Source organism: Ornithinimicrobium pekingense DSM 21552 (assembly GCF_000421185.1).
In the GTDB taxonomy this organism is placed as follows: Bacteria; Actinomycetota; Actinomycetes; order Actinomycetales; family Dermatophilaceae; genus Ornithinicoccus; species Ornithinicoccus pekingensis.
Window position 1 is genome coordinate 1 of record NZ_ATWJ01000013.1, and the last position, 57,671, is coordinate 57,671.

The following is a 57,671-nucleotide window of genomic DNA, read 5'->3' on the forward strand; positions in this document are numbered from 1 at the left end:
TGCACTCGGTCCAGATGTCCCTCTCTGGCCGGGCGCTGCTGCACGGTGAGGACCTGCTGCTGGCCAACATCCGTGACGCCGACACCCTGGCCGAGCACTTCGCCGAGCTCAAGCCCGACGTCGTCTTCCACGCCGCCGCGCTCAAGCACCTGTCCTTGTTGGAGCGCTACCCCGCCGAGGCGTGGAAGACCAACGTGCTGGGCACCCTCAACGTCCTGGCCGCAGCCGCCGAGGCCGGGGTGGGCACGTTCGTCAACATCTCCACCGACAAGGCCGCCGCGCCCACCTCCGTCCTGGGCTACTCCAAGCGCGTCGCCGAACGCCTCACCGCGCACTACGCCCGCACCCAGCCCGGCCGGTACGTCTCCGTCCGCTTCGGCAACGTCCTGGGCTCGCGCGGTTCGGTCATCCCCGCGTTCACCGAGCAGATCCGCCGCGGCGGGCCTGTCACCGTCACCCACCCCGACGTCGAGCGCTACTTCATGCTCATCCCCGAGGCCTGCCAGCTCGTGCTGCAGGCCGGCGCGATCGGTCGCGACGGCCAGGCCGTCGTGCTGGACATGGGCACTCCCGTCAAGATCGTCGACGTCGCCCGCGAGCTCATCGCCCTCTCCGGCCGGGAGGACATCGAGATCCAGTACACCGGCCTACGCCCCGGCGAAAAACTCTCCGAAGACCTCTTCACCCACGGAGAGACCCACCTCGCAGCAGGCCACCCCCTCATGACCGCCGTCAACGTCAACCCCCTCGACCCCGGCGCTGTCGCCGGCCCGGTCCTCACGGGCGAGGTCACTCCGGCCCTGCGGTCGTATGCCGTCGACCAGCCCGCGGAGCAGCAGGCCTTGCCTCCGGCCACCGATCCGTCCCAGGAGAGCACTGACCGAATCGACTGAGTCTGGTCGGCAAACGCCGGGCGCTGTGAGAATTCGGGGCTGTCGCACCCACCCTGGTTGCTGCCAGACTGTGCCCAGAGGCGCTTGCCGTGGAGCGCATCTGGTGCAGGAGGTGCGCCGTGCGTCGTCGGAGACGTTGGCGCCAGGATGGCTGGCGCGTGGAGCGGGCCGAGGTAGGTCGGACCCCGTCGGTCGAGCATGCCCTCGCGTGCGCCCGTGAGCACCTGCAGGACAGGGTGGTTCTCGTCACCGGTGCCGGCGGGGCGGTCGGGTCTGAGCTGTGCCGCCAGATCGCCGGCCACGGACCGGCGCGGTTGCTCCTGCTCGACCACGACGAGAGCCGACTGGTCGCGGCCTGGCTGTCGCTGGCGACCCCCTCCCCCGCCCGGTGGGACGACCTGCTGCTCGTCGACGTCCGGGACGTCGACGCCCTGGCCGAGTCGGTCGTCCCGGCCCATCCCGACATCGTGATCCACGCTGCCGCGCTGAGCGACCGTGACCTGCTCGAGCGCCACCCGCGCGAGGCGTGGATGACCAACGCCGTCGGCACCCGCAACGTCCTCGACGTGGCGGCCCGCGCCGGCACCGGGCTCTTCGTCACCGTCTCCTCCTCCGTCGCCGCCGGCGAGAGCTGCGTGCTCGGGCAGACCATGCGCATGGCCGAGGACCTCACGGCGGCCTGGGCCCGTGACGAGCCCGGACGCTATGTCTCAGTCCGGCTGGGGGACGCGGCGGGCGCGAGTGACGCCGGCCTCCTGCAGGACCTCGTCCGGCGGGTCCTGGGGGCCGTTGCCAGCGACCTGGATGGCTGCGTCATCGGCGCACCGGCCGTGTGACGCCGACCACACAATCATCCTGCAGGGGGATTGCGCGCCTCGCGGTCGCTACCAGACTGCTCACAGGTTGCGCTTTGTAGGGGAGCGCGCCCCGTCGCAGGGAAGGGGCTGCACCGTGATGCAGTCGGATGCATGCTGTCGGCACGCAGGCGCCGGACGAGAGGCCTGGGCATGACACGGGCACGGGAGGCCCCACGCCGCGGCCCGGTCGTCATCCTGGGTGGGACCGCCGTGCAGGTCGAGGCCGTGCACGCCGCCCACGCGCTGGGCCGTGAGGCGCACGCCGTGACGACGGCGTGCGCGGATGCGGTGGGGGCGGCTGCCGACGAGGTCGCGCTCATGGACCTCGCTGACGTGGACGCGGTGACGCGCTACGCCCAGCACGTGGGCGCCGCGGCGGTCTACTCCGTCGGCTCGGACGAGGCGATGCCGGTCGTGGCCGAGGTGACGGAGCGGCTCGGGCTGCTCGGCCTGGTGGGCCGGCGGACCGTCGACCTGTGCCGCCATGAGCACCAGCTCAGGGCGGTGCTGGCCGGCGCGCCCGGGGCGCCAGCCAGCCCAGAGCGCGTCCCGGGACCTGACATCTCCGTCACCGGCTTCCTCTGGGGCGGCGAGCTGGTCTTCGTCGGCGTCTCCGACCGAGACTGCCGGGCCGAGGACGGTGACCTGGTCCACGCGCATACCTTCCCCTCGCGGTCAGCGGACTGCCTGGAGGTGCACGAGGCCGTCGTCGTCCTCGACGCCGCCTGCCAGCGGATCGGGCTGCTCGACGGACCCGTCCACGCGCGGATGGTCGTCGGCCCGGACGGGGTGCGGCTGACGAGGCTCTCGCCGCGGCTGGACGGCTGTCACCTGTGGCGGCTGTGGCGCGAGGTCACCGGGGTCGACCTGCTGACCGCCGCGGTCGCCGGTGCCTGCGGGGAGCGGCCGGCGCTCGCCGTCCCGGACGGAGCACCGCTGGTGCCGGTGTGGCCGCGGTCGGGCGACCAGTCGGTCAGCCTGGATCCTGCCGAGGGGATGGCCGTCGCATGAGGTTCGTGGTCACCGGGGCAACCGGGACGCTCGGCCGGTATGTCGTCAACCGGCTGCGCGACTCCGGCCACGACGTGCTCGGGCTGTCGCGCACGGGGGCGGGCGGGCACACGGCCACCGACTACTCGGTGGAGTCGCTGTCGGCGCTCTTCCAGGGCGCGGACGGGGTGGTCGACCTCGCCGCCGCCCGGCCGCGGCCCGATGAGCGGCTCGACCTGGCCACGACTGTCGTCACCGCCGGCAACGTGCTGGAGGCCGCGTGCCGGGCCTGGGTTCGCACCCTGGTGCAGGCTTCCAGCGTTGCGGTCTACGGCCCGGAGGCACCGCGGCCGCTGCACGAGGCCTCCCCCACGCGTCCTCGCTCGCCCTACGCCCTGGGCAAGCTGACGGTGGAGCGCTGGGCCCGGCTGGACGACTACGTCGAGCTGCGGACCGTGAGCCTGCGCCTGTCGCACCTCATCGGCCTCGGTGACGACAGCGGTTCCCTCGTCAGCACCTACCTGCGCCGAGCCACGGCCGGGGAGAACCTCGAGGTGCACGAGCCCCTCGGGCCTGCACGCGGCTACCTCTACGCCGGTGACGCCGCCCGGGCCGTCGAGCTGGCGCTGTGCACGGAGACGGCAGGCGGCGCCGTCAACGTGGCCGGCCCTCACCTGCTCACCCCGGCCCAGCTCGCGCAGGTGGTCAGCGAGGAGGTGGGCGGGTCGGTCGTCGGTGGTGACCCGGCGTGGCGGCACGCCCCGTGGCACAGCACGGCCGACGAGGTCGACACGACGCGGGCGCGAGAGGCGCTCGGCTTCGCCCCGGAGCACGACGTGCGCACCGCGCTGCAGGAGATCAGGCAGGTTCTGGACCGGCAGGCCGTGTCGGAGCAGGTGTCGTGACCGTCGCGGACGCGGGCGCCACCGCGCCGCCCGGGGTCGTCCGTGCCTGAGCTGCTGCTCCTGACCAATTGCTTCCCCTACGGCGCCGGGGAGGACTACCTCGAGGCTGAGCTGCCTCACCTCGCCGCCGCCTTCGACCGGGTGGTCGTCGTCCCGACCATGCAGGTTCGCGGGCAACCACCGACGCGTCAGGTGCCCGAGGGTGTCGTAGTGGTGCCGGTCGACCTCCCGCCGGGGCGGGCCGGACGGTTGATGACCCCGCTGGGCGAGCTGCGCCGGGGCGCGGTGGGATGGGGGCTGCCGCACCTGCCGACGGCGCCGCCCTTCGCGCCCGTCCCGCACGCCTACGAGGCCTACTTCGAGGCGCGCGCGCAGGGCATCGCCCGCCTCGTCACGGTCCGGCTGGCCGAGGCCGGGATCGCGGTCCCCGAGGTCGTCTACGCCTACTGGTTCTACGTCACCACCCGCGTGGCCACGCTGCTGGCGGTGCACCGACCGGAGGGGCGACCGGTGGTCGTGGCCCGCGCCCACGGGTATGACGTGGACGTCGAGGCCTCCCCCGTCGGCTACCTGCCGCAGCGGGGCCTGCTGCTGCGCGAGGTCGACCACCTCTTCCCCGTCTCCGAGCGGGCGGCGGAGCGGCTGCGTACCGGCTGGCCCGAGCACGCCGACAAGATCTCCGTGCGCCGGCTCGGCAGCGTCGGATCGAGCGCGGCGCCGGTGTCTCGGCAGCACCCGATGCACGTGCTCACCGTCTCGTCCGTGCGACGGCGCGAGCGGCTGCACCTTGTCGCCGACGCGGTGGGGCTGCTGCAGCGCGACGGCGTGCCGGTGACGTGGACCCACCTCGGCGGCGGCACACCCGCCGCCGAGGCGGCGCTGCGTCGCCGGGCGGCCCGAATGGCGCCCGGGTCGGTCGAGCTGGTCGGTCCCGTGCCGCGCGCGGAGGTGCTGCACCGGCTGGCCACCTGCCGTCCCACCGTGCTCGTCAACGTGTCTATGAGCGAGGGCGTGCCCATGTCGGTGATGGAGGCGATGGCCCACGGGGTGCCGGTCCTGGCCACCGACGTCGGCGCGGCTCGCGAGCTCCTCCTGGACCAGCCCGCGCTGCCGTTGCTGCCGCCCGACCTCGACACGGCATACCTGGCCGGGGCGCTGCTGGGCGTCGACGTGCTGCCGCCGAGCGCCTACGCGCGGGTCTGCGCCGCCAACCAGGCCGCGTGGCGGGCCGGGTGGGACGCCGGCGTCGTGCTCGCCGACTTCGCCTCCGAGCTGGCGTCGCTCGCAGGCCAGGTGCGCAGGTGAGGGCTCGGGCCACTCCGGGCTGCCCGTCCGGCCACTGCCTTCTCACGGGTCACACGGGGCCCAGATGCACGCCCAGAATCCTCCCAGGGAGTGATTCGCGTCACGTCTACGCCCCGACAGACTGGCCCGCAGGTCGCGCCCAACAGGGGGGCGCGGTCGCCCGGATCGCGCTTGTAGGGGGCGCGACCGCACGCAGGAGGACCCGTGATGTTCTTGCGCAGGCGCCGGGGTGGCCGGCGGACCGATGTCAGACGCTGGGGCGAGGCCTCGGCGACCGGCCCGGAGGCGGCGTGCAGGACGACCGACTGGTCGCGCCATAGACCGGTGACCGATCCTCCAGGACGCGACATCACACCTCGACCGTGACGGTGGTGCGACGCACGGACGCGCTGTCCCTGCGTCTTCCGCTCGTCTCCCGCTTCGACCTCTCCCCCACCGCGGTCGCGGCTCCCCCCGCCGACGTGCACCCGCACGCGGGCTCACCGCTCAAGCGCTGCGGCGACCTCACCGGGGGCCTGGTCCTGCTCGTCTTCTTCCTGCTGATGCTGCCGGTCGCAGCAGTCCTCATCAGGCTCGACAGCCCGGGCACGGTGATCTACCGCCAGACCAGGGTCGGGCTCCACGGGGTGCCGTTCACGATCTACAAGTTCCGCACGATGTGCCGGGACGCGGAGGCCGACGGACGGGCCCGGTGGGCTCAGGAGGGCGACCCCCGCGTGACCCGGTGCGGGCGCTTCCTGCGCGCGACCCGGCTCGACGAGGTGCCACAGGCCATCAACGTCCTGCGCGGGGAGATGTCCCTCGTGGGACCTCGACCGGAGCGCCCGGAGCTGACCGACGTGCTGGTGGAGCAGCACGCCAACTACCTGCACCGGCTGACCATCAAGCCGGGCCTGACGGGCCTGGCGCAGGTCAAGCACCGCTACACCAGCTCGATGGAGGACTGGCGACGCAAGCTGAGCTACGACCTGGCCTACGCGCGGTGGGCCAGCCACCGGCTGGACCTGTGCATCCTGCTGCGCACCATCCGCGTCGTCCTCACGATGCGGGGGACCTGAGACGCTCAGAGGACTGACGCCCTCGCGGGTCTGTCGACCTCACCGGCGCAGACGTCGGCGCAGCCACCGGCACTCCGCGGACCGCCACCACAGCAGGACCGTGACCAGCCCGACCGCCGCTGTTGTCAGCCCGATCTCCAGGAGGGGGCCCAGCAGGCCCAGCGGCACGTCGACCCTGACGACCCGCGCCAGCGCGAGGTAGGTCACGACGACGGTCGCCACCCATCCGGCCCACCGGAGGAAGAACGGCCCGACGGGGGCGTGCAGGGCGTGCCGGTGGACCACCAGCGGGTCGAACCACAACGGCATCAGCACGTAGGCCAGCGCCCAGCCGGCGAGGAGACCGGGAAGCCCGAAGAGCTGCCCGCCCGTGAGGGACAGCACCACCACCAGCCCGGCCAGGACGGCCGGACGCAGCTGCCCCTGCCGGAAGAGGCCGAACGCGTCCCGGAAGACGTTGGACACCCGTGTCACGCCCTGCAGGAAGAAGACCAGGCACAGCCACAGCGTGGCCGTCCCCTCCAGGACGAACCGGCTCCCGATCCACGCCTGGACGAACGCGTCGAGCCCGGCGTGCAGGCCGGACGCGGACGCACCGAAGAGGACGACACCGGCGAACACGAGCGCGCGGTATGCCTCGTGCTTGCTCCGGGTGCCCGCCACCGCGTTCAGCGCACCCAGGCTCGGCGTCAGCGCTGCGAAGACCTTCCGCACGGCGCTCTGCGCCGCATGCACGATGAGGTAGTAGTTGCTGAAGACCCCGAGGACCGCCAGGCCGAAGAGGCTGCTCATCCACAGGACCGGGGCGCTCGCGTTGACGATGCCGGCGACCCGGAAGATCGCCAGGGCCCGCACGTCCCGCCAGACCTCTGCGGTGTCCGCGGGCTCGAGGCGCTCCACCGACGCATCAGCGGCCCACGGGTAGCGTCGGCGGACCAGGAGCCACAGGACCACGCCCTGCAGGAGCGGAAGGAGGGCCTGAAGGGCGAGGTAGGCCACATATCCGTGACCCTGGAGGAGCACGAGCACCTGCAGGGCGCTGACCAGGATCATCAGCCCGGCCAGGTTGAGCGCGACCACATACTCCCTCTGGTCGGCGACGAGCAGGGCGCCGTAGTGCGCGAACGCGTAGGTCACGACCGTCGCCGCCAGGTAGAGCACGAAGAGGGCACCGACGCCCTCGTCGATCTCCCGGACGTCCTGCAGGAAGAACCCGATCACCGGGACGCTCAGCAGGCCCAGGACGAGGATGCCCAGCGCCAGACCCAGGTTGACCTTCCGCAGGAAGCGGAAGTAGCGGGCCGACCCTGCGGTCTGTCCGCGCGACAGGGTGCCGTAGAGGCGGAAGGAGATGGCGGCGCCGATGCCCATCTCGGCGGCCCCCATCGCGTTCGCCAGCGTCGAGAAGAGCCCGTTCAAGCCGAGGTACTCCACGTCCAGGGACTGCACGAAGGCGGTCCGGACCACGAAGGCGCACCCGACGAAGACCAGGTAGGAGCCGACGGCCGTCCCCACGTTGCGCAGGGCGTTGGTCACGGGGGCATCCGCTCCCCGGCAGCCGGCGCACCGACAGCCCGGGCGCCGACAGCCCGGGCGGCGACGTCGACGGCCCCGTCCCAGGTGAAGCACCTCGCCGCACGTGAGGCGAGCGCCTGTCGCGCGGCCTCGCTCGCCTCGTCGACGACGGCCGCCACCGCCCGGGCCACGTCTCGCGGGGTCTCGGCCGTGGCCCGCCCCCCGTCAACCGACCGCACGGCGCGGATCTGGTGAGCCAAGGGCGACACCACGGCCGGCACGCCGAGCATCAGGGTCTCCACGAGCTTGAAGGGTGTGCCGTTCACCTGGTTGCGCGGCAGGTCGGAGGACGGCAGGCACAGGCTCACCGAGCTGGTCGCCAGGACCTCCAGGGTCTGCTCGCGCGGTAGCCGGCCGTGGTAGCGGATGTGGGGGTGCTCGCGTGCGGCGTCGCGCACCACGTCCGCCACTGGCCCGTCCCCGACGACGTCCAGGGCCAGGCGGTCGGGCCAGTCGGGCGACGTGGCGGCCGCGACCAGGAGCTCGATGCCCTGCCAGGAGGACAGGACACCGACATAGCTGGCGTGCGCGGGCGAGGAGGCGGGTCGTCGTAGGTCAGCGATCGCCGGGTCCGTCCCGTTGGGCGCCCAGGTGACCTCGGTGCCCTCTGGCGCGAGCCGCCGCGCCCAGTCCCGCAGCCCCGGGCTGACGCAGATGACGGTGTGGGCGAGACGGAGCTGCACACGGGTCACGAGGCGCAGCAACGGCATGACGGGCCGCAGGCGGGGATGACCGATCTGGATGTCCCCGATCCCACCGTTGACCTCGAGGACCAGGCGCTTGCGGAAGAGCCTGGCGAGCACGCACGTCGGGAGGTCGAAGGCGTGCCACCGGCAGTAGACGGCGTCCACGCCGCTCAGGTGCCGCAGGATGCCCGACCAGACCCGGAGCCACTGCACCGGCTTGCCGCTGCTCCCGGCGGTGTTCCAGACGGTGCGGACCTGCAGGCCGCGCCGCCGCAGACCCTGCGCGATGGCGGAGGAGTGAGCCAGGCATGCCGACCCCTCCGTGGCCGGCTCGAGGCAGGTGTGGAGGACGCGGACCCGAGGGTGCCCGTCGGCGGGCGCCGTCACGGCAGCCTGGACGGGACGGGTGGACGAGCCTGCGAGACGTCACCGGCGCGCTTCGCCGGGTCGGGCACCGGATCAGGCGCCGGGCTGGACGCCTGGAGCGCCGGACCGGCGACGACCCACACCAGGCTCAGCGCCTGCGTGGTGAACACCGGTGTCAGGGTGAGGGACTCCAGCGCCACGACGGCGCAGACCACGGCCAGCGGACCGACCTGACGGACGCCGCGGTGCCGCAGCGTCCACGGGGACAGCAGGGCGAGCAGGAAGGCCCCGACCAGCACCAGCCCGCCCTGCAGGTAGAACGCGACGAACTGGTTGTCGATGACGCCCTCGAAGTGCACCAGCGGTGGCCCGAGGGTGCCGAAGCCGAGGCGGGGGTCCATCGGCGCGAAGTCCCAGGCCGACCGCCAGGCCTCCAGGCGGCCGAGCAGGTTGCTGTCGGCCTGCACGCCCTCCTCGAGGACGGCGGCCCCGCTCGCCAGGCGCTCGACCAGCCGACCCTCGAGCAACTGGTCGAACACCCCGAGGACGTCGCTGACCAGCACGACCGGCAGCCCGAACACCACGGCTCTCAGCGCCAACCGGCTCAGGGCTACCGAGTCGCGCAGGGACAGCACCAGCCAGATCATCCCCAGGAGCAGGAGGCACACGATGGCCGTGCGGGACTGGCTGCTGATGATGCTGACGACGGCAAGGGCGACGCCGCTGTGCCGGCGCCACCCCCGCAGGCAGGCGTAGGAGAACACCAGGGAGACGACCGCCCAGAGGCCGAAGGTGTTGGCGTTGACGAACAGTCCGGTCGACCGGCCGATGATGACGTAGGCCTCGCTCAGGGAGCGCTGCGTCTCGACGTCCCACTGTCTCAGCGGCTGCCCCACCGAGGGCGGGACGAGGCCGACCCGGAAGAGCGCCTGCGTGAGGGCGTAGCCCCCGTGGACGACGATCGCGGCGTGGCACACCACCAGGGTTCGCGCGGGAGCCGTGGCCACCAGCGCCAGCACCGCCAGCGGGACGAGCACGACCGTCCAGGAGTAGAGAGAGGTCGGCCCGTAGGTGCCCAGCAGGACCCCCAGCAGCGGCAGGGCGATGAGCAGGGCGAACAGGGGTCCCACCGTCACGACCCACCCACCGGGCACGGTGGGGCGTGGCCGGCCCGCGGCGAGCCACGCCGCGACGGCCGCGACGATGAAGACGGGCTCCAGGACCGGGAGCCCGGGGAAGCCGGGGGCCCGGCCGAGGGCGACCCGCTCGTTGAGCGTCAGGTAGGCCAGCAGGGTGGCGAGCGCTAGCGGGGTCATCACCCCCGAGACCCCCGGTGCGCGAGCGCCCGAGCTCACGGCCGCCACGCCACGTCACACCCGTCCGAACCAGGCCCGCTCCCGCCGCTCACGCCGCTGGCGCCGGGGCTGCGCGGTGGTCGACACGGGGCTGTAGGCCTCGTAGTAGCCGTAGGTGTGCGTGGGGTTGGCGGGGAGCCGGTTCATCAGCAGCCCCAGGACCTTGGCGCCCACACCCTCCAGGGTCGCGAGCGTCTGGGTCAGCTGGTGGCGGTGGACGATGCCCGAGCCGACGACCACGATGGTGCCGTCGACGATCTTGGACAGCACGGCCGCGTCGGTGACGGGCAGCAGGGGAGGTGAGTCGATGACGACATACTCGAACCGGTCCCGCAGCTCGGCCAGCAGCTCACGCATCGACGGTCCGCCCAGCAGCTCGCTCGGGTTCGGCGGGATCGGGCCGGCACCGAGGGCCATCAGGTGGTCCCCGTAGGGCTGCAGGACGTCGTCGAGATCTGCCTGTCCGATGAGGACCGACGTCAGGCCGGCGCTGTTCTCCAGCCCCATGTACTCCAGCGTCCGGGGCCGCCGCAGGTCTGCCTCCACCACGCACACCGGCACACCCGCCGCGGCCAGGGTCAGGGCGAGGTTGGCTGCGGTGGTGGACTTTCCCTCGCCGGGCAGGGTGGAGGTGAACAGCAGCACCCGTGGCTGCTCTGCGGCGTCGATGAACTGCAGGTTGGTCCGGACAGCGCGGAAGGCCTCGGCGCGGGGGCTGTAGTCACCGGCGTGGACCATCAGGGGGTTGCGCACGGCGTCACGGTCGAAGGCTAGGCCGCCGATGAGCGGCCGGTCGGTGATCCGCTGCAGATCCGTCGGCGCCGTGATCCGGGTGTCCAGCACGTCCCGCAGCACCGCGACGGCCACACCCAACATGAGCCCCAGGCTCAGCCCCAGTGCGAGGTTGCGGGTGGGGTTGGGCGAGACGGGCGTTCCTGGCTCCCTGGCCGGCCGGATGACCGAGGCCTTCACCGGGCTGGCACCCCCGCTGTCCGGCTGCTCGAGCTCGGCGATGGTCCGGGTGAACTGCTCGGCGACGCCGTTGGCGATGCGGGCCGACTCCGCGGGATCGGTCCCACGGACGTCGATGTTGATCAGCACGGTGTCCCTGGGGACCGCGGTGCTGATCCGGCTCGCCAGCGCCTCGGACGTCTCCTGCAGGCCCAGCGAGTCGATCACCGGCTCCAGGACCACCGGCGCCGTCACCATGTCCGCGTAGGTGGTCACCTGGCGGAAGGTGAACGAGCTGCCCTGCGCCAGGTCGGCGACGTCACTCTGAGCGCCGATCGAGATGAACAGCTGCGCCGTCGCGCGATAGACCGGCGTGGCCAGTGCGGTCGCCGCGACCGCGCCGCCGACGCACAGGGCCATGACGACCGCGAGCCAGGCCCAGCGCCGGCGCAGGACACGCAGGTAGTCGCGCAGATCCACAGTGACCTCCCCTTCGCGCTCGTGCGAGTAGGCGCAGCGTAGTCGAGAAGCCCCTGATCCGGCATGATGACGCTCGTGCGCGCCAGCAGCCTCGACCGCGGGTTCGCCCGCAACGCCGGGGCTCTCCTGCTGGGCCAGGTCGTGCGGGTCCCCGTGGTGGCGCTCTACTTCGTCGTGGCGACCCGTTCCCTGGGCGTGGAGTCCTTCGGGCGGCTGTCGGCCGTGCTGGCGCTCATCCTCATCGTGTCCCCCTTCGCCTCCCTGGGGTCCGGCGCGATGGTCGTCAAGCACGGCGCCACCCGGCCGAGCTCGACGCGCCTCTGGCTCGGCGCCGGGCTGACGCTCAGCGGGCTGGGAGCCGTGGCCGCCGGCACGCTGGTGCTACTCCTCTCGCCCTGGGTCGCCCCCGCCTCGACCGGGCTGGTGGTCGTGCTGGCGCTGCTCGTGGCCGAGCTCGTCGGCGCACGGGCGGTGGACCTGGCCGCCTCCGTCTTCGTCGCCCGGGAGGAGATGCACCTGACGGCGCTGTGCCAGGTCCTGCTCCCGGCCATGCACCTGGTCACCGTCGGGGCGCTGGTCGCCTCCCCCGCCGGCGTGGACCTCCGTGCCTGGGTGCTCGCCCTGGTGGTCAGCTCCCTCACGTCGGGCGTGGTCTGCCTGACGCTCGCGGTGCGGGCGGTCGGGCGGCCGACACTGGGACTGGCCCCCTTCTGCGGGCACTGGAGGGAGGCAGCCCTCTTCAGCGTCGGCATCGGCGTGCACACCGCCCACAACGACCTGGACAAGGTGATGCTGGGCAGGCTGGACGGCCCGGCGGGTGTCGGCCTCTACAGCGCCGCATACCGCTTGGTCGACACGGCCTGGCTGCCGATGCGGGCGATGCTCGGCGCGGCCTGGCCACGCATGTTCCGGCATGCCCAGCAGGGGCCGGTCGAGCTGGTGCGCTTCGCCGGCGCCGTGGCCAGGCCCGCGCTGCTCTACAGCGTGCTCGTGGTCGTCGTCATGGTGCTCGGCGCCGGTCTGGTCGTCCCGTTGCTCGGCGAGTCCTACTCCGACTCGGTGCCGCTGCTGCGCGTCCTGGCCGTGGTGGTCCTGCTGCGCTGTCTGCACTACCTGCCGGCCGACGTCCTGACCGGCATGGGACGCCAGGAGGTCCGCACCGCGGTCCAGGTCGGCGTCCTCGGCCTCAACGTGACGCTCAACCTCTGGCTCATCCCGCAGTTCGGGGTCTGGGGCGCGGCCTGGGCGACCCTGGCCTGCGAGACGACGCTGGCGCTGGCGCTGTGGACAGCTCTGGCGGTCGCGCTGCGCAGCTCCCGCCGCGCCACGCCCACGGGTTCGGAGGCGGTATGACGCGGCCCGCTGCAGGCTCCCGCCTGCGCATCGTCTTTCTCGCGACGGTGCTGACCCCGCGCCTGGGCATGGAGAACGCCCTCGTGCGGCTGGCTGCCGCGCTCGCGCGGCACCACGACGTCGAGATCCTGGTCCTGCACGACCCCGGACAGGTGCAGATCCCTGGCGTGACCGTCACCTCGCTGGACCGCGGGTCCGATCGCAGCTCTCGCCGGGCCCTGCGGCGCCGCCTCAGGCGCGGCGGCGGTGCGGAGATCCTCGTCGTGACGGGCGTCTGGGCCGCTGCCCAGCTGCTGATGACTGCACCGTGGCGGCTGCGCTCGGCCTTTGTCTGGGAGCACTCGATCACCGCCGACCGCCTGACGACCGGCCGGTTGTTCCGCGTCCGGGCCGAGACGGTCGCCCGGTGCTACCGGCACTGCCGCCGTGTCGTCAGCGTCAGCCCTCCCGTCGCCGCGGTCCTGCGGGAGCGGTGGAAGGTCAGCTCTCTCGTCGTGCCCAACCTCCTGGACCTGCCCGCGCGGTCTCCCGGCCACCGGCGGCACGCCGAGCAGGCCCGCGACGCAGGACCGGCCAGTCCTGGCGCGCCCTATCGGCTGATCACGCTGGGAGAGGCCCGCCCGGTCAAGAACTACGAGGTGCTGGTCAGGGCGCTGCCGCTGCTCAGCGTCGACTGGCGCCTGCAGATGGTGGGCGGTGGGCCTCAGCAGTCCGAGCTGAGGTCGCTCGCCGAGGAGCTGGGGGTCGGCGACCGCATCGAGTGGCTCGGCTTCGTGCCCGACCCGGGTGCCGTGCTCGCCGGGAGCGACCTGCTCGTCCACCCCTCGGCCTCGGAGACCTTCGGGTATGCGCTGTTCGAGGCCGGCGAGCAGTGGCTGCCGGTCGTGGCTCACGACGCACCGGTCATGGACAGTCTGGTGCCGCAGGTCGTGCCTGGGCTGCTGACGGTGGCAGACCCGGTCTCGCTGGCCGCGGCGATCGAGTCGGCCCTGACACGCTTCTCCCGCCCGGAGGTAGCCTCGGTCTTCATCGCCGCCGACCAGCGGCGACGACGCGACTACGGCGAGTCGACCGTGCTGAGTTCCTGGGAGGGGGTGCTGGGTGGGTAGGAGTGCGTCGACGAGCCGGGTGCGGGTCAGCGCGATCCTCGCCGTCCGTGACCCCGGCCCGGACCTCGCCCGCAGCCTCAGGGACATCCGCGGCACGCTGGGCAGGGCCGACGAGCTGATCGTGGTGGACGACGGGTCCGTGGACGGCACCGCGGCGGTCCTCCGCGCTGCCGCCCGCCGCAACCGGCGCATGAGCGTGCTCTCGGTGCCCGTGAGCGGCGGGGTGGCCGCGGCCCGCAACCTGGGTCTCACCCGAGCGCGGGGAGAGGTGGTGTGGTTCGTCGACTGGGACGACCGGTGGGACCGGCGGATCGTGGAGCGGCTCTATCAGGGTCGGGTCGACTCCGGCGCTCCCGTGGTGTCGTGTGGCGCGGACCTTCAGGACTCGCGGGGGCGGCGGCGCGAGCTGCTGGGGACCGTCCGCCGGCCCACCCTGCTCACCGGTGGCGAGATCGGTGTGGCCATCCTCGACGGGCGGCTGCGGGGCTACCTGTGGAACAAGCTCTTCGCCCGTGAGGTGCTCGGCGATGCCCCCTTCCCCATGCGCAGGACCCGGTCCGACTTCGCCGGCTCCGCCGAGCTCATGGCCCGGTTGTCCACCGCCTACCTGCTGCCCGACATCCTCTTCCACCACGTCCAACGACCCGGGTCGCTCACGACGGTCCGCCACCCCTCGCTCGCGACGCTGCGGCAGTCGCTGCAGATCGGGGAGCGGGTCGCCCACCTGGCCCGGACGCACCCGGACAGGCCGGCCTCCCCTGCTGCCGTCGAGGCGGCCCTGCGCCAGTTCCGCTACCGGGAGTGGCACCTCGCGGTCGCCGGCACCGCCATGCGCGCCCCCCTGGACCCTCGGACCCGGCAGGACTGGCTTCGGGTCGCGCTGGAGGGCGCCCGGCTGCGTGACGTGGTGCCCCTGCTGCGCCACGACGTCGAGCTGGCGGCCCGGGTCGCGGCGCTCACCACCTCTGGCAGCCACTACCCCGCCGTCTACAGGTCCTACGTGGCGGTGCGGTCCGGTGCCCGCCGGGCGTCCGGCAGGGACCGCCGGCCGTGAAGGTGCTGCTGCTGACGAACATCTACCCACCGCGGTCCACGCCGCAGGGTGCGACGTTCATCCGGTCCAGGGTGCGGGCGCTGGAGGGTCACGGCGTGACCGTGGTCCCGGTGGCCGTCTGGTCGAGCTGGACCCCCGCGGCCACGGCGCTGCGCACCGCCCTGCGCCGGCGCGACGACGAGGCGCCGGCCCCTCCGTTCCTGTCCGCCACGGCGCCCTTCGGGCTCGAGCACGCGCTCCGCCGTCGCCTCGCCAGCCGGTCGGCACGGCGATGGCTCGAGAGGGTCACCGAGGCGGTCCTGGAGCACGTGCCCGGTGGTGCGGACGTCGTGCACGCGCACGGGATGTACGACCTGCCGGCCGGTCTGGTCGCCCGGAGCGTCGCTCAGCGGCTGGGGGTGCCCTACGCGGTCACCCTGCACGGCACCGACGTCAACCTGCTCATGCCCAGGCGGGCCAAGCTCTACGCCGGCGTCCTGCGCGAGGCCTGCGCCACGATCTACGTCAGCGCGGCCCTGCAACGGGACGCGCAGGGCCTGGCCCCCGACCAGCGGCGGGCGCACGTCATACCCAACGGCGTGGACCCCTCGCTGTTCCGGCCGGGCACCCGGGCGCCGGAGCCGAGCGTGCTCTACGCCGGCAACCTCGAGACGGTGAAGGGTGCGGACCGGTTGCCGGCGATCTGGCGGGCGGTGAGGTCCGCCGTGCCGACGGCACGGCTCGTCGTCGCAGGGTCGGGATCGTGGCTCGGCAAGGCGAGGCAGGAGCTGGACGACCCCTCCGTAGATCTTCTCGGCCGGGTGGACCAGACGGAGGTCGCGCGGCAGATGGCCCGCGCCCATGTCGTGATCCTGCCCAGCCGGGCGGAGGGGTGGCCCACGGTGATCATGGAGGCCTACGCGTCGGGCACGCCGGTGGTCGCCACCGCGGTCGGAGGCACTCCCGAGGCCGTCGTCGACGCCGACCGCCTCGTCCCCGGTGGGCCCGGCCTGGAGACGAGGTTCGCGCAGGCGGTGACCGACGTGCTGCAGGAGGCGGAAGGCCCGCGACTCGACCTGGTGGAGCTGGCCGGCCGGCACGACTGGGTCCAGGTCGCCGCGCAGGAGATCGAGGTGCTCCGCTCGTGCTGACGTGGCTCAGACGCACGCGCCGCGGCGAGGGAGCCGGCGACGGGCCGGCCGAAGGTCGCAGGCTCCGGGCGTTGACCGTCGCGACGGTGTCGCGGAGCCTGGCGCTGCAGAGCCCGGAGGCGTGGCGGACGCTCGAGGAGCGCGGCTACGACCTCACCTTCGCGGCCGCGCGTGACGCGTGGACGGGACCGCTGCTGGCCCGCTATACCGGGAGCGTCTTCGTCGAGATCCCGGCAGAGCGACGCCTGCGGCCGAGGACCCTGCTCGACCTCGCCGGCCGGCTGCGTCGGCTCAGCACCCAGCGGTGGGACCTGGTCCAGGTCCAGTCACCGATCATCTCGGTGCTCTGGCGCACGGTCGCCACGGGACGTGCCCGACGGCGCACGATCTACGTCGTCCACGGCTTCCACTTCCAGCCGGGCGAGCGCGGCCTGCGGGGGCGCGCGGCCCGCTTGATCGAGGCCGCGCTGGCCCACCGCACCCAGGCGCTGGCCACGGTCAGCGCGGCCGACCACCGCTTCGTCACCAGCTTGCCGCGGCTGCTGCGACCGCCCGTCGTCGTGGCGCTGCCGGGGGCAGGCGTGCCGGTCGAGCACTACCGGGGCGGCACCCCTCCGCCCGCCGACGCGCCGACCAGCCCCTATGCGCTCTTCGTCGGCGACCTCAACGCCAACAAGGACCCGTTGTGCGCCGTCGCCGCTGTCGAGGAGTGTCGCGCCCGGGGCCGGCTCCTCGACCTCGTGGTGATCGGCGAGGGCACCCTGGCCGCAGACCTGTCGCGGGCGGCCGGCAGCCGTCCGTGGCTGCGGCTCGTCGAGCGCAGCGACGAGGTGCCGCTGTGGATGGCGCACGCCGCCGTGCTGCTCGCCCCGAGTTACCGTGAGGGAGTGCCCCGCGTGGTCATCGAGGCGCTGGCGTCCGGGACGCCGGTGGTCGCGCGACGCAACCGCGGGACGGCCGAGCTGCTCGCCGACGGGCTCGGCCAGGTCCTGACCACGGGCGACTCCGGCGCGTGGGCGGACGCCGTCGAGCGGGCCGTCGCCGCACCACCCGACACCGCGGCGATGTGGGCACGGGCCAGTGCCTACGGGGTCGAGCCGTTCCGCCGGGCCTACGCCGCCCTGGTCTCACAGGTGGAGCCGCACGGCTCCTGAGCAGAGGGCTACCCCGCCTGTCCGGCGCGCAGGGACTGCTGGTCGGTGACCCACAGCCCCGTCAGCCCGCGGAAGTGGGCGAGGAACTGCTCGTGCTCGTGCTCGGGGTAGGTCGCGCGGACCGTCTCCACGAGGAGCTTGTCGAAGTCGGGCGAGCCGACCCACTCCAGCACCCGCTCGGGCAGGTGGGCCAGGTGCTGGCTGCACCACTCCCAGTAGCGGTCGGTGTCGAACTCGCGGTCGGCCAGCGCCCGGTAGCCCTGCATCTTCTCGTCGTAGGAGCGGTCGGGGTCGTCGGCGATGTCGAAGTAGGCCCGCGGGTCGCGCACCCCGATGAAGGAGCGCCGCCCGGTCATCAGGGCGTAGGTCGACCAGCGCACCAGCGCGGTGATCGCCCACGGGAAGTAGTAGTGCAGCGAGGTCAGCGCCACGTCGGGGCAGGCGTTGGCGTAGTCGATCGGGTGCACGTCGTCGCCCTTGACGAGCATCTCGCAGCTGTTGAACTCCCAGCCGAAGAAGGCGTTGACGACCTTGCTCACCGTCTCGGTCTCCCACCCGGCCTTGGGCGAGAGGAAGTTGTGCGTGACTGCATACCGGGAGTGCATGGGCTCGCCGGGGCGGAAGTCCATGACCATGGTCTCCGGCCCGATCGACAGCGCTCGGGCGAAGTGGTCGTAGTCGACCGTGGCCTGCAGGTGCATGAGCATGTTGCCCGACTCGTCGTAGGAGCGGTGCAGGCCCTCGACATCGTCGACGCGGGAGACGCCTCGCCAGCCGCCGCCGTCGAAGGGCTTCATGTAGAGCGGGTAGCCGACCTCCTCGGCGATCTGCTCCAGGTCGAAGGGGTCGTTGTAGCGCGCGGAGGTGTAGGCCCAGCGCACGTTGTCGACCGGGTTCTTGTAGGGCACCAGCACGGTCTTGGGGATCTTCATCCCCAGGCGCAGCATCGCGACGTAGGCGCTGTGCTTCTCCATCGCCTGGAAGGTGAAGGGGCTGTTGAGCAGGTAGGTGTCGTTCATCAGCGACGCCTTCTTGAGCCACTCGCGCGGGTGGTAGTACCAGTAGGCGAGGCGGTCGATGACCAGCCCGTGGCGCACCGGGTCGGTCAGGTCGAAGGGGTGGATGCGCACCCGCTCGCTGCTCACCGAGTGGGTCTGCCCGCCGCTCTGCACGGGCCCCACCATCCGCAGGATCGACTCGAACGCTCGGGGCCAGTCCTCCTCCGCCCCCAGGAGCAGACCGATCAGGTGGTTGCGCACGTCGCCGCTCATGCCACGGAACGTTAGCGGGTATGGGGCCTCCCGTCAGGGCCAGCGCGAAAGTCTTTGCGGCCGGGAGGTATCTGGGGGGTCCCACGGGGCTCTGGATGGTCGGGACGGGGGATCCGTCCAGGCAGGTGCAGGGGCTTGCCTGGGTCGATCCACGAAGGTCTCGCCGGGCGGAGCACAGGGGCCCGCCCGGCGGGGCCGACGGTCCGTCCGGGCGGGCCGACGGGGTTCCTGCCCGGACGGGCCCTTCGTCATGCCCGGCCGCGCCTCGGGTGGCGTCCTCGCGCTGCTACGCTCCCGCACCATGTCGAGCACAGGGGACCGCAGGGCCCGCCGCCGCTGGTGGCGGCCGGTCGGACGCGGCGCGTCGTCGGCCGTGGTCGCGGCCCGGGCGCGGGTGGCGGCCCCCGAGCTGGTGACGACCGACCTCGTCGCGGTCGCGCCGCACCAGGACGACGAGGTGCTCACCCTGGGCCCGGCGATCCTCGCGGCGGTCGCCGCCGGCCGCAGCGTCACGGTGCTGCTCGTCAGCCGGGGCGAGGGCTCGAGCGTGCGCACCCGCCAGCTGCCCAAGCAGCTGGGCTTCGTCCCCTCCCTGCACCACTTCTCGGCCATGCGCGACCGGGAGTTCGACGGGGCCGTCCGCGCGATGGGGGCCACCCCGCTCGTGCTGCCCTACGAGCTGCGCCTACCCGACGGCGGCGCGACCACCGAGGCGGTGGTGGACCTCGTCGGCACCCACGTGCCGGCCGGCACCGAGGCGGTCACCGTGAGCTGGCACGACGACCACCCCGACCACCAGGCGTGCGGGCGTGCGGTGCAGCAGCTGGTCCGTGACGGGCACCTGTCCCGCGCGGGCTACCTCATCTCCCCCGAGCGGCTCGAGCTGGTGCCCGACGGGGTGGTGCTGGAGAAGGTCGGCACCGGCTCGCCGGTCACCCGCGAGCACCAGGAGTCCTACCGCCGGCGCGACATCCCCGGCAACTGGTGGGCCATCGGGGTGCGCAGCGTCAAGGAGTCCTTCGACTACCAGCTCCTGCACGACCCCTACGGCTACCGTCACGACTGAGCGCCGCCCGGCGCACGAGCCCCCAGACGACCGGCCCGAGCACGACCAGCCCGGCCCCGATGATGCCGACCCAGACCGGTGGCACCTGAAGCATGGCCAGCCCGGTGAGGGTGAGCACGGTGGCGATGCCGCGGCGGGTGACCGACTGCGGCACGACCGAGGACAGCCGCGCCCCGAGGTAGGTGCCCGGCGCTCCCCCGAGGACGAGCGGGAGCAGCACGTCCCAGTCGATGCCGGAGACGATGATGTGACTCACCGAAGCCGCGACCACGAGCGGGATGGCCTGCACGAGGTCGGTCCCGACGAGGCGCCGCGCCGCCAGCGTGGGGTAGAGCAGCAGCAGGCAGACCATGATGAGCGAGCCGCTGCCGACGCTGGTGATGCCCACGAGCAGCCCGCCGACGGCGCCGACCAGCAGCGTCGGCACGGGCCGGACGACGGGGTCGGCGGCGCGCGGGTCGACCCGGACGCGGCGGGACATGTTCAGATACATCCGCACCGTGTAGAGCCCCGCGGTGAGCAGCAGCGCGACCCCAATCGCGACCTTGAGGAAGGCCTGCGGGTCCCCCGACGCGCCGTAGGCGTCGATGATGAACGCCCCGGCGAAGGCGAACGGCACCGACCCGGCCGTCAGCCACGCCGCCAGCCGCAGGTTGGGCGAGCCGGAGCGCCAGTGCACAGCGGCGCCGACGGTCTTGTTGACCGACGCCGCGACGAGGTCGTTGGCGACCGCGGCCGTGGGCGGCACGCCCAGGAAAATCAGCGCCGGCGTCATCAGCGCACCGCCGCCCATGCCGGTCAGGCCGATGACGATGCCCACGCCGAAGGCGACCACGAGGAGGGCGACGACCTCGCCCATCAGCAGTGCCCGCGCTCGCGGAGCAGGTCGAGCACCCGGTCGCGCGCCTTCTCGACGGTCAGGTCGGTGGTGTCGAGCACGAGGTCGGCGTCGGCCGGCTCCTCGTAGGGCGCGCTGACCCCGGTGAAGTCGGCGATCTCCCCGGCCATCGCCCGCGCGTAGAGCCCCTTGCGGTCGCGCCGGGCGCACTCCTCCAGCGGCGTGCTGACGTGCACGAGCACGAAGTCGCCGCCGCGCTCGCGGACCATCTCGGCCACGTCGCGGCGGGTCGCGTCGTAGGGCGCGATCGGCGAGCAGACCGCCATCCCCCCGTGGTGGGCGACCTCCGCCGCGACCCAGCCGATCCGGCGGATGTTGGTGTCGCGGTCCTCCGGCGAGAAGGTCAGCCCGGCCGACAGGTGGCGGCGCACGACGTCGCCGTCCAGCAGCGACACCGGGCGCCCGTCGAGCTCGAGCACGGCCGCGCGCACGGCCCGGGCCACGGTCGACTTGCCCGACCCGGACAGCCCGGTGAGGAAGAGCACGACACCGCCCGACCCGGTCTGCCCCGTCTCCGCGGGGCTCGCCCTGCGCTCGGGGAGGCGGTGGGCACGACCGCCGAGGTATGCCGTCTCCACCTGCTCGAGCAGGTCCGGGTCGGCGGCCGCCTCGGCCGGGGAGAGCGGGACGGCGACGACCTGGGCGCCAAGTAGCCCGTCGGCCAGCTCGAGGCTGCGGCGGACCAGCCGCTCGCCGTGGCCGTAGGGCGAGTGCGTCGGCCCGGCCAGCACGAGCAGCACGACCCGCAGCCCGTCCGCCCGCCGCCGGACCTCCTCCAGGTCCTGCGCGTCGGGGAGCCGGTCGACCACGACGCCGAGCGCGTCCTGGCCCGCCCGCGACCGGGCCTCGGCCGGGCTGAGGTAGAGCCGCTCGAAGGGACGCGGCGCCGTGCTGCCCAACCACTCGGGGACCCCCACCGCGCCGTCCTCGTCGACCTGGTCGGCCGTCCAGCGGGCCAGGGGCACCCCCTCCGGGTCGACGACCTCCAGGCCCGCCCCGGCCGCGGCAGCGCGGTCGTCCGCCTCCAGCGGCAGGACGGCGGCGTCGGGGTCGCGCGCCATACCCATGCCCATGCCAAGCCGCAGCCGCTCGAGCGCGTCCAGCGCGGCGAACGGCATACAGATCTGGTGGGGTCGGGCGCTCACCCCCGCATTCTGGCAGGACCGGCCCGGTCGCAGACCCGCGCGTTATGGTGTGCTCGCATCCGTCCCTCGGCAGTGAGAGAGCCCGTGTCCACCCACGTCGACTACCGGTTGAGCCACCAGGACCAGCTGGAGGCGGAGTCCATCTTCATCTTCCGCGAGGTCGCGGCGGAGTTCGAGAAGCCGGTGCTGCTCTTCTCCGGGGGCAAGGACTCCATTGTCATGCTGCACCTGGCGGCCAAGGCGTTCCACCCGGCGCGGATCCCCTTCCCGGTGCTGCAGGTCGACACCGGCTACGACTTCCCCGAGGTGCTGGCGACCCGTGACGAGTGGGTCGAGCGGCTGGGCGTGCGGCTGCACGTCGCCTCGGTCGAGCAGGCGATCGCCGACGGCATCGTCGTCGACGACGGCAGGACCACCCGCAACCGGCTGCAGATCGGCACGCTGCTGCACGCCATCGAGACCCACGGCTGGACGGCCGCCTTCGGCGGGGGCCGCCGCGACGAGGACAAGGCCCGGGCCAAGGAGCGGGTCTACTCCCACCGCGACGACTTCGGCCAGTGGGACCCCAAGAACCAGCGGCCCGAGCTGTGGTCGCTCTACAACGGCCACCTGCGCGAGGGCGAGCACATGCGCGTCTTCCCGCTGAGCAACTGGACCGAGCTGGACATCTGGCAGTACATCGGGCGCGAGGACATCACGATCCCCTCGCTCTACTTCGCCCACCGGCGCAAGGTCTTCGAGCGCGGCGGCCTGCTCTACACCGCCAGCCCGCACAACCCCTGCCGCGACGGCGAGACCGTGACCGAGCGGCGGGTGCGCTTCCGCACCGTCGGCGACCTGACGCTGACCGGGGCCGTGGAGTCCGACGCCGACACGGTCGAGAAGGTCGTCGAGGAGGTCGCCACCTCCCGGGTGACCGAGCGCGGGGCCACCCGCGGCGACGACCGCTTCTCCGAGGCCGCCATGGAGGACCGCAAGAAGCAGGGGTACTTCTGATGACCCGGCGCCACGTGGACCTGCTGCGGGTGGCGACGGCCGGCTCCGTCGACGACGGCAAGTCGACCCTCATCGGCCGGCTGCTGCTGGACAGCAAGGCGATCTTCGAGGACCAGCTGGCCTCGGTGGAGAAGACGTCGGCGGAGAAGGGCTACGACTACACCGACCTGGCGCTGCTCACCGACGGGCTGCGCTCCGAGCGCGAGCAGGGCATCACGATCGACGTGGCCTTCCGCTACTTCGCGACGCCGAAGCGCAAGTTCATCATCGCCGACACCCCCGGGCACATCCAGTACACGCGCAACATGGTCACGGGCGCCTCGACGGCCGACCTGGGCCTGGTCCTGGTCGACGCCCGCAACGGGGTCAGCGAGCAGTCGCGCCGCCACGCGGTGCTGCTCTCGCTGCTGCGGGTGCCCCACATCGTGCTCGTGGTCAACAAGATGGACCTGGTGGACCACTCCGAGGAGGTCTTCGCCCGCATCGACGACGAGTTCACCGCCTTCGCGAGCAAGCTCGACATACCCGACCTGACCGCGATCCCGATCTCGGCGCTGCACGGCGACAACGTGGTCAACCGCAGCGAGAACATGCCGTGGTACGGCGGCGCGAGCCTGCTGCACCACCTCGAGCACGTGCACACCGCCTCCGACCGCGACCTGCGCGCGGTCCGCTTCCCGGTGCAGTACGTCATCCGCCCCAAGTCCGAGGCCTACCACGACTACCGCGGTTATGCGGGGCAGGTCGTGGGCGGGGTGCTCAAGCCCGGCGACGAGGTCGTCGTGCTCCCCAGCGGTATGACGAGCACGATCGCCGGGATCGACCTCGACGGCGAGGAGCTGGCCGAGGCCTACCCGCCCATGTCGGTGACCGTCCGCCTCGACGACGACCTCGACGTCAGCCGCGGCGACATGATCGCGCGGGTGCACAACCAGCCGGAGCCGGTGCAGGACCTCGACGCGATGGTGTGCTGGATGACGACGTCGCCGCTGCGGATCGGGCAGAAGCTGGCGATCAAGCACACGACGCGGGTGACGCGGGCGGTGGTCAAGGACATCCACTACCAGCTGGACATCAACACCCTGCACCGCGTGCAGGACGCCGACCAGCTGCACCTCAACGAGATCGGCCGGGTCAACCTGCGGGTGGCGCACCCGCTGCTGGCCGACTCCTACCAGCAGAACCGCTCGACGGGCTCCTTCATCCTCGTCGACGAGGCGACCGGCGGCACGGTCGGCGCCGGCATGATCAACGGCTGATCGGACGCGTGGGTGCCCGGCGCTAGGGTTGCCCGCATGAGCGCCGACCGGACGATGCTGGCCCGATGGACCTCGGCGATCAGGCGGCGAATGCCCGCCCGCGGCGGTCGTGGCGCGCCGCAGCACCCGGGGCAGATCTTCGTCCTCGGCAACCAGAAGGCGGGGACCACGGCGATCGCCGCGCTGCTGGCCGAGTGCTCCGACGAGCCCTTCGTCTCCGACGTGCTCTACACCAACAAGGTCCGACTGCGGGACGTGCTCGCGGACCGGCCCAGCCTGGCCGAGCTGGCGGAGAAGCACCCGGAGTCGTTCGCGGCGACCGTGGTCAAGGACAACGACTTCGTCTTCCTCTACCCCCAGCTGGCCGCGCAGTTCCCCAATGCCCGCTTCCTTTTCGTCGTGCGCGACCCGCGGCAGAACGTGCGCAGCATCCTCAACCGCCTGCAGATCCCCGGTGACCTGCCCGAGCTCCCGCAGGAGGAGTATGACCGGCTGGCCAAGAAGCTCAAGGGGTGGCACGGCATCATCACCGGCGCCGACTTCGGCGAGAGCGGCGGCCACTACATCGACGTGCTGGCCGACCGGTGGATCCGCGCGGCGCGGACCTACCTGGACTCGCCCGAGAAGATGACGCTGGTGCGCTACGAGGACTTCGACGCCGACAAGCGCGGCTTCATCGAGCGGCTCGCGCGCGACCTCGGCCTGTCGGTGGTCAACGACATCTCGACCTCGCAGGACAAGCAGTACCAGCCGCGGGGCGACCGGGAGGTGACGCCGCAGGACTTCTTCGGGGCCAACCTCGAGCGGCTGGAGCGACGCTGCGCCGACCTCATGCCGCGGTTCGGCTACGCGCCGCTCACCCGGCTCGACGGCTGAGGCGCGCGCGTGCCCCTGCTCAGACAGCTCGGCGAGCGCTTCTGGTTCGTCCCCGCGCTGCTGTGCCTCGTCGCGGTCGTCCTCTCCCAGCTGCTCGTCTGGGTCGACCGGGTGTGGGAGATGTCGCTGCCCGGCTGGGCCGACACCCTGCTCTACCGCGTCGGCGAGAGCGGCAGCCGCGACATCCTCGGTGCCATCGCCGGGTCGTCGCTGGCGGTCGCCGGCACGACCTTCTCGATCACGATGGCCGTGCTGGCGCTGACCTCCTCCAGCTACGGCCCGCGGCTCATCCGCAACTTCATGACGGACCGCGGCAACCAGGTCGTGCTCGGCGTCTACGTCGCCACCTTCCTCTACAGCCTGCTCGTGCTGCGCTCGGTCCGGGCGATCGGCGACCCGGGCGACCCCGAGGCGGAGGTCTTCGTCCCGCACCTGGCGGTCAACTTCGCGGTGGTCCTCGCGGTGCTCAACGTCGCGGTGCTCATCTACTTCATCCACCACATCTCCGACTCCATCCAGATCTCCACGATCTCCCGGCGCGTGCGCACCGACCTGCGCCGCACCGTCGAGCGGCTCTACCCCGAGCAGGTGGGCCACGGGCCCGAGGAGCTCGACGGGCCTGAGCCGCATACCGAAGAAGCGTGCGACCACGCCGAGGAGCACGGGGAGCCGGTGCGCGCGGGGCGGCAGGGCTATGTGACCGCGGTGCACGGCGACGACCTCGTGCGGACCGCGCAGGAGGCCGGCGGGGTGGTGCACCTGCGGGTCCGCCCGGGGCAGTACGTCCTGCAGGACTCCGTCGTGGCCCACCTGCACGCCGACGCCGTCGGCGAGGACGCCCTCGACGCCGTGCGCGACGCGGTGCAGGTCGACGACGCCCGCAGCCCCTACCAGGACGTCTCCTTCGCGGTGCAGCAGCTCACCGAGCTCGCCGTGCGGGCCCTCTCCCCCGGCACCAACGACCCCTTCACCGCCGTCAACGCCCTCGACGACCTCTCCTCCGGGCTCTCGCTGCTGGCGCAGCGGGAGATGCCCTCGACCCGCCGCTACGACGACGCCGGTGCGCTGCGGGTCTGCGCGCCGCAGGTCGGGGCGGTCGAGCTCACCTCCACCGTGCTCGACAACGTCCGGTGGTATGCCGTGACCTCCCCCTCGGTCATGCACGCCGCGCTCGACCTCGTCCGCCGCGTCGGCCGGCACGCACGCCACCGCGACCTGCGCGCCCGCCTGCTGACCCAGGTGCGGCTGCTGGAGGAGGCGTTCGAGCGGGCCGACCACCAGCAGCACGACGTGGAGGAGTACGCCGAGCGGGTCCGCGAGACCGAGCGGGTGCTCGCGCAGGTCTGACCCCGGCCGGAGGCCCCGCTCCCCGCACCGCGACCGTCAGTAGGCGCCGCTGCGGGCGGGGCGGAGCACGACCCGCAGGGTGCGCCACAGGATCATCAGGTCGAGGACGGGGGTCCAGTTCTCGACGTAGTAGAGGTCCAGGCGGACGGCCTCCTCCCACGGCAGGTCGCTGCGTCCGCTGACCTGCCACAGGCCGGTCATCCCGGGTCTGACGAGCAGGCGGCGGAAGGTGGCGGGCTCGTACGCCGCGACCTCGCGCGGCAGGGGCGGGCGGGGTCCGACGAGGCTCATGTCGCCCGTCAGGACGTTGAGCAGCTGGGGCAGCTCGTCGAGGGAGTACTTGCGGATCACGGCTCCGGTGCGGGTCACCCGTGGGTCTGAGCGCAGCTTGAACAAGGGACCGGCCCCTTCGCTGAGCAGCTGCAGGCGGGGCAGCTGTGCCTCCGCGTCGGTCACCATGCTGCGGAACTTCCACATGCCGAAGGACCGTCCGTCATGCCCCACGCGCACCTGCCGGAAGAGCACCGGACCCCTGTCCTCGACCTTGACGCACAGCGCCACCGCGACGAGCACCGGTAGGAGAAGCAGGAGGATCAGCACGGCCGCGACACGGTCGGTCACCTGCTTCGCCACTCGCTGGGGGCCCGAGAGAGCGGGCGCCTCGACGTGGATCAACGGCAGCCCCTGGACCGGCCGCGTCAGCACTCGCGGGCCGGCCACGTCCATGATCCCCGGGGCGACCACGAGGTCCATGCCGGTGCCCTCGAGAGCCCAGCCCAGGCGCCGCAGTCCGGCAGCGCCGATGCCCGCCGTGGAGGACACCGCGACCACGTCGACGTCCAGCTCCGTGGCCCGGACCAGGACGTCCAGCTCCCGCCCGACGACGGGGACGCCCGCGACCGCGTCCGTGCCGGCGTCGTCGACGCAGGCGCCCACGACGTGGTAACCGGCCTCGGGCGTGCGGCCGAGCGAGACCACGAGCTCGCCGACCTGGGCACGGCCGCCGACCAGCAGCACCCGGTCGCAGAACCGGCCGCGCTGCCGTTGCCCGACCAGCCACCGGCGCGCGGACCAGCGATTCAGCAGGACCAAGACCGTCCCGAGGGGGAAGGCGACCAGCACGTAGCCCCGGGCGAAGTCCAGCCTGAGCGCGAAGCCGGCGATGGCCAGGGCGGCGAAGAGCCACGTGCACGCCTGGAAGGCCGCCCTGTACTCCTGCACACCGTGGCCGACCACACGCCCGTCGTAGGAGCGCTGCAGGTGGAGACTGGCCATCCAGCCGAGCACCAGGAGCGTCGAGACGACGACGTAACCGACGGGCCGAAAGCCCTCGAGCGCAGCACCACGTTCGGTCCCGAACCGCAGCAGGTGGGCGCCGGCGACCGCGGCCAGGACCGCGACGAGATCGCCGAGCCGGACGGCCTGCAGGTAGCCGTCCAGATATCGCCGGGTCCGTGCCGATCCTTGCGCGCGGGTGTCCGGCCAGGCCTCCGGCACGGTGAAGAACGTCGTGCACAGACCCGTTGAGTTGTTGCCGGCGCTCACGTGGACCCCCTGCGGTCCGCGAGAGGCCTTGACTGATGCTGTCAAGGGAAGGGTCCCATCTGCGAAGACCCCACCAGCGTGGTGTCACGGCGCTGGTGGCGCTACCTCTTCTCGCCTCTGCGTTCCTCACAGTAGACCCGCTCGCAGGAGCCGTCCACCCCCTCGCCCCTCCCGCGGATGGTGCAGATGAGGCTGGACCAACGTCCCGGGGCCACCGGGTCCAAGGGTGCGCCGACGCGGGCTCAGGCCGGTCCGGTCAGGTGGTCCGCGACCAAGCCTGCGATCGGCAGGGCCGACGTCGCGGCGGGCGACGGTGCGTTGAGAACGTGCACCGTGCGGGGGGTCTTGAGGACCAGGAAATCCTCCACCATGGTGCCGTCGGCCCGGAGCGCCTGCGCCCGGATACCGGCCTCGTGCGGTCCCAGGTCGTCGACGCCGAGACTGGGGCAGTACCTGCGCACGAGCGCCAGGTAGGCCCCCTTGGACAGGGAGTTCCACTGCTCGGCGAGCCCGCTGCGCAGGTTGGCCCGGGCGAATCGCCACCAGCCAGGGAAGCTCAGGACGTCGGCCGTGTCCCGGGCGTCGACGGCGAACCTGGGGTAACCCTCCCGCGACCAGCCCTGCACCGCGTTGGGCCCGACCGTGACGCCGCCCTCCATCATCAGCGTCAGGTGCACGCCGAGGAACGGCAGCGAGGGGTCAGGCACCGGGTAGATGAGCGCCCGCACGATGTCGTGGCGGCTCTCGGGCAGCCGGTAGTACTCCCCCCGGAACGGGATGATGCGCACGTCGGTGCGCACGCCCGCCATCCGGGCCAGGCGGTCGGCCTGGATACCGCCGCAGGCGACGAGCCGACGGGCCGCCACGGGGCCAGCCACCTCGTCGCTCTCACGGAGCTCGACCCTGACCTGGCCGGGAGTCTCGATCAGGCCGATGACCTCGCACCCCACCCGGACCTCGCCCCCGAGGCGCTCCACCTCCCTGGCCAGCGCACGACATATCTGGGCGTAGTCGACGATCCCGGTGCTCGGCGAGAAGAGCGCGCCGAGGCCGGCGACGTTCGGCTCGCGGCGGTGCAGCTCGGCAGCGTCGATCCGCTCGAGGTCCAGACCGTTGCCCGCGGCACGCTCGTGGAGCGCCTCCATCCGCGCCAGCTCGGCCTCGTCGGTGGCGACGATGAGCTTGCCGGTGTCGCGGTAGGCCACACCGTGCTCGTCGCAGAACTCCCGCGTGGCACGAGCCCCCTCGACGCACAGCCGCGCCTTGAGCGAGCCGGGCGCGTAGTAGACGCCGGCGTGGATCACCCCGCTGTTGTGGCCGCTCTGGTGCTGCGCGAGCCGCTGCTCCTTCTCGAGCACGAGCACGTCCGAACCAGGCCGGCGCTGCAGGAGCGTCATCGCGGTCGCCAACCCCACGATCCCGCCCCCGATCACGACGACGTCGTGGGCGTTGGGCATGGAGGCACCCTAGTCCGCTCGAGGCTCTGGTGCCGGGGGCCGTCCTGCGCTAGGTTCGTCCCAGGCACCGTGAGCAGGGTCACGGGGCCGCAGCGGCGCACCTGGCGCAGGTGCTCGGTCGTGCAGGGGTCGTTCGTCCGCGCTGCCAGCGTGACTTCCACCGTGACGGAAGAAGAGTGCAGTGAGCGGTTCGAAGGACAGCCGTCGGAGAGGACAGCTGAGTCGGCGCGGCTTCCTGGGGTATGCCGGCGCGGGCGCCGGGGCCGGGGCCATCGCCGCCGCCGGACCCGCGTCCGCAGCACCCCCGGGGCCGCTCACGGCCTCGGGCTTCGGGCGGACCGTCGCGGCAGAGAACGCGTTGGCCGGCTCGCCGATGAGCGAGTGGGAGTCGTGGGAGGACGACGAGGCCATCGCCGGCTTCACCACGGAGTACAGCTTCCTGCCCGGGCAGACGGTCACGTTCAAGATCAGGACCGACGCGACCGCCTACCGGATCCGGGTCTACCGCCTGGGGTGGTACCAGGGGCACGGCGCGCGCCGTCTCGCGGACGTCACCCCGTCGGTCTCTCTTCCCCAGTCCCAGCCCGATCCGCTCGTTGACGAGGCCACCGGGTTGATCGACTGCGGCAACTGGGCGGTGTCGGCCACCTGGCGCGTCCCCGACGACGCCCTGTCCGGTGTCTACTACGCCCTCTTCGACCGCACGGATGGCGGACGGTCCAGCCACACCGTCTTCGTCGTCCGTCGGTCCGGCCCGTCGGACATCCTCGTGCAGACGTCGGAGATGACGATGCACGCCTACAACCGCTACGGCGGGAACAGCCTCTACTACGGCGAGCCGGTGGGGCGTGCCTACAAGGTCAGCTACAACCGGCCGTTCAACAACGGCGAGGCCGAGAGCAACTTCTTCAACGCCGAGATCGCCCTGCTGCGATGGCTCGAACGCAACGGATATGACGTCGCCTACTGCGGTGGCATCGACGTGCACCGTGACGCCTCGGTCCTGCAGGACCGCAAGGTCTTCGTCTCCTCGGGTCACGACGAGTACGTCACCGGCCCTCAGCGCGACCACGTGACCGAGGCGCGTGACCGGGGAGTGCATCTCATCTTCATGACCGGCAACGAGTACTTCTGGCGGGTGCGGATGGAGCCGTCCGTCGACGGCACGACCACGCCCGACCGGACGTTGGTCTGCTACAAGGAGACCCTGGCCAACGCCAAGATCGACCCGTTGCCCGAGTGGACCGGCACCTGGCGTGACCCCCGCTTCAGCCCCCCTTCCAACGGTGGCCGCCCGGAGAACGAGCTGACCGGAACGCTGTTCCGCGCCATCCTGCCCGTCTCCGCCCCGGACCTACGGATCCGGGTGGCTGCCGAGTACGCACGGCACCGCACCTGGCGGGACACGGCGATCGCGGACCTGGCGCCTGGGGAGGTCTACGAGCTCTCGCCGAACACCCTCGGCTACGAGTTCGACGTGGATGCCGACAACGGGCACCGGCCGCCGGGACTCATCCGGCTGTCCACCACCGAGGCCGAGGTCCCCCAGCTGCTGGTGGACCACGGCTCGACGTACGTCCGTGGCACCTGCACCCACCACACCACCATGTACCGGGCCGCGAGCGGAGCGCTCGTCTGGGGCCTCGGCACCGTGCAGTGGTCCTACGGGCTGGACGAGTACCACATCTGCGACCCGGGCACACCGACCGACGCAGCCACGCAGCAGGCCACGCTCAACGTGCTGGCGGACATGGGCGTCCAGCCCGTCACCCGGCAGACCGGCCTGGTGCCGGCGAGCGCGTCCACGGACACCCTTGCCCCTACCGTGACCATCACCAGCCCGGCACCGGAGGCCAAGGCGCCCATCGGTGCTCCCGTCGTCGTCAGCGGCACCGCCACCGACTCCGGTGGCGGCATCGTCGCCGCCGTCGAGGTCTCGCTCGACGGCGGGGTGAGCTGGCACCTGGCCACGGGCCTGGAGTCGTGGAGCTACGTCTTCACCCCGATGGAGACCGGGACGATCGAGGTACACGTCCGCGCGATCGACGACAGCTGCAACATCGGCGCGGCTGCCCTGGTGCTCCTGGAGGGGGTCTCCAGGGGTTTTCCGTGCTCCATCTGGCCGGAGGGGACGATCCCGCAGACCGAGTCCGTCGACGAGACCACGCCCATCGAGGTCGGTGTGCGGTTCCGCTCGGAGATCGACGGGTTCCTCACGGGTCTGCGGTTCTACAAGGGTCCCGGCAACACGGGGACCCACGTCGGGCGCCTGTGGACGCAGGACGGGCGTGAGCTTGCCAGTGCCACCTTCGCCGACGAGACCGCCTCGGGCTGGCAGACCCTCACCATGCCCGCTGTCGCCGTGAGCGCGGGCGTCACCTACGTGGCCTCGGTGTTCATGCCCGAGGGGCGGTACTCCGCGGACGCAGGCTACTTCGCCGCCGCCTACGAGCTGGCTCCGCTGACGGCACCAGCCTCCGACGCCCAGGGAGGCAACGGGGTCTACCGCTACGGCGGCCCGGGTTTTCCCACGTCGAGCTTCGGTGCGAGCAACTACTGGGTCGACGTCGTCTTCGACACCGACAACCGTGTCGTCCCCGCGGTCGTCGACCAGGCCCCCGCAGCGGGCCTGCAGTCGGTGGCCCCCGGCACGGTCGTCACCGCGACCTTCAACGAGCAGGTCGACCCGGACACGGTGGAGATGAGCCTGGTCGGCCCGGACGGGTCCTCGACAGCCGGCACCGTCAGCTATGACCCGCCGAGCCGCACAGCCACCTTCAGCCCCTCGTCGGCCCTCGGCCCGTTGACCGACTACACCGTCACGGTCAGCGGCGCTCGTGACACCACCGGCAACGTCATGGACCCCCACACCTGGGTCTTCACCACCATCGGTCCTCCCGGCACCAGTCCGACGAGCCTGTGGGACACGTCCGCGGTGCCGGCCGTCACGGACGGGGACCCCAGTCCGGTCGAGCTCGGGATGAAGTTCCGCGTCTCTGTCGCCGGCTCGGTGACGGCGCTGCGGTTCTGCAAGGCGGAAGGCAGCAACGGCCTTCACGTCGGACACCTCTGGTCCGCCGCCGGCGAGCTGCTGGCCACCGCGGCCTACACCTACGAGACCGGGTCGGGGTGGCAGCAGGTGCGGCTCGAGACCCCCGTCGAGCTGACCCCGGGCACCACCTACGTCGTCTCCTACCACGCGCCGCACGGCACCTACGGCGTCGATCCCGGGATGTTCCGCACCTCCGAGGTCGCTCGCGGCCCCGTCCGGGCACCCAGCGGCGAGGCGGTGGGCGGAAACGGTGTCTTCGCCTTCGGCGACCCCCGTTTCCCGACCGGGTCGTGGGGTGATGCCAACTACTGGGCCGACATCGTGTTCCAGACCGCCCCCGACGTCGGCCCTCCCGAGGTCGTGAACGTGGAGCCGGCGCCGAACCTGGTCTCCGTGGCGCTCTCCGCCCCCGTGGTCGCCTCGTTCAGCGAGCCGGTCGCCCCCGACTCCCTGAGCCTGCGCCTCGAAGGACCCGCCGGCCCGGTCCCCGCCAGCCTCACCTACGACGCAGCCACCTCGACGGCGACGCTCGCCCCCGACGGGGACCTCAGCCCCGGCACGGAGTACATGGCCACAGTCTCGGCCGGCGACGGGTCGGGCAACGCCATGACGGAGCCCTACACCTGGGGTTTCCGTACTGTCACCCGCGACGGCGCCTCCCCGGTCACGCTGTGGGACACCAGCGCCGTCCCGGCGGTCGCGGCGGAGAACGACGCCTCCGCGGTCGAGGTCGGAGTGCGGGTGCGGACCGACCGGGCCGGACAGCTCACCGGCCTGCGCTTCTACAAGGGTCCGGGTAACGAGGGACCGCACGTGGGCCGGCTGTGGTCTGCGACCGGGTCGCTGCTCGCCACCACGGCGTTCACCGGGGAGACCCGGACCGGCTGGCAGCAGGCCCTGTTCCCGGAGCCGGTCCCGGTGGAGCCCGGCACGACCTATGTCGCGTCCTACCACGCGCCGTCGGGTCGCTACGCGGCGACCGGCGGAGGTCTTCGCTCGGCGCGCTCCAACGGGCCGCTCACCGCGCCGGCCACGAGCGACCAGTCGGGCAACGGCGTCTTCTCCTACGGCCCCGGTGGGTTCCCCGCACAGAGCTGGGGCGGGGCGAACTACTGGGTCGACGTGATCTTCAGCGACGTGTCCGGACCGAGCGTGGTGGACCGCGCTCCGTCACCGGGTGCCACGGTGGGGGTCCAGGAGGTCGTCCGGGCGACGTTCGACGAGGCAGTCGTGCCGGGGAGCATCATCATGACCCTGCGGGACGGGACCGGGAGCCTGGTGCCGGCCTCGGTGAGCTACGACGGGGCCGAGCGGGTGGCTGTGCTGACCCCGTCCGCCCCGCTGGCGGCGGGCGCGACCTACACCGCCACGGTGGAGGCGGCCACAGACCTGGACCGCAACCCGCTCGTGAGCGTCTCGTCGTGGAGCTTCTCGGTCCTCGGCGCGAACTACGTCTCCCTCTGGAGCACGTCCACGGTTCCCACGAGCACCACGATCGACGACCCCGGCCCGGTCAACCTCGGCACCAAGTTCCGGGCATCGGTGGGCGGATCGGTCGTCGGCGTGCGGTTCTACAAGGGTGGTCCGGACAACGCAGGTCCGCACACCGGCGTCCTGTGGGCGGACGACGGGACCCTGCTCGCGAGCGTGGCGTTCGCGGGCGAGACGGCGCGCGGGTGGCAGACCGCCATGCTGGCGACCCCGGTCGCGATCACCCCGGGCACCGTCTACGTCGTGTCCTACCTGGCTCCCAACGGCCGCTACTCCGCGGACGGCGGATTCTTCGGCTCCGGGCACTCGAGCGGTCCGCTGGAGGCGCTGGCCAACGGTGCGAGCGGTGGCAACGGCGTCTATGCCTACTCCGGGCAGGTCACCTTCCCGGTGAGCTCCTACAACGCGGCCAACTACTGGGTCGACGTGCTCTTCGCGCCCGGGTCGTAGCGATGCCGACGGTCGAGCATGTTCTGCTGACCCGCTTCAACCTGCCCTCGGGAGGTGTCGAGGCGCGGATCAGGGCCAGCGATGCCTGGCTGGAGCGGCGGGTGGCCCTCTTCGCCAGGTACTGCGCCCCGTCGGTCGCCGTGCAGGCCGGCCCCAGGCCGCGGTGGATCGTCTATCTCGACCCGGAGAGCCCAGGCTGGCTCGTGGACGCGCTCTCGCCGTACGTCGACACCGGACTGTTCACACCGCTCTACCGCGCGGAGGTGCCGCCGGCGACCCTGCGGGCCGACCTGAGGGCGGTCACCCGCGGGGCGGACCTGCTGGTGACGACGAACCTCGACAACGACGACGGGCTCGCGGTGAACTTCTCCGAGCGGGTGCGACGCGCCGCTGCGGCCAGCACGGAACGCCGCGCCCTCTACCTGACGCACGGTCTGATCAAGGGACCGGAGGGGGTCTACGCGCGCACCGACCGCGTCAACGCGTTCTGCTCGGTCGTGGAACCGGCCCGACAGCCCGTCACCTGCTGGGCAGACTGGCACAACCGCCTCTCGCGCCACATGCCGGTGACCGAGCTGGGCGGCCCACCGGCATGGCTCCAGGTCATCCACGGCACCAACGTGAGCAACCGCGTGCGGGGTCGGCTGGTGTCCCCCTCGCCGTGGACCCACCTCTTTCCCTTCGCACTGGACGACATGCCCCTCCCCCGGCGGCGGCTCCTCGTCCACGACCGTCTGGTCCGGGCCCCGCTCAGGTCGGCCCGCGACGTCAGCCGCGCGCTGGTGCGACGGGCTGCGGTCGCCACCCTCGGCAAGGAGGGGCTGCAGAGCCTCCGGTCCCAGGTGCACGGCTGAGGGGCACCGGCTCAGCGACCTGATCTGAAGAACGTGTCGTGCCAGACCTCGAGCGACATCAAGGTCCAGATCCGGATGTCCTCGTTGAAGGAGCCGCTGTCGTGCCGGTCGAGCAGGTCACGCACGAGCGCCCGGTCGAGGGTGTCCGCCACGAAGCCTCCGGGTGCGGTGAGCCGCTCCCGCACCGTGGCCCGCAGCGAGCTGCGGAACCACGCGTCGAGGGGGACGCGGAAGCCGACCTTTCGCCTGTCCACGATGTCCGGTGGCAGGTGACGACGGGCCACCTGCTTGAGCACCCACTTCGTCTCACCGCCGCGGACCTTGAGGCCGGACGGGAGCCGGAAGGCCAGCTCGACGAGACGGTGGTCCAGGAACGGGGGGCGCAGCTCGAGGGAGGTCGCCATCGACATGCGGTCACCCCGCTCCAGCAGGTTGTCGGGCAACCAGCCGCGGAGGTCACCGAGCAGCATCTGGCGCACCGGGTCGCCCTCGTCGCGCCCGTCCTCATGGGTCCGCGTCGGCACGCCAGCGAGCAGGCCGGCCCGCTCGCTCGCGGTAAAGGGCGAGAACCATGCCCGGTGCTGATCCTGCCGTTCGCGAGTGCCCCAGACACGGACGGCGATGCGCAACCGGGAGAGCCGCTCCGGCAGGTGCCGGTCGAGGACGCCACCCACCGGCCCACGCACCCCGGCCGGGAGCACCGACAGGGCCGCCATGGCCCGGGCTGCTGCATATTTCGGATAACCACCGAAGATCTCGTCCGAGCCCTCACCGGACAGCACCACGGTCACGTCCTCACGCGCGGCCTGGGCCAGCCGGTAGACCGCGAAGTCCGCCGGCTCGGACATCGGGGCGTCCCGGTGCCAGGTCAGCAGCGGCCAGAGGTCCTCGAAGTCACGGGCGGCGATCGCCACCTCACGATGGTCCGTGCCGAACTGCTCGCTGACGCGCCGGGCGTGCGGCAGCTCGTCGTGCCGGGGATCGCCGAACCCGGCGGCGAACGTCTTGAGCCTGCCGCCCCCGTGCAGCTGGGCCGCCTTGGCCACGATGAGGCTGCTGTCCACCCCTCCGCTCAGATAGGCCCCGACGGGCACGTCGGCGACCAACGAGGCACCCACGGCCTGCGTGAGCGCCTCATCGACGGCTGCGACCGCGCCGCGCGGCGACCATGCGCCCCGCTCCTCCTCCGGCGGCCGCCAGTAGCGCACCTGCTCGGCCCGGCCTGTGTCGAGGCTGACCTCGACGCGGTGACCCGGCAGCACCTTGTGGACCCCCTCGAAGAGCGTGTAGGGGGCCGGGACCGACCGTCCGGCGAGATAGGCGTCCAGGCTCTCGAGGTCGACGGACGGTCGCTGCCGCATCCCGGCCAGGACGCCCTTGACCTCTGAGGCGAAGACCAGCCGGTCCGTGTCGTGGCTGAGGTGCAGCGGCAGGACGCCCAACCGGTCGCGCACGAGATGCAGCACTCGCTCCTGCATGTCGTAGGCGGCCAGGGCGAACTGGCCGACGAGCCGGGTGACGTAGCCGATGCCGTGCAGCGCGAGACCCGCGAGGATGGTCTCCGTGTCGCCCTGTGTCCGGAACGGGTAGTCCAGCGCCCCCCGCAGCTCGCGGTAGTTGAAGATCTCCCCGTTGAAGGCCAGGGTCCACCGGCTGTCCGCGCTGGACATGGGCTGGTGGGAGCCGGCGACGTCGATGATCGACAACCGCCGGTGGCCCAGCCCGAGCCCCGCCGCGCGCCAGCAGCCCTGGTCGTCGGGACCGCGGTGGCGCAGGCTGGCCGTCATCCTGCCCAGGGCCTCCTCGTCCACCTCGCCACCGTCGAAGCGCATCAGCCCCACTACCCCGCACACGACGTTGATGCTAGCGTCTACCTGCAGACACAGTGCGTGCGACGGAGGACTGCAGCCGGCAGGGGGCAGCAGCGGCAAGGCCCGTCGCGTCAACGTTGCGGAGGGCCCACCCGATGTCGGAGTCGACGCCACGCGTCCTCATCATCGTGCAGAACCTCTCGGTGCCCCTGGACCGTCGCGTCTGGCTGGAGTGTCAGGCGCTGGTGTCCCAGGAGTATGCCGTCACCGTGATCTGTCCGCGCGGCCCCGGGGACAGCCCCCACGAGCTGCTCGACGGCGTGCACATCTACCGCTACCGCCCCGCCCCCGAGGCCAAGGGCCTGCCGGGGTTCGCGCTCGAGTTCGCCTACTCGTGGCTGCGGACCGCGGGGCTGTCCCTGCTGGTCCGGCGGCGGCACGGTTTCGACGTCATCCAGGCGTGCAACCCGCCGGACACCTACTGGTTGCTCGCGCTTCTGTGGCGGGCTGCGGGTGTGCGCTTCGTCTTCGACCACCACGACCTGTCGCCGGAGCTGTTCCTCTCCCGGTTCGGCGAGCCGGCCGGCCCGGGTGCTCGACTGCAGCTGGGTGTCCTCCGGTGGCTGGAGCGGATGACCTTCCGGGTAGCCGACCGGTCCGTCGCCACCAACGAGTCCTACCGGGGCATCGCCGTCGGGCGGGGCGGGATGGACCCTGAACGGGTCACGGTCGTGCGCAGCTGTCCCGACACGACGACCATGCGACCCGAGTACCCTCGCGCGGACCTCCTCGCCGCACCCTCGTCCGACCTGCTCGCCTACCTGGGCATCATGGGACCGCAGGACGGGGTCGACAACGTCCTGCTGGTGATGGACGAGCTGGTCCACCGCCGGGGACGCACCGACGTGCGCGCTGTGCTGATGGGGTTCGGAGACTGCCTGGAGGACCTGCGGGCGCAGTGCACCCGCCTCGGCCTCGACGAGCACGTCACATTCACCGGCCGGGTCGGCCCGGCAGAGGTGGCCCAGTACCTCAGTGCGGCAAAGGTCGGGCTCGGGCCGGACCTGAACACCCCGCTCAACAACCTGTCCACGATGAACAAGACGATGGAGTACATGGCCTACGGCTTGCCGTCGGTCTCGTTCGACCTGGTGGAGACCCGTGCGTCCTTGGGCGGCGCCGGCATACTCGTGCCCTCGGGTGACATCGGGGCCTTCGCCGATGCCGTCTGCCGCCTGCTCGACGACGACGACCTCCGGGTGGACCTGGGTCTGGCAGCTCGACGACGGGTGGTGGAGTCCCTGGACTGGCAGGTCCAGGCCGTCGCCTACGTCGCGGTGTTTGACGAGCTTCTGGGGCGTCCGCCCAGCGAGGACAGGCGCGGTCGCTGGCCGCACCGGCGCCCGGCCGAGCCCGCACCGGCACCCACGCAGGTGAGCCTCGAGGACGAGAGCGAGCTGCGCCGGTTCCTGCGCGAGCGGACCCCGTCGAAGGCGTAGCACCCCGCGCCCCCGCCCGAGGGGGAGACACGCCGCCCGACCACGTCGTTTGTGAGGCCCGTTGGCGGGTCGCCTAACCTTGCCCGGTCCCAATGTCCCTCTCCCACGGGGTTATTCCTGCATGCCTACATCCACGTCCCCTGCCATGTGGCGCGTCCTGCTCGCGCCCGTCCTAGCCTTCCTTCTCGTGGCAGCCGCCACGACGTGGGCGCCACCGGCGCTCGCGGCCACTTCTGGTGGTGCCATCCCTGACGACCTGCGTCCCCGGGTCGCCGTCGACCCCGACCGGGACTCGGTCGAGCTCGGCGTCCGTTTCACCGCCGAGGCCGCAGGCACCATCACGGCCCTGCAGTACTACCAGGGCCGTGGCGCGCAGGACGTGAGCACCGCCCGGCTCTGGAACGCCAAGGGCGAGGTGGTGGCCTACCGCTACTTCCGGCCGTCGACACGTGAGGGCTGGCGCACCCTCCCACTTCGCGAGCCGGTGAGCGTGAAGGCCGGAGAAACCTTCGTCGCCTCCTACCACGCCCCGCGCGGCGGCTACCCGGCCACGAACGACTACTTCACCCGGACGACGACCACGAACGGCCTGAAGGTGTCGCCGGGGGCCGGCGTCTACAAGTACGGACGGTCCGGTCTCCCTACGCGGTCCTACCAGAACTCCAACTACCTCGTGGACGTGGTGTACACCCCGTCGGCGACGACCGCCCCGGCTCCGGCGCCCGAGCCGGAGCCGGAGCCCACTCCCGAGCCGCCCGCTCCCGAGCCGTCCCCCACCTCCGACCTGCGCGGCTGGGAGCTCAACGCCTCCAACACCGGCCTGGCTCCGCACGGCCTGTCCTGCGCCTCCCTGCCGCGGTACACCGGTTCGTTGACCCCCCGGGCCGGCACCCGGATCTCCGGCGTGCGCATCGAGGGCATCCTCGACCTGTCGGCCGGTGACATCGTCATCACCAAGTCCTGCATCCGCCCGCCCACCGGGGACAACCGCAACCTGGTGTTCAACGACAACTGGCGGACCGGCGGCGGCAACGTCACCTCCGCCTCGACGGTGACGATCACCGACTCCGAGTTCGACGGCTCGGCTGCCCCGGCCTCGCAGATCGGCAAGTCCTGCGCGTTCCGTGGCGTCGGCACCCTCGAGCGCAACTACATCCACGGGATGGGCTCGGGCATCTGCTTCTTCGGTACCGGCAGCAAGCACGACGCTGTGGCGAAGCACAACTACGTGACCGGTCTGCGCGCCTACGGTGACTCGCACAACGAGGCAGCCACCATCCGCGACTTCGCCAAAAACTCGACCGACACGCGCCGTGCCGAGTTCATCGACAACCGCTTCGACTGCCGGACCGGCAACGACACGGGTGGCCTCTTCATCCAGCCGACGTTCGCGAGCCTGCACAACGTGTTCATCTCCGGGAACTACATGGAGGGCGCCGGGTACAACCTGTACCTGGAGAACAGCCCCCGTGCGGTCTACACCAACGTGAACGCCACCAACAACCGGTTCCGACCGACGTCGTGGGGCGCGGTCGCCGTCGCCTCGGGCGAGCGGTTCCGCACCTGGTCCGACAACCACATCTACGACGCCAACGCCGCGGACGGCAAGGGCCGGCTGCTGTCCCGACCCTGATCGACCCTGCACGACCCTTCCAGGAGTCGTGATCGCACAAGGCGGACGGGTCACGCGCAACGCGCGTGACCCGTCCGCCTTGTGCGACTCGCGAGGCATGCGGTCATTCTCGCGTCTCCCGGGAGCTCGTGTCCCTCTCCCAAGCAGACGCAGGAGGACGTCGCGCCCGCAGCCTCGCGTATCCGACCAACCCGACGTAGACGGCCGCGTCGAGGACGCGGCCGGGCTCCTGGCGGACGATGCGAGCCAGGTCGGTCAGCTGGGTCTTCTGCCCGGATGATACGGCCCCGCCACCCGCCCCGGCCTGCACCTCGCCCTGCGTCCGGTAGCTACGGACCAGGATCCGCACCAGGTCTCGGGTCCGGCGCGGCGTGGTGACGACAACCGGGTCGGTGTCGATGATCGTGATCTCGTCCTGGGTGAAGAGGCTGTCGACGAACAGGTCGTCCGAGACGATGTCCGGAAAGTCCCCGAAGCGTGCCCGTCCCTCGACCGACAGGGCGTAGCAGCCCGCTCCCCACAGGGCCCCGGCGATCGACGGCAGGTCCTTGCGGACGGCGTACCAGCGGCGCACCATCCAGGATGCGCCGGCCGTGTCGAAGACGTGCGGGGGCCGCCCCGCGAGGGTGTCCCCCGCCAGCGCCCCAATCAGGTCCCTGACCGCGACCGCCGTGAGCACGATGTCGGCGTCAAGGTAGATCCTGGGGCCCTCGGCGGCCCGGGCGTCACCGACCCGCAGTGCCGCCGCCTTCGAGGGGACGGGGATCTCGATGACCTCCACGCCGCCGAAGCTGCGCGCGACCTCGGCCGTGCGGTCGACGCATCCGTTGCAGACCACGACGACCCTCGCGCCGGCCACCGAGCGGAGCGGCTCCAGGGTCCGGCCGATCACCGCCTCCTCGTCGTGCGCCGGGATGACGATGGTGCCGAAGGTCACCGCGCACCGCCTGGCAGCGCCGCGCGCGCACGCCTCGACACCAGGGCCTTCACCGCGGCCCGAGCACCTGGTCGGTGCGGCCGCGCGACGTTGCGGGCCGTCAGGAGGGCAAGGAACAGCCCAGAGCTCACCGGGCCGTGCCACTTGCGGTAGTAGCGCAGCTTGTTGACCTGGAGCAGGGCGTCGAGCTGCGGTGTGCTGCCGGACCCCCCCTCACGGTGCACCACCACCGCCTCGGGCACGAAGATGACCTGCCCGCCCCCCTCCCGTATCCGGCGGGCGAAGTCAGTCTCCTCGGAGTAGAGGAAGAATCGCTCCGCATCCCACGGCCCCACGGTGTCGACCACCTCGGTGCGCACGGCCAGAGCGGCGCCGGTGGCCCAGTGCACCGGGTGCCGTCGACGGTACTGCGCAGGGTCTCGCACGACCTCGGAGAGCAGCTGCGGGCGACCGGCCCACCCGTTGCCGAAGATCGTCTCGCCCAGGGTTGTGAGCAGGGTGGGTTCTCTGCGCAGAGAGTCCTGCCGTCGTCCCCCCTCGTCGACCATCAGGGGCACAGCCGCGGCCGACCCGCCCGCCAGCTCGGTGACGAGCGCGTGCAGCGATCGCGGCCGCAGGACGAGATCAGGGTTGAGAAAGACGGTGAAGCGGCCGCGGCTGCCGCTCGCCACGCCGGCGTTCAATCCGCCCGAGTAACCGAGGTTCTCACCGGTGCGGACGACGGTGACCCGCTCGTCGAGGGTCTCGAGCTCGCTCAGGTCGTCGCCACCGGGCCAGTTGTCGACCACGGTGGCGCGCCAGCTCAGGCCATCCGCCGCTGCGTCGATCGAACGCACCAGCCTGGTCACGAGCTCGGCACTGCGGTAGGAGACCACGATGAGCGACACGTCTGGCTGGCTGTGCATCAGGGCGCGGCTCCCGCCTCCGGGTCCCGACGACGGAGTCGGCCAGCCGCGGCGGCTGCGCACAGGCTCGCCACGCCCGCGACCCCCAGCCAGACGACACCCGCCCGAAGAAGCTGCCCCCGCGACGGTGCGGCCTGCTCACGGTCCGGCGCCTCCATCGTGACCTGGATTCGCCGGGAGGCGGCGATCCCCTCGGCCGCCTGCAGCTCGGCGGTGGTACGCCTGATCTCCGCCACCTTCGCGCGAAGCACCCGCCCCACCTGTTCTGCGTCCGGGTCGACGACCTCCACGATGAGCGTGGGACGGTTGAAGGCCTGCACCCACTGACCGCCCTCGTCCGCGAGCCGGACCGAGGCATCCTGCCGGGCGAAGGCGTGCAGCGTCGCCTCGTCGGAACTGAAGCGATGCTGGGCCCTGCCGGCCACGGCACGCTGAACCGCAGCCGCGAAGGGGACCAGCGAAGCGTCCGTGGGAAGGTCCTGCTGCCAGACGGCGACCGATTCGGGAGCGACGAAGCCCACCTCCGCGCGCATCCAGTGCACCCCGCTACGGTGCGTCTGCTCTCCCAGCACCACGACGGCCAGGACAAGGCAGGCGACGACCACGCCCCACTGGGACGGATGCCACCCCCACAGAAGTCGAACCTGACGGACCTCGTCGTCCGACCCCGGCCCATGCTGGCCCCGCCCTGCCGAGCCCGATCTGTCGACGCCCCGCGCTAGAATGCGCCCCATGGCGTCATCCTAGGGGAAGGGCGCAGCACCATGCCTGACGTGCGGACACGTCGCCGGCGCACGCGGCACACCGTCATCCTCCTCGTCCTCCTGCTGCTCTGCGGCTCGGTCTACGCCCTGATCGCCAGGGACGTCACCCACGACGACCAGCGGGTCGCCGGCCGCAGCACGGCGCCTGCCGACGTCGTCACCAGCACCTCGCCGGTCGCGCCCTTCCGGGGGGTGGGGAACGCCCGCTCGGTCGGTCTGGCAGGCCAGGGGTTGACCTGCGACTCGTTGCCGGCCTACACCGGCCCCGAGCAGGTGACGGCGAGGACGGTGCTTTCACGACAGCGCTTCGAGGCACCGCTCGATCTGTCGGCCGGCGGGATCACGATCACCCAGAGCTGCTTCCGACCGACCTCGGTGGGACGCGGGCTGCCCGCCGTCAGCACGACGGACCACAACAGCGGGAGGATGGCCACGTCGACGGTGACCATCCGCGAGAGCGACTTCGACGGCTCTCTCCTCGACCCCGAGACCGCCGCCTTCTCCACCGGCTTCATCGGCGTTGCGAACCTGACGGACAACTACGTCAGCGGCTTCGGCAGCGGCTTGGCGATCATGGGATCCGGTGAGCAGCTGGACGCTCGGGTCGAGGGGAACTACGTCACCGGTCTGGTCGCCTGGGGCGACGGGGCCACGACGGGCAACCACTCCAGCGCCTTCACCGTGCGTGACTTCTCCGGCGCGGTCCGGCCCGACCGTGCCCTTGTCGTGCGGGGCAACCGCTTCGACTCCAGCTCCGGCAACGACACGGGGGCCGTCTTCATCCAGACGTTCTCCGGCAGGATCGACAACGTCCTTCTGGAGGCAAACCTGCTCGAGGGCCTGGGCTACCAGTTCGGCCTGGAGGAGACCAACCACCCCTACTCCGGGATCCACGTCGTCGACAACCGTGCGACCGGCACCGGCTGGGGGCCGGCCTACGTCTCCGGTGGCCCAGGGCCGGCCAGGTGGGTCGACAACCGCCTCTACGACCCGACGGCCGACGCCGGCCGGGGCGAGGCGATCCCGGCGCCCTGACCAGGCTGCGCTAGGATTCCGCAAGGCGTCACCGTAGGAGGGCTGATGGATCCGCGTGACATCCTGGCCAGTCTGCGGCGCGCGTGGTACGTCCTTCTCGTCGGCCTGCTGGCGGCGGCCGGGGCCACCTACTACGTCATGACCCAGACCGGGCCGGAGTTCGAGGCGCAGGCCAGCGTCGTGCTTGTGCCGGGGGAGGCTGTCATCCCCGAGAACAGCAACCCCTTCCTCTACCTCGGCGGTGGCACCGCCCTGCGTGACGTGCTCGTGCGTGTGCTCGCCTCCGACGAGATCGGCGATCCGCTCCTCACGGGACGCGCCGACGGGACGACGTACGAGATCGGGCCGGACCCGACCACGGCGGGGCCGATCCTCGTCGCCTCTACGTCGTCCACGACAGAGTCAGAGGCGCTCGGCACGCTCCAGGGCCTCCTGGACCTGATTCCGACGACGCTCGAGGACGTCCAGGCGAGCCGAGACGTCCCGGCGGACGCGCGGTTCACCTCGTTGATCCTGGCGCAGGACCAGGAGGCCTCCGTCAACCGCTCCGGCATGATCCGCATGCTCGTCGTGGTGCTCGGCGCCATCGGCGTCCTCACGCTCTTCGTCGCGGCCTGGCTCGACGGCAGGCGCGGCCGCGCGGAGCCACGGCACGGCGTTCCGGACAACCCGTCGCAGACGCACAGCCCAGGACCCGTGACTGAGACGCCGCCGACGACGCCACGTCCTCAGAACAGTCCGGACGAGCCCGAGCCACAGGTTGCGCCACCGGCCGCGTCGACGGCCGATGACGGTCCCGCCGGGACGAGCAGCAGTCCGGGTGCGAGGAGCGGGACACGGGTGTGACAGCGGCAGGACGGACCACAGCCAGAGTCCGACCCTTCGCCGGGGAGCGCGCCGATGCGGTGGGGGCTCTCACGCTCTACCTGATCCTGCTCTGTGCCGTTCCCTCCAGCCTGCGCGTGGCCGGTCTGGGGTCTGCCGGCTCCCCCGCCATGCTGCTGGGCATCGTGTTCCTCATGTGGTGGGCGTCTGAGCATGTCCGGGCGCGCACCCCGGTGCTGCGCAGTGTGCGACTCCTCCCGGCGCTGCTCGTGGCGTTCATGCTGGCCCTGGGCCTGTCCTACGTCAACGGCATGCTCCACGGGCAGCCGCCCCTGGAGGGCAACACCGCAGACATGGGTCTCATCCGGGCCGTGGCGTGGGCCGGTCTGCTGCTGGTGGCCTACGACGGCGTCACGAGCAGCGCGCGGCTCGTGACCGTCGCCCGACGGCTCGTCCGCGCCGGAGCCCTTCTGTCGGTGCTGGGCCTGGTCCAGTTCGCCCTCGACCGCCCCCTCGTCGACTGGGTGACCGTCCCCGGACTCGTCACAGACTCCTCCGTCGCCGTGATCGACCGCTCTGGGTTCACCCGACCTATGGCGACGGCCGTGCACCCGTTGGAGTTCGGCGTCGTGACCACGATGACGCTGCCCTTCGCAGCCGTTCTCGCGTTGCACGACCGCGGGCGTGGCTACGTGGCCCGCTTCTGGCCGGTGGTGGCCATCGTGGGGGCCATCTCGCTCAGCTTGTCCCGGTCGGCGCTCGTCGGCCTGGCGGCCACGGTCATCATCCTGACCCTGGGGTGGGGGCTGCGCACCCGGCTGGCCGTGGGACTGCTCGGGCTCGCGATGCTGACCGGCATCTACGTGCTGGTCCCGGGCATGGCGAGCGCGGTGCTGGAGCTCTTCGCCGGCATCGGTACCGACGACTCGACGGTCTCCCGGATCGGCGCCTACGGCGTTGCCCTCTGGGTGACGGAGCAGAACCCACTCCTCGGGCGAGGCCTCGGCACCTTCGTCCCCCAGTACTACATCCTGGACAACCAGTGGCTGCTCCTCCTGGTCGAGAGCGGCGTGCTGGGCGTCGCGGCGTTCTTCGCGCTGCTGACCGGCGGGGTCCTCGTCGCCGTACGGGCACGCCGTCGGCACACCGATCCCTTCCAGCGTGACCTCGGCCAGGCCTTCGCGGCCGCCGTCGTCGGGTGCGCCGTCATCATGGCGTTCTTCGACGGCCTGTCCTTTCCCATGGCGGCAGGGACGCTGTTCCTGATCCTCGGGCTCTCCGGTGCCTACGCCCGGCTCGGGGAGCGCGAGGTCAACGCTTCGACCAGCTGAGCCGCTCGGTGCTGCCAGGTGTGGGCCCCAGCCAGACGTCGTCGCAGGTCCGCGGTGGCCGGGTCCGGAGGTTCAGCGTACCGACGCGCCACCAGCGCGACGAAGTCCTCGCTGGTGGTCGCGATGTCCACGAGCTCACTGCCCAGCCACTGCGCCGCGGGGAGGTCGGAGGCGACGACAGGCAGCCCGTACGCCAAGTACTCCAGGGTCTTGAGGGGAAAGCTCGCCCGGTTGAAGTCGTCGATGCGGTACGGCGTCACACCCACGGTCAGGTGCGGAAGGTATCGGGAGAGCTCCTCGGGCGCCTTCCGGCCCAGCCAGGTCACCCGCTGGCGGGCGAACAGTGCCTGGAAGCGGCGCGTGATCGCCGGGGAGCTGCAGGTCAGCGGACCGATGACGACCAGCGACATGCCGCTGTCGACGATGGCATGGAGCACATCGAGATCCAGGCGCTCGTTCACCTGGCCCACCAGACCGACCAGCGGCCCGGCGGGCAGGTCTCCCGGCCGTTGCGCCGACATGTCTCGTGCCGGGAGGGCACACCCGTTGGGCACGAGCTCGACGGGCCTGTCGGGGTCCAGTCGACTCAGCTTGTCGACGAGAACCGGCGTCACGGCGCAGGCAAGGTCGGCACGCGCCAGCTCACGCCCGAGCTGCCCCCTCACGCCTTCCCCGGTCTTGCCCGTGAGAACCGCGCCCGCTTCCCAGTCGTCGGTCAGGTACAGCACCCTGTGCCCCGGGAGGCCCGGCACGAACGAGTTCCACGGAGTCGCGAGGACGACCGCGACCGGCCGGATGCCGCAGCGTGCGACCGCATGTCGCACGGCTGCTGCCTGCAGGGCACGCGTCAACGGGAAGACTCCCCTGCGGGTGAGGAACGGTGGCCCGAGGGTCCGGAGCCGGGTCACACGCGGGGCCACCGTGCTGAGCCCCATGGGCACGGTTTCCTCCCCGGCGAGCCGTCGTCGCAGGGTTCCGGACACGGAGACGACGGGATCGACGTAGAGGCTGGGTCCGAGAAGGTCAGCCAGGGCGAGGGTGAGGTGGCGATCTGTGGCCGCCACGTGCGCCCAGTCGGTGCCCCCGAGGTACACCACCCCGCTGCCGGGGTCGCCCGTCATGCCCTCCTCCCGCCCGACGTCGAACGCTGCGCGGCCACCGGCCGGGCGTTGAAGTCGTCAAGACGCACCCTGCCACTCAGACGCTGGCGGGCCCGGTCCACGGTGTACCTGGTGAAGGCCAGACCGCTGCGCGACAGCGACAAGGGGTCGACCGTGGTGCGGGGCCCGGCCGCGCGCGCGGCCTCGTAGTGATCGGCCTGCCGTCGGGCGGCGGCCTGCAAGGAGTAGCGAGCCCGCACCGTCTCCAGGGCGAACGCACCCAGCTCCTTGCGTACGCGGGCACTGCGCACGAGCGGCTCGAGCTCGGCCCGCAGCCGCATCGTCCCGGTACCTGCCCCGTCCCCCACGCCGTACCATCCGGTCCACGCGAAGTCACCCAGGTTCTCGGGCCGAAGCGTCCGCCAGAAGCCGCTCTCGCCCTGCACCACCAGAGGCTTGCCGAACGCCATGGCGCGCAGGGCCGAGCTGCCCATGCCGAGAGCCACGTCCGCCGCCGCATAGGCGACCCTCGGGTCGGAGAGCTCGCCGACGAGCTGCACCGCAGGTCCACCGGCCCTCGGAGGGAGGTTCGCGACGACGGACTCCAGCTCGGCACGTGCCGGGCCGTCGCCGACCACCAACAAGCGGACCGGATGGCTGGCGTCCAGCTCCCCCACGACCCGTGCCGCGACCAGGAGGCCCTCCCGCTTCATCTCCGTCGCGAGCCGCGAGACCACGACGACCAAGACCTCGTCTGCGCGTATGCCGTGCTGCCTCCGGAAGGCCTCGGTGTCGAGCCCCAGGTCCGGGTTGTTGGCGGCGAGGTCGACCGGCGGCTCCAGCACCCCGACCGCGGTCCGTCCGCTTCTGCGCTCCGCGTCCGCGATCTGCTCGGTCCCCACGAGCAGGGGGAGAGAACGGGGGATGAAGTCCGCCACGGCCATCGACATGACCGTGCCGACCGCCAGGCGCCCGGTCCGGCGCGCGACGAGCCACGACTCGAGGATCGGCGGCCACTCGTAGCCGTGCAGCACGTCGATCTCGCGTGAGCGCACGACGGCCGCCAAGGACGCCATCACGGTCGGGGACGGACGCCTCCTGGGTCGAGGGGATGCGACGAAGTCGAGTCCCAGCCTGGTGATCTTCTCCACCAGCGGCCCGGGGTAGCCGTAGACCGTGACGTCGTGCCCAAGGTCGGCGACCCCGCGCGCGAGCTCGATCGCGTTGATCTGGCTGCCGCCGATGGCGAGGTCGTGCGGGTAGACCAGGATCTTCACGACGCACCCACCTGCGCCGGCCGGCGCCGGAACCGCCCCGTCACGGCAGACAGCGCGGCGGGCTCGCGGGCGAGCATCGCGAGGATGGCGACCAGGCCGACGACCGCGGACAGGGCGATGGCGAGCAGGTCCGACCTGAGCCGTTCCACGAGGACCAGCGACACCGCGTACAGGGCCAGGCCCACCCCCGTCGGGAGGACGAGCCTGCCGACGAACCGGCTGGCGGCTACACCAGCAGCGGAGAGCCGCCACAGGTACAGGGGCAGGACGATGGCGGCCGCGACGACCACCTGGCCGACCGCCACCCCGCCGATCCCCCACCGGTTCGCTCCGAGGAGCACCGTCGGGACCAGAGCCGCCAGCCACGCCAGCTGGATCAGGAGGATCGCGCCGGTCCTCCGCAGCACGACGAGGTAGTCGTAGCTGAGCTCCAGCACGATCCGCACCGCCGCCAGCACCCCCAGCGCGGCGAGCGGCACCCCGGCAGGCTCCCACTGCACGCCGTAGACGACTCGCGTCACAGCCGGTGCAGCCCCGGCCAGCACGAAGCACACCGGGAAGGAGACTGCGGCCAGGAGTCCGACGACCCAGACGAGGTTGCGCGCCATGAGCACGGGGTCCGACTGCATCCGCGCGAAAGCCGCCGGCGCCACCGAGCGCAGCGGCTGGGAGAGCACCGCGATCGGCCACGAGGCCAGGTTGAAGGCGAGGACGTAGAAGGCGAGCTGCGTCGGCCCGAGCACCATGCCGGCGATCAGCTGGTCGGCATAGCTCGAGGCGAAGACGATGATGCTGGCACCGGCCAACGGCAGCCCGAACCGCAGCAACGGCCTGACCTGCGAGCGGTCCAGCCCGAGCCGGAAGGCCGAGGGGACGTAGCGCAGGAAGAGGAGCGCCCCCACCACGCTGCCCGCCAGACGGCCGAGGGCCAGGCTCATGGCTCCCATGCCCGACAGCGCGAGCATGATCGACACGCCCGCCCCCAGCCAGGCGTTCGACTGGTCGGAGATCATCCTCTCCCGCTGGCGGAACTCACGCTGGAGCAGTGCTGCCGGTGCTGCGCTCACCCCGTTGACCAGGATGGCGATCAGCAGGACGCGCACCACGGGCGTGGACTGGGGGCTGCCCATGGCCGCCGTGTAGGCCGGGGTCGCCGCCCAGCACGCGGCGAAGAGGGCCAGGCTGGTGACGACGGAGATCGTCGCCACCGTGGGGATGATCGAGGCGGGGTCGCGCTTCCACCGGACGATGGCCAGGCTCACGCCGAGCTCGTTGAAGCTGAGGACGGCGAGCAGCGCGACCATCGCCACGGCGAATGTGCCGAACTCCTCCGGGCCCAGGATGCGTGCGAGGGCGATGCCGATGACCAGGGTGCCGACCTTGGAGGCCGCCGTGTTGAGCAGGCTCCAGCCGAGCGCGCCGCCGGCCTGCCGAGCGAGGGTGACCTCGACCTCGGGCGAGTTGGCACGGCGGCGGCGGGTCACGGTGCTGCTGCCTCCACGACGCGCCCCCCGTCCAGGGCGGCGGTGAGAGCCTCGACCACCACCACCTGTTGGTCGGCGGTGAGGTGGGGGAACATCGGCAGCGACAGGATGCGCCCGGCGGCGGCTTCGGCCACCGGGCACGTGCCCGGCGGCAGGCCCAGGTGTTGAAAGGCAGGGGTGAGATGCACCGGCGTGGGGTAGTGGACACCGGCCCCGATGCCCCGCTCCTGGAGGCCCGTCAGCACCCGGTCGCGGTCGTCCACCTGGACCACGTACAGGTGCCAGACGTCGACGTTGTCCGGGTGCCGCTGCGGCACCCGCACGCCCTCGACGTCCGCGAGCAGCTCGTCGTACCGGCCCGCGGCGCGACGACGCGCCTCGTTCCACCCCTCGAGCCGGCGCAGCTTGGCGCGCAGCACGATCGCCTGGAGGGCGTCCAGGCGGGAGTTGGTCCCGACGACCTCGTGGACATACTTGCGCGGGCTGCCGTGGTCGGCCAGGACGCGCACCCGGTCAGCGACCTCCGGGTCGTCCGTCAGGACCGCTCCGGCGTCACCGGCAGCCCCCAGGTTCTTGCCCGGGTAGAAGCTGGTGCCGGCAGCCAGACCCCAGGTGCCGGCTCGTCGCCCGCCGCGGCTGGCCCCCTGCGACTGTGCCGCATCCTCGATGATCACGGCCCCCGCAGCCTCGGCGATCGGCACCAGGTCGGGCACCGGCGCCGTCTGACCGAAGAGATGGACCGGCATGATCGCCCTGGTCCGTTCGGTGACAGCGGCCGCCACGGCGTTCGGGTCGATGAGGAGGTGGTCGACGTCGACGTCGACGGGCACCGGGACTGCCCCGACCTGGCTGATCGCCTCTGCCGTGGCGATGAAGGTGTTGGCGGGCAGGATGACCTCGTCGCCCGCTCTCACCCCGGCCGCGCGCAGGGCGAGCGTGAGTGCGTCGGTGCCGTTGCCGACCCCGACGCAGTGGGCGACGCCCGCATACTCGGCATACGCCTCCTCGAACTGCCGCACCGGCGGCCCCCCGATGAAGGCGCCGCGCGCCAGGAGGTCGAGCCCGGCCGGGCCGACCTCATCCATGATCTCCGCACTCTGCGCGGCCAGGTCGACGAAGGGGACGGTCATGCGGTTGCCTCCGTGGGTGTGCAGGGGAGGGACCGGGCCGGGACCCCGGCCCAGGTCTGGTGTGCGGGCAGGTCTTCCAGCAGGACCGCGCCCATGCCGAGCGTCGCGCCGGGCCCCACCCGCACGTGCTGGCGCACGGACGCGGCCATGCCCAGGTATGCGGCCTCTCCCACCTGGACGTGCCCGCCCAGGGTCACGCCGGCGGCCAGGGTGGCGAAGTCGGCGACGACGACGTCATGGGTGAGGACGACGTTGGGCATCAGCACGACGTGCGCACCGACCCTGACCGAGGCTGTGGCGATCACTCCGCCCAGGATGATCGTGCCGTGCCCCACGTCCGTGCCCACCGCGAGGTCGGCGGTGCCCGCGACGGCCGTCGCGTATCGCTCGACCTCGACGGAGAGGCGAGCGGCGAGCGAGCTCCGTGACGCCCCGCTTCCGGCGCACAGCAGCAGCTGCGCCTCAGGGTGCCGACGCGCCTGGTCCAGGCCGCCCAGCACGGGGACACCGTCCAGCCGGGCCCCGTGCCGGCGCGTGTCGTCGTCGAGGACCCCCACGACACGGTGCTGGCCGAGGGCCCGCACCACCGCGAGCGCCTCGCGCGCCAGCCCGCTGGCCGCCACGAGGAGCAGGTCGTCCATCTCAGCGCCCCGAACGGCGCAGCACGGCGACGACGCGGTCGAGCTCGTCGTCGGTCATGTGGTGGAAGAGCGGCAGGATCAGCGTCCGGTCGGTGAGCCGCTCGGTGACCGACAGGTCCGCGGTCCCGGTGTCGCGGCCGGCGTAGGCCGGCTGGCGGTGGGCCGCCATGATGCCGCGGCGGCCCGAGACGTCAGCCTCCGCAAGCCGCACCAGCAGTCCGTCACGGTCGAGCGGGTAACCGGGCAGGACCTCCACCCAGAAGGACTGGTAGTTGGTCGTGCCCCAGGCCGGGTCGCTGACCGGACGCAGGCCGGTCAGGCCGGCGATGGCTGCCTGGTAGGCCGTCGCGAGCTCGCGCCGCCGCTTGACGATCTGGTCGAGGCGGTCGAGCTGGACCAGGCCGACCGCCGCCTGCAGGTCGGTCATCCGGTAGTTGAAGCCGACCTCGAGGTACTTCTCGGCCGGGGCCAGGACCTGGGTATGGCGTGCTGCTGCAGAGACGCTCATAGAATGCTCGCGCAGCTGCCGGGCGCGCGCCGCCCACTCCTCGTGAGGCGTGGTCAGCATGCCGCCCTCGCCGGTGGTGAGGAGCTTGCGCGGGTGGAAGGACCACGCGCTGACGTCGGCGCGCGCACCGACGGGTCGGTCGCGGTAGGCCGAGCCGATCGCACAAGCCGCGTCCTCGACGATCACGATCCCGCGCGGGTCGCAGACGGCGCGCAGGGCGTCGAGGTCGACCGGGACGCCGCCCTGGTCCACCGCGATGACGGCCCGGGTCCGCTCGGTCAGCGCGGCCTCGAGAGTCTCCGGCGTGAGGTTGCCCGTCTCCGCGTCGACGTCGGCGAAGACCGGCCGGGCCCCCACGTAGGTGGGGGCGTTGGCCGTGGCGATGAAGGAGAACGACGGCACCACCACGTCGTCGCCGGCCCCCACCCCCGCCACGACCAGTGCCAGGTGGAGGGCGGTCGTGCAACTCGAGGTCGCGACCGCATACCCGACGTCCTGGCGCTGCGCGAAGGAGCGCTCGAACTCCGCCACCCGGGGCCCCTGGGCGACCCAGCCCGACCGGATGACCTCCCCGACGGCCAGGACCTCCTCCTCGCCCAGCCAGGGCTGCATGACGTTGATCCGGGTCACGGGACGCTCACTGCCGGCGCGCCGGCGGCGATCGACTCACGCCGGGGTCTCCACCAGTCGACGAGCTGTCGCAACCCGTCCTCCAGGGTGGTTGTCGCCTCGAAGCCCAGGTCCCGCCTCGCGGCCGAGATGTCGCCGAGCCGTCGGGTCACCCCGTTGACCGGGCGGTCGGGGCCGTGCTCCACGCCGAGGTCGGAGCCCATCGCACGCAGCAGCGCCTGGGCCAGCTGGAGCAGGGACGTCTCGGTGCCGCTGGCGATGTTGTAGACGCCCGAGGTCACGTCGCTGCCGGCGGCAAGCACGTTGGCCCTCGCGATGTCGGGCACGTAGACGAAATCCATCGTCTGGCGGCCGTCGCCGAAGATCAGGGGCGGCTTGCCGTCGGCGATGCGCTCCATCCAGCGGACCAGCACCTCGGTGTAGAGGCCGTAGATGTCCATCCGCGGCCCGTAGACGTTGAAGTAGCGCAGCATGATGTAGTCGAGCCCCTGCATGGCCCGGAAGCTGTGCGCGAGACCTTCGTTGAAGGTCTTGGCCGCGCCATAGATGGTGTCGTTGTCGTAGGGGTGGTGGTACTCCCCGGTGGGGAAGGTCTCCGCCAGCCCGTAGACCGACGCGCTCGAGGCGCCGACGAACTTGCCGACCTTGTGCTCGGCGGCCGCCTCCACGACGTTGAAGGTGCCGTCGACGAGGACCTCGAGCGCCAGCCGCGGCTGCTCGGCGCACATCGTGATGCGGATCGCCGCCTGGTGGAAGACCAGGTCGGTCCCGCGGACGAGGTCGTGCACCAGGTCGCGGTCCCGGATGTCGCCCTCGACCAGCTCGACCCGCCCGCTCACCATCGCCTCCTCGAGGTTCTCCCGCCGACCGCGCACCAGGTTGTCGAGGACCAGCACGCGCGAGGCTCCTGCCCCCACGAGCTGGTCGACCAGCGTGGAGCCGATGGTGCCGGCCCCTCCGGTGACGAGGGCGGACGCACCCTGGACCTGGCTCATCACGCGACCACCATCGCGGGCGTCTCGGCGGCGAAGGGGACCAGCGCGCCGCCCTGGGCCAGACTCTCGCGCGCCGCGTCGAGCACCCTCAGCACCCGCAGACCGGAGTCACCGCCGGTCACGCTGGGTCGGCCCTCGCGGATGGAGGCGGCAAACTCGGCCACCATCTGCCGCAGGGGCTCGACCTCGGGCAGGGCGGGAGCCCACATGTCGCCGAGGCGGTAGGAGATCATCGCGGCGCGCCGGTCCTCGGCGTCCTCGGCCTGCTGCACCAGGTCGACCCCCCGGTCGTAGACGCTGAGACGCTGCTGGGGGTTGAGGTCGTCCCAGACGACGGTGCGGCGCGTGCCGGCCACCACCATCTGGCGGATCTTCGTGGGGCTGAGCCAGTTGACGTGGACGTTGACCATCCCGCCGGTCGCCAGCGGCATGCTCAGGTAGCCGACGCACGCCTTGCCCGCACGCAGCGGGTCCGCGCCGTGGGCGGCGACCCCGGTCGGCTCGAGGCCGCCGGGCAAGATGAAGTCGAGGATCGACAGGTCGTGCGGTGCCAGGTCCCAGAAGACGTCGACGTCGGGCTGGACGAGGCCCAGATTGATGCGCACGGAATCGACGAAGAGGATGTCGCCGAGCTGCCCGGTCTGGACCAGCTCTCGGAGCTTGCGGACCGCCGGCGTGTAGCAGTAGGTGTGGTCGGTCATCAGCACCCGGCCGCGCTCCGTGGCCAGCCGCACCATCCGCCGGCCGGCGGCCGGGTCGTGGGCCAGGGGCTTCTCGACGACGACGTGCACGCCCGCCTCGAGTGCCTGGGTCACCAGCGCCTCGTGGGTGTGCGCGGGCGTCGCGATGGCGACCGCGTCCACGTCACCCGCGTCGAGCAGCTCCGTGAGCGAGCTCGTGACCCTGACCCCGGGCACCGCCGCGACGGCGCGCTCGGCGCGGGCGACGTCGAGGTCGACGACCGCCCGAAGATCCCAGTCCGGGCTCGCGCTGAAGTTCCGGATGAGGTTGGGGCCCCAGTAGCCGGCCCCGACCACGGCAATTCTCAACATCCCTGCAGACACCACGACGGCCTCCCTGCCATACCGTGCGACGCGCCCCGAAGGATCAGGGCACGGCGGGCGTCGCCCCGTCTGCGTCATCCCCCGAAACCGAGCGTCACGACTCGGCACCCCATCGTTGTTGCTGCAGGATCACGCGTGCTTCCCGGGCGAGCACCCACTTGCGAGATTAGTGCGAGCAACGGTCCTGCACCAGCCCCCCTGAGACCGACATTTCGCCTTCCCGCCTGTGACCCTGGACACACTGAACCAACCGGCCACCCCAGCGCTGGGCCGGCTCAGGTGAGCGAGGCGCTCAGCTGTGCCCTCCGTGCGGACGCCACGAGGCGGAACAGCGCGGCGCCGATCAGCGCACCCGCGGTGTTGAAGACGACGTCGCGCAGGCTGGAGGTGCGCCCGCTCAGTCCCATCTGCGCAACTTCGATGGCTCCGGACAGCAGCAGCCCGGCCAGCCCGGCCAGCCACCATGCGCGGTCGGGCAGCGCCCCGGCGAGCAGCAGGCCGAAGGGAAGGAAGAGGCCAAGGTTGGCGAGCGCTTCCACATGGCCGTAACGGACCCCGGAGACGCCCTGGTCTGCCAGCCATGCCAGACCGTCGTCGAGCGGCGCGCGCACAGGGGCGTCGACGGCCGTCGCCCACAGGGCCACGGCCGCGAGGATCACGAGGTAGCCCGCGAGAATCGCGGCCCAGCGACGTCGGTCCCTGCGCACCCCAGCCTCCCTGCGTCCGGTCAGTGCCCCGGCCTCTCAACCTAGTCCCCGGCTCCCCACCGGCACCAGCCTCAGGCGCCACCAGCCTTACGGCTCAACCGCGCAAGGATCCGCCCTAGTGACGTCCTAGGACGCGCGCGTGAGGAAGTCGTCCATGAGCGGGCCGACCGTGGTCGAGCCGAACTCGCCCTCCTCGACGAAGATCGCCACCGCCAGGTCGCCCTGGAGGGCGATCATCCACACGTGCGTGCGGGGAGGGTCGTCGGTGCCGAACTCCGCGGTGCCGGTCTTGGCCAGCACCGGCTCACCGGGGTTGTCGGCGAGCATCGAGCCGCCGCCCTCGGTGACGACCGCACGCATCAGCGTGCGCAGCCCCTCCGCCTCCTCGGGCGTCAGCGTGCCCTCGGGCTCGGGCACCTCCTGGTCGAGCACGACGCGCGGCACGACGGGCCGGCCCTCGGCGACGGAGGCCGCGACCGCGGCCATCGCCGCGGGCGACGCCAGGACGCTGCCCTGCCCGATGAGGCTGGCGGCGGCCTCGGTCTCCGAGCCGGCCTCGGTGGGCACGCTCCCGCTGAAGGCCGTCACCGGCATCTCCCACACCGCGCCCATGCCCAGGTCGCGGGCGGCCGCGGCCAGCTCGTCCACGGGGATGCGGTCCCGCTCGTTGATCAGCGCGGTGTTGCAGGAGTTGGCCATCGCGGTGCTCAGCGGGATCTCGCCCAGGGCCAACTCGGGATAGCCGGTGACGTTCTTGAACTCGTAGCCGTCGACCACGAGGGTCTCCTCGCACTGCACCGTCGACTCCGGCGTCAGGCCCTGCCGCAGGAGCACGAGGGCGGAGGCGAGCTTGAAGGTGGAGCCGGGCGGGTACTGACCGGCGAGCGCGGTGCTGACCCCCTCCGAGCCGGGGCCGTTGGCCAGGGCCAGCACGTCGCCGCTGCTGGGCCGGATCGCCACGAGCGCGCTCGGCGGCTCGACGTCGGAGAGCACGTCCTCGGCCAGCTGCTGCAGGTCGGCGTCGAGGGTCGTGGTCAGCGGCTCCGGCGGCGGGGCAGCGTGCTCGACCAGCAGCTCGTCGCGCCCGGTGTCGGGGTCGAGCGCGACCACCCGCAGCGAGGGCTGCCCGCGCAGCTGGTCCTCGAAGGCCGCCTGCAGCCCGGAGAGCCCCACGACGTCGCCCGGTGCGTAGCGCTCCGGGTCCTCCTCCACCATCTCGGCGGTCACCTCGCCGACGGTGCCGAGCAGCGGCTGGGCGAAGGTGCGGCTCGGCCCGAGGACCTGCTCGGCGTCCAGGGCCGCGGCGCCGGGGATGCCCTCCACCGACTCGACCAGCCGGTGGCCGTCGCCGTCGCTCTGCCGGTAGGTGATGAGCCGGACGAACGCCTCCGGGCCCGCCGCGGCGACGGAGGCGGCATACCCCTCGGGGTCCAGGCCGGCGGCCTGCGCGAGCGCGCGGGCGGACTGCTCGGCCTCGGGCGCCTCCACCCTGGTCTTGTCGATGCCGAAGTGCCAGACCGGGCGGGTGGTGGCCAGCGGCTCACCGTCGCGGTCGACGATGTCGGCGCGGCGGCTCGGGGCGGTCTCCTCGAGCGCCAGCACCTGGCCGGCCGGCACGCCGAGCAGCGCGTGCTCCCAGGCGCCGGCCCACTCCCCCTCGGCGACCCGCATCCGCAGCGGCGCCTCCCGCACCAGCTCGTCACCGTCACCGGGGATGTCCCAGGTCAGGCGCAGGTCGGCCTCGGCCCGCCCCTCGTCCTCGTCGGCGGTCACGCCCAGGACCTCGACGTCCAGCGGCAGCTCACCCAGCCGCTCGTAGGCCTCCTGCCGCTGGGCCTGCGCGTCGGCGGGTATGCCGTCAACAAGCGGCACCGCGCCGAACTGCCCCGTCTCGAGGGCGACCGCCATGGCCTCGGCCACCTGCTGGGGTGAACCCTCGACGGCGGGCTCGCACGCCGTCAGGGCGAGGGCTCCGACCAGGGACAGGCCGACGGCAGGGGTCAGGGCACGCATGGACGACAGCGAACCAGGAGGTCAGGGCCGGTGCCAAGCCGACACACGCGGAGGGCGTCGGCTCATCGTGCACGAGGTGGGGCTCGTGCCTAACGTCGGAGAACACCCGACACCGTCTGACGAGAAGGAGCCGTGCCATGACCCACGTGACCTCGATGCTGGAGACCTACCCCGGCGACCTGGGCTCGGTCGACACGCAGAAGCTGGCCGAGTGCATCGCCGCCTGCTTCGAGTGCGCCCAGACCTGCACCGCGTGCGCCGACGCCTGCCTGGCCGAGGACATGGTCGCCGACCTGCGCGAGTGCATCCGCACGAACCTCGACTGCGCCGACGTGTGTGCCGCCACCGGCGCCGTGCTGACCCGCCAGACCGGTGCCAACGCCGAGACCGTCCGGGCGATGCTCGAGGCGTGCCGCACCGCGTGCAAGGCCTGCGGCGACGAGTGCGCCGACCA

The 57,671-nt window shown here is 72.1% G+C and carries 47 protein-coding genes (1 of these 47 running past the window's edge); 24 read left to right on the forward strand and 23 right to left on the reverse strand.

Features of this window, described 5'->3' with window-relative positions; translation table 11 throughout:
* The 6 genes from K330_RS21495 to K330_RS21505 form a co-directional block, all read left to right on the forward strand.
* The coding region (locus K330_RS21495; protein WP_022922521.1) for a polysaccharide biosynthesis protein at positions 1 to 893 on the forward strand (893 nt) is incomplete at its 5' end.
* A 158-nt stretch (positions 894 to 1,051) separates the two neighbouring features.
* Positions 1,052 to 1,729, forward strand: a complete 678-nt coding sequence (locus K330_RS21500) for a polysaccharide biosynthesis protein (RefSeq protein WP_022922522.1) — start codon at positions 1,052 to 1,054, stop codon at positions 1,727 to 1,729.
* 171 nt (positions 1,730 to 1,900) lie between these two features.
* On the forward strand, positions 1,901 to 2,761 hold the full coding sequence (locus K330_RS0114425) for an ATP-grasp domain-containing protein (RefSeq protein WP_022922523.1): 861 nt from the start codon (positions 1,901 to 1,903) through the stop codon (positions 2,759 to 2,761).
* Positions 2,758 to 3,645 carry an NAD-dependent epimerase/dehydratase family protein gene (locus K330_RS0114430; protein WP_022922524.1) on the forward strand — a complete coding sequence of 296 codons (888 nt, stop codon included), beginning with the start codon at positions 2,758 to 2,760 and terminating at the stop codon, positions 3,643 to 3,645. Before K330_RS0114425 ends, K330_RS0114430 begins: the two co-directional genes overlap by 4 nt.
* A gap of 42 nt (positions 3,646 to 3,687) precedes the next feature.
* On the forward strand, positions 3,688 to 4,950 hold the full coding sequence (locus K330_RS0114435) for a glycosyltransferase (RefSeq protein ID WP_022922525.1): 1,263 nt from the start codon (positions 3,688 to 3,690) through the stop codon (positions 4,948 to 4,950).
* A gap of 371 nt (positions 4,951 to 5,321) precedes the next feature.
* On the forward strand, positions 5,322 to 6,008 hold the full coding sequence (locus K330_RS21505; protein WP_169448582.1) for a sugar transferase: 687 nt from the start codon (positions 5,322 to 5,324) through the stop codon (positions 6,006 to 6,008).
* Positions 6,009 to 6,047: 39 nt separating this feature from the next.
* On the opposite strand, the gene K330_RS0114445 is transcribed toward K330_RS21505, so the two are convergent.
* Genes K330_RS0114445 through K330_RS23740 form a run of 4 tightly spaced genes read right to left on the reverse strand, consistent with a single transcriptional unit; the run spans position 6,048 to position 11,421 of the window.
* Complete coding sequence (locus K330_RS0114445; protein WP_022922527.1) at positions 6,048 to 7,544, reverse strand: lipopolysaccharide biosynthesis protein; 1,497 nt, start codon at positions 7,542 to 7,544, stop codon at positions 6,048 to 6,050.
* Complete coding sequence (locus tag K330_RS0114450) at positions 7,541 to 8,656, reverse strand: glycosyltransferase (protein ID WP_022922528.1); 1,116 nt, start codon at positions 8,654 to 8,656, stop codon at positions 7,541 to 7,543. Before K330_RS0114450 ends, K330_RS0114445 begins: the two co-directional genes overlap by 4 nt.
* Positions 8,653 to 9,951, reverse strand: coding sequence for an O-antigen ligase family protein (locus K330_RS0114455; RefSeq protein WP_022922529.1), 1,299 nt, complete (start codon positions 9,949 to 9,951; stop codon positions 8,653 to 8,655). The genes K330_RS0114450 and K330_RS0114455 overlap by 4 nt, the downstream gene beginning before the upstream one ends.
* Positions 9,952 to 10,005: 54 nt before the next feature.
* A complete protein-coding gene (locus tag K330_RS23740) occupies positions 10,006 to 11,421 on the reverse strand; it encodes a tyrosine-protein kinase domain-containing protein (protein ID WP_022922530.1) in 1,416 nt (471 codons plus the stop codon).
* A 75-nt stretch (positions 11,422 to 11,496) separates the two neighbouring features.
* Here K330_RS23740 and K330_RS0114465 point away from each other — a divergent pair, with 75 nt between their 5' ends.
* From K330_RS0114465 to K330_RS0114485, 5 genes are all read left to right on the forward strand, one after another.
* Positions 11,497 to 12,774: an oligosaccharide flippase family protein gene (locus K330_RS0114465; RefSeq protein WP_169448584.1), complete on the forward strand. Its 1,278-nt coding sequence runs from the start codon at positions 11,497 to 11,499 to the stop codon at positions 12,772 to 12,774.
* The gene (locus K330_RS22885; protein ID WP_022922532.1) at positions 12,771 to 13,883 is read left to right on the forward strand and encodes a glycosyltransferase; all 1,113 of its coding nucleotides are present in this window, start codon (positions 12,771 to 12,773) and stop codon (positions 13,881 to 13,883) included. The genes K330_RS0114465 and K330_RS22885 overlap by 4 nt, the downstream gene beginning before the upstream one ends.
* A complete protein-coding gene (locus K330_RS0114475; protein WP_084617577.1) occupies positions 13,876 to 14,937 on the forward strand; it encodes a glycosyltransferase family 2 protein in 1,062 nt (353 codons plus the stop codon). Before K330_RS22885 ends, K330_RS0114475 begins: the two co-directional genes overlap by 8 nt.
* The gene (locus tag K330_RS0114480) at positions 14,934 to 16,067 is read left to right on the forward strand and encodes a glycosyltransferase (RefSeq protein WP_022922534.1); all 1,134 of its coding nucleotides are present in this window, start codon (positions 14,934 to 14,936) and stop codon (positions 16,065 to 16,067) included. Before K330_RS0114475 ends, K330_RS0114480 begins: the two co-directional genes overlap by 4 nt.
* 71 nt (positions 16,068 to 16,138) lie before the next feature.
* The gene (locus tag K330_RS0114485; RefSeq protein ID WP_156875828.1) at positions 16,139 to 17,221 is read left to right on the forward strand and encodes a glycosyltransferase; all 1,083 of its coding nucleotides are present in this window, start codon (positions 16,139 to 16,141) and stop codon (positions 17,219 to 17,221) included.
* Between the two features lie 8 nt (positions 17,222 to 17,229).
* Here the strand turns inward: K330_RS0114485 and K330_RS21520 are convergent, their stop codons facing one another.
* A complete protein-coding gene (locus tag K330_RS21520) occupies positions 17,230 to 18,492 on the reverse strand; it encodes an ATP-grasp domain-containing protein (RefSeq protein WP_022922536.1) in 1,263 nt (420 codons plus the stop codon).
* A 301-nt stretch (positions 18,493 to 18,793) separates the two neighbouring features.
* Here K330_RS21520 and K330_RS22890 point away from each other — a divergent pair, with 301 nt between their 5' ends.
* On the forward strand, positions 18,794 to 19,558 hold the full coding sequence (locus K330_RS22890) for a PIG-L deacetylase family protein (RefSeq protein ID WP_169448586.1): 765 nt from the start codon (positions 18,794 to 18,796) through the stop codon (positions 19,556 to 19,558).
* Here K330_RS22890 and K330_RS0114500 read toward each other — a convergent pair.
* The gene (locus K330_RS0114500) at positions 19,500 to 20,417 is read right to left on the reverse strand and encodes a sulfite exporter TauE/SafE family protein (protein ID WP_022922538.1); all 918 of its coding nucleotides are present in this window, start codon (positions 20,415 to 20,417) and stop codon (positions 19,500 to 19,502) included. The genes K330_RS22890 and K330_RS0114500 overlap by 59 nt on opposite strands.
* Positions 20,417 to 21,601 (reverse strand): adenylyl-sulfate kinase, encoded by a 1,185-nt coding sequence (cysC, locus tag K330_RS23405; RefSeq protein ID WP_229665797.1) that lies wholly within the window; start codon positions 21,599 to 21,601, stop codon positions 20,417 to 20,419. The genes K330_RS0114500 and cysC overlap by 1 nt, the downstream gene beginning before the upstream one ends.
* An 84-nt stretch (positions 21,602 to 21,685) precedes the next feature.
* On the opposite strand from cysC, the gene cysD reads away from it, so the two are divergent.
* The 4 genes from cysD to K330_RS21540 are packed head-to-tail and all read left to right on the forward strand — an operon-like array spanning position 21,686 to position 26,079.
* Positions 21,686 to 22,597 (forward strand): sulfate adenylyltransferase subunit CysD, encoded by a 912-nt coding sequence (gene cysD, locus K330_RS0114510; protein WP_022922540.1) that lies wholly within the window; start codon positions 21,686 to 21,688, stop codon positions 22,595 to 22,597.
* Positions 22,597 to 23,856, forward strand: a complete 1,260-nt coding sequence (locus K330_RS0114515) for a sulfate adenylyltransferase subunit 1 (protein ID WP_022922541.1) — start codon at positions 22,597 to 22,599, stop codon at positions 23,854 to 23,856. Before cysD ends, K330_RS0114515 begins: the two co-directional genes overlap by 1 nt.
* 36 nt (positions 23,857 to 23,892) lie before the next feature.
* Positions 23,893 to 24,732 carry a sulfotransferase family protein gene (locus K330_RS22895; RefSeq protein WP_084617583.1) on the forward strand — a complete coding sequence of 280 codons (840 nt, stop codon included), beginning with the start codon at positions 23,893 to 23,895 and terminating at the stop codon, positions 24,730 to 24,732.
* Between the two features lie 9 nt (positions 24,733 to 24,741).
* Positions 24,742 to 26,079 carry a DUF2254 domain-containing protein gene (locus K330_RS21540; RefSeq protein ID WP_022922543.1) on the forward strand — a complete coding sequence of 446 codons (1,338 nt, stop codon included), beginning with the start codon at positions 24,742 to 24,744 and terminating at the stop codon, positions 26,077 to 26,079.
* 36 nt (positions 26,080 to 26,115) lie between these two features.
* Here K330_RS21540 and K330_RS0114535 read toward each other — a convergent pair whose 3' ends face one another.
* The gene (locus tag K330_RS0114535; RefSeq protein ID WP_022922544.1) at positions 26,116 to 27,624 is read right to left on the reverse strand and encodes a sugar transferase; all 1,509 of its coding nucleotides are present in this window, start codon (positions 27,622 to 27,624) and stop codon (positions 26,116 to 26,118) included.
* Between the two features lie 242 nt (positions 27,625 to 27,866).
* On the reverse strand, positions 27,867 to 29,081 hold the full coding sequence (lhgO, locus tag K330_RS0114540; protein ID WP_022922545.1) for an L-2-hydroxyglutarate oxidase: 1,215 nt from the start codon (positions 29,079 to 29,081) through the stop codon (positions 27,867 to 27,869).
* Positions 29,082 to 29,262: 181 nt separating this feature from the next.
* Between lhgO and K330_RS21545 the strand changes: the two genes are divergently transcribed.
* Positions 29,263 to 34,074: a DUF4082 domain-containing protein gene (locus K330_RS21545; RefSeq protein WP_022922546.1), complete on the forward strand. Its 4,812-nt coding sequence runs from the start codon at positions 29,263 to 29,265 to the stop codon at positions 34,072 to 34,074.
* Positions 34,075 to 34,076: 2 nt separating this feature from the next.
* Positions 34,077 to 34,928: a glycosyltransferase gene (locus K330_RS0114550; RefSeq protein ID WP_022922547.1), complete on the forward strand. Its 852-nt coding sequence runs from the start codon at positions 34,077 to 34,079 to the stop codon at positions 34,926 to 34,928.
* An 11-nt stretch (positions 34,929 to 34,939) separates the two neighbouring features.
* Here the strand turns inward: K330_RS0114550 and asnB are convergent, their stop codons facing one another.
* Positions 34,940 to 36,781: an asparagine synthase (glutamine-hydrolyzing) gene (gene asnB / locus K330_RS0114555; protein ID WP_022922548.1), complete on the reverse strand. Its 1,842-nt coding sequence runs from the start codon at positions 36,779 to 36,781 to the stop codon at positions 34,940 to 34,942.
* 113 nt (positions 36,782 to 36,894) lie between these two features.
* Between asnB and K330_RS0114560 the strand changes: the two genes are divergently transcribed.
* The gene (locus K330_RS0114560; protein WP_022922549.1) at positions 36,895 to 38,238 is read left to right on the forward strand and encodes a glycosyltransferase family 4 protein; all 1,344 of its coding nucleotides are present in this window, start codon (positions 36,895 to 36,897) and stop codon (positions 38,236 to 38,238) included.
* 187 nt (positions 38,239 to 38,425) lie between these two features.
* Positions 38,426 to 39,871: a DUF4082 domain-containing protein gene (locus K330_RS0114565; RefSeq protein WP_169448588.1), complete on the forward strand. Its 1,446-nt coding sequence runs from the start codon at positions 38,426 to 38,428 to the stop codon at positions 39,869 to 39,871.
* Between the two features lie 103 nt (positions 39,872 to 39,974).
* Here the strand turns inward: K330_RS0114565 and K330_RS0114570 are convergent, their stop codons facing one another.
* The 3 genes from K330_RS0114570 to K330_RS22900 are packed head-to-tail and all read right to left on the reverse strand — an operon-like array spanning position 39,975 to position 42,288.
* The gene (locus K330_RS0114570; RefSeq protein WP_022922551.1) at positions 39,975 to 40,808 is read right to left on the reverse strand and encodes a glycosyltransferase family 2 protein; all 834 of its coding nucleotides are present in this window, start codon (positions 40,806 to 40,808) and stop codon (positions 39,975 to 39,977) included.
* Entirely contained in the window at positions 40,805 to 41,713 is a 909-nt protein-coding gene (locus K330_RS21550; RefSeq protein ID WP_022922552.1) for a glycosyltransferase family 2 protein, read from the reverse strand. The genes K330_RS0114570 and K330_RS21550 overlap by 4 nt, the downstream gene beginning before the upstream one ends.
* Entirely contained in the window at positions 41,713 to 42,288 is a 576-nt protein-coding gene (locus K330_RS22900) for a hypothetical protein (RefSeq protein WP_156875829.1), read from the reverse strand. Before K330_RS22900 ends, K330_RS21550 begins: the two co-directional genes overlap by 1 nt.
* 198 nt (positions 42,289 to 42,486) lie before the next feature.
* Between K330_RS22900 and K330_RS0114585 the strand changes: the two genes are divergently transcribed.
* From K330_RS0114585 to K330_RS21560, 3 genes are read left to right on the forward strand one after another with little or no spacing between them, the layout of a single operon-like run.
* A complete protein-coding gene (locus K330_RS0114585; RefSeq protein ID WP_156875830.1) occupies positions 42,487 to 43,512 on the forward strand; it encodes a hypothetical protein in 1,026 nt (341 codons plus the stop codon).
* 45 nt (positions 43,513 to 43,557) lie between these two features.
* On the forward strand, positions 43,558 to 44,358 hold the full coding sequence (locus tag K330_RS0114590; protein WP_022922555.1) for a hypothetical protein: 801 nt from the start codon (positions 43,558 to 43,560) through the stop codon (positions 44,356 to 44,358).
* A 59-nt stretch (positions 44,359 to 44,417) separates the two neighbouring features.
* Positions 44,418 to 45,668 carry an O-antigen ligase family protein gene (locus K330_RS21560; RefSeq protein WP_022922556.1) on the forward strand — a complete coding sequence of 417 codons (1,251 nt, stop codon included), beginning with the start codon at positions 44,418 to 44,420 and terminating at the stop codon, positions 45,666 to 45,668.
* Here the strand turns inward: K330_RS21560 and K330_RS21565 are convergent.
* The 10 genes from K330_RS21565 to K330_RS0114645 form a co-directional block, all read right to left on the reverse strand.
* Entirely contained in the window at positions 45,623 to 46,789 is a 1,167-nt protein-coding gene (locus tag K330_RS21565; protein ID WP_022922557.1) for a glycosyltransferase, read from the reverse strand. The two genes, K330_RS21560 and K330_RS21565, sit on opposite strands and share 46 nt — an antisense overlap.
* Positions 46,786 to 48,045: a glycosyltransferase family 4 protein gene (locus K330_RS0114605; protein WP_029202707.1), complete on the reverse strand. Its 1,260-nt coding sequence runs from the start codon at positions 48,043 to 48,045 to the stop codon at positions 46,786 to 46,788. The genes K330_RS21565 and K330_RS0114605 overlap by 4 nt, the downstream gene beginning before the upstream one ends.
* On the reverse strand, positions 48,042 to 49,529 hold the full coding sequence (locus K330_RS21570) for an oligosaccharide flippase family protein (protein WP_022922559.1): 1,488 nt from the start codon (positions 49,527 to 49,529) through the stop codon (positions 48,042 to 48,044). Before K330_RS21570 ends, K330_RS0114605 begins: the two co-directional genes overlap by 4 nt.
* Positions 49,526 to 50,659 carry a DegT/DnrJ/EryC1/StrS family aminotransferase gene (locus K330_RS0114615; RefSeq protein ID WP_022922560.1) on the reverse strand — a complete coding sequence of 378 codons (1,134 nt, stop codon included), beginning with the start codon at positions 50,657 to 50,659 and terminating at the stop codon, positions 49,526 to 49,528. The genes K330_RS21570 and K330_RS0114615 overlap by 4 nt, the downstream gene beginning before the upstream one ends.
* Positions 50,656 to 51,300, reverse strand: coding sequence for a NeuD/PglB/VioB family sugar acetyltransferase (locus tag K330_RS0114620; protein ID WP_022922561.1), 645 nt, complete (start codon positions 51,298 to 51,300; stop codon positions 50,656 to 50,658). Before K330_RS0114620 ends, K330_RS0114615 begins: the two co-directional genes overlap by 4 nt.
* Before the next feature lies 1 nt (position 51,301).
* Positions 51,302 to 52,420 carry a DegT/DnrJ/EryC1/StrS family aminotransferase gene (locus tag K330_RS0114625; RefSeq protein ID WP_051145638.1) on the reverse strand — a complete coding sequence of 373 codons (1,119 nt, stop codon included), beginning with the start codon at positions 52,418 to 52,420 and terminating at the stop codon, positions 51,302 to 51,304.
* Between the two features lie 14 nt (positions 52,421 to 52,434).
* Positions 52,435 to 53,433: an SDR family NAD(P)-dependent oxidoreductase gene (locus K330_RS0114630; RefSeq protein WP_022922563.1), complete on the reverse strand. Its 999-nt coding sequence runs from the start codon at positions 53,431 to 53,433 to the stop codon at positions 52,435 to 52,437.
* Positions 53,433 to 54,485, reverse strand: coding sequence for a Gfo/Idh/MocA family protein (locus K330_RS0114635; RefSeq protein WP_022922564.1), 1,053 nt, complete (start codon positions 54,483 to 54,485; stop codon positions 53,433 to 53,435). Before K330_RS0114635 ends, K330_RS0114630 begins: the two co-directional genes overlap by 1 nt.
* Positions 54,486 to 54,772: 287 nt before the next feature.
* Entirely contained in the window at positions 54,773 to 55,204 is a 432-nt protein-coding gene (locus K330_RS0114640) for a VanZ family protein (RefSeq protein WP_022922565.1), read from the reverse strand.
* A gap of 126 nt (positions 55,205 to 55,330) precedes the next feature.
* A complete protein-coding gene (locus K330_RS0114645) occupies positions 55,331 to 57,217 on the reverse strand; it encodes a penicillin-binding transpeptidase domain-containing protein (RefSeq protein WP_022922566.1) in 1,887 nt (628 codons plus the stop codon).
* A 137-nt stretch (positions 57,218 to 57,354) separates the two neighbouring features.
* On the opposite strand from K330_RS0114645, the gene K330_RS23745 reads away from it, so the two are divergent.
* Positions 57,355 to 57,671, forward strand: the 5' portion of a protein-coding gene (locus tag K330_RS23745) for a four-helix bundle copper-binding protein (protein ID WP_022922567.1). Its footprint extends 91 nt past the window's final position; 317 of the gene's 408 nt are visible here — the first part of the coding sequence; it begins with the start codon at positions 57,355 to 57,357; its stop codon lies beyond the right edge, outside the window.

Excerpts from the sequence above, each read along its gene's own strand:
- K330_RS0114425 (WP_022922523.1), top strand. The coding sequence starts at position 1,901 with ATGACACGGGCACGGGAGGCCCCACGCCGCGGCCCGGTCGTCATCCTG.
- K330_RS0114430 (WP_022922524.1), top strand. The coding sequence starts at position 2,758 with ATGAGGTTCGTGGTCACCGGGGCAACCGGGACGCTCGGCCGGTATGTC.
- K330_RS0114455 (WP_022922529.1), bottom strand. The coding sequence starts at position 9,951 with ATGACCCCGCTAGCGCTCGCCACCCTGCTGGCCTACCTGACGCTCAAC.
- K330_RS22885 (WP_022922532.1), top strand. The coding sequence starts at position 12,771 with ATGACGCGGCCCGCTGCAGGCTCCCGCCTGCGCATCGTCTTTCTCGCG.
- K330_RS21520 (WP_022922536.1), bottom strand. The coding sequence starts at position 18,492 with ATGAGCGGCGACGTGCGCAACCACCTGATCGGTCTGCTCCTGGGGGCG.
- K330_RS22890 (WP_169448586.1), top strand. The coding sequence starts at position 18,794 with ATGTCGAGCACAGGGGACCGCAGGGCCCGCCGCCGCTGGTGGCGGCCG.
- K330_RS0114500 (WP_022922538.1), bottom strand. The coding sequence starts at position 20,417 with ATGGGCGAGGTCGTCGCCCTCCTCGTGGTCGCCTTCGGCGTGGGCATC.
- K330_RS0114515 (WP_022922541.1), top strand. The coding sequence starts at position 22,597 with ATGACCCGGCGCCACGTGGACCTGCTGCGGGTGGCGACGGCCGGCTCC.
- K330_RS22895 (WP_084617583.1), top strand. The coding sequence starts at position 23,893 with ATGAGCGCCGACCGGACGATGCTGGCCCGATGGACCTCGGCGATCAGG.
- lhgO (WP_022922545.1), bottom strand. The coding sequence starts at position 29,081 with ATGCCCAACGCCCACGACGTCGTCGTGATCGGGGGCGGGATCGTGGGG.
- K330_RS0114550 (WP_022922547.1), top strand. The coding sequence starts at position 34,077 with ATGCCGACGGTCGAGCATGTTCTGCTGACCCGCTTCAACCTGCCCTCG.
- K330_RS0114560 (WP_022922549.1), top strand. The coding sequence starts at position 36,895 with ATGTCGGAGTCGACGCCACGCGTCCTCATCATCGTGCAGAACCTCTCG.
- K330_RS21550 (WP_022922552.1), bottom strand. The coding sequence starts at position 41,713 with ATGCACAGCCAGCCAGACGTGTCGCTCATCGTGGTCTCCTACCGCAGT.
- K330_RS0114590 (WP_022922555.1), top strand. The coding sequence starts at position 43,558 with ATGGATCCGCGTGACATCCTGGCCAGTCTGCGGCGCGCGTGGTACGTC.
- K330_RS21565 (WP_022922557.1), bottom strand. The coding sequence starts at position 46,789 with ATGACGGGCGACCCCGGCAGCGGGGTGGTGTACCTCGGGGGCACCGAC.
- K330_RS0114615 (WP_022922560.1), bottom strand. The coding sequence starts at position 50,659 with ATGACCGTCCCCTTCGTCGACCTGGCCGCGCAGAGTGCGGAGATCATG.
- K330_RS0114620 (WP_022922561.1), bottom strand. The coding sequence starts at position 51,300 with ATGGACGACCTGCTCCTCGTGGCGGCCAGCGGGCTGGCGCGCGAGGCG.
- K330_RS0114625 (WP_051145638.1), bottom strand. The coding sequence starts at position 52,420 with ATGCAGCCCTGGCTGGGCGAGGAGGAGGTCCTGGCCGTCGGGGAGGTC.
- K330_RS0114630 (WP_022922563.1), bottom strand. The coding sequence starts at position 53,433 with ATGAGCCAGGTCCAGGGTGCGTCCGCCCTCGTCACCGGAGGGGCCGGC.
- K330_RS0114635 (WP_022922564.1), bottom strand. The coding sequence starts at position 54,485 with ATGTTGAGAATTGCCGTGGTCGGGGCCGGCTACTGGGGCCCCAACCTC.
- K330_RS0114645 (WP_022922566.1), bottom strand. The coding sequence starts at position 57,217 with ATGCGTGCCCTGACCCCTGCCGTCGGCCTGTCCCTGGTCGGAGCCCTC.